This window comes from Bacteroidales bacterium, assembly GCA_023229505.1.
Taxonomy (GTDB): Bacteria; Bacteroidota; Bacteroidia; order Bacteroidales; family JAGOPY01; genus JAGOPY01.
Map to the genome: position 1 here is coordinate 1 of JALNZD010000017.1, position 57671 is coordinate 57671.

44 protein-coding genes, 1 tRNA gene and 1 pseudogene (1 of these 46 running past the window's edge) are annotated in these 57671 nt (G+C 42.9%); 27 read left to right on the plus strand and 19 right to left on the minus strand.

Translation table 11 applies throughout. The features are described from left to right. Positions 1-279: 279 nt before the first annotated feature. Entirely contained in the window at positions 280-3384 is a 3105-nt protein-coding gene (locus M0Q51_07750; protein MCK9399870.1) for a histidine kinase, read from the minus strand. A gap of 1 nt (position 3385) precedes the next feature. Beyond that, positions 3386-4180, minus strand: coding sequence for a LytTR family DNA-binding domain-containing protein (locus tag M0Q51_07755; protein ID MCK9399871.1), 795 nt, complete (start codon positions 4178-4180; stop codon positions 3386-3388). A 194-nt stretch (positions 4181-4374) separates the two neighbouring features. On the opposite strand from M0Q51_07755, the gene M0Q51_07760 reads away from it, so the two are divergent. The 6 genes from M0Q51_07760 to M0Q51_07785 all read left to right on the plus strand — a co-directional run bounded on the left by M0Q51_07760 (position 4375) and on the right by M0Q51_07785 (position 10467). Further along, positions 4375-5133, plus strand: a complete 759-nt coding sequence (locus M0Q51_07760; protein MCK9399872.1) for an enoyl-CoA hydratase/isomerase family protein — start codon at positions 4375-4377, stop codon at positions 5131-5133. Positions 5134-5188: 55 nt separating this feature from the next. Then, on the plus strand, positions 5189-6253 hold the full coding sequence (locus tag M0Q51_07765) for an SMP-30/gluconolactonase/LRE family protein (protein ID MCK9399873.1): 1065 nt from the start codon (positions 5189-5191) through the stop codon (positions 6251-6253). A 12-nt stretch (positions 6254-6265) separates the two neighbouring features. Beyond that, the gene (locus M0Q51_07770) at positions 6266-6802 is read left to right on the plus strand and encodes a hypothetical protein (GenBank protein ID MCK9399874.1); all 537 of its coding nucleotides are present in this window, start codon (positions 6266-6268) and stop codon (positions 6800-6802) included. A 240-nt stretch (positions 6803-7042) separates the two neighbouring features. Next, positions 7043-7606, plus strand: coding sequence for a sigma-70 family RNA polymerase sigma factor (locus M0Q51_07775; protein MCK9399875.1), 564 nt, complete (start codon positions 7043-7045; stop codon positions 7604-7606). Continuing rightward, positions 7603-8280: a hypothetical protein gene (locus M0Q51_07780; protein ID MCK9399876.1), complete on the plus strand. Its 678-nt coding sequence runs from the start codon at positions 7603-7605 to the stop codon at positions 8278-8280. The genes M0Q51_07775 and M0Q51_07780 overlap by 4 nt, the downstream gene beginning before the upstream one ends. Positions 8281-8418: 138 nt before the next feature. Further along, a complete protein-coding gene (locus M0Q51_07785) occupies positions 8419-10467 on the plus strand; it encodes a ComEC family competence protein (protein MCK9399877.1) in 2049 nt (682 codons plus the stop codon). Between the two features lie 6 nt (positions 10468-10473). Here M0Q51_07785 and M0Q51_07790 read toward each other — a convergent pair whose 3' ends face one another. Both M0Q51_07790 and M0Q51_07795 read right to left on the minus strand, forming a co-directional pair. Beyond that, positions 10474-12762, minus strand: coding sequence for a M28 family peptidase (locus tag M0Q51_07790; GenBank protein MCK9399878.1), 2289 nt, complete (start codon positions 12760-12762; stop codon positions 10474-10476). A gap of 706 nt (positions 12763-13468) precedes the next feature. Then, a tRNA-Asp gene (locus M0Q51_07795) sits at positions 13469-13542 on the minus strand. Between the two features lie 158 nt (positions 13543-13700). On the opposite strand from M0Q51_07795, the gene M0Q51_07800 reads away from it, so the two are divergent. From M0Q51_07800 to M0Q51_07815, 4 genes are all read left to right on the plus strand, one after another. Further along, the gene (locus M0Q51_07800) at positions 13701-14273 is read left to right on the plus strand and encodes a DUF192 domain-containing protein (GenBank protein MCK9399879.1); all 573 of its coding nucleotides are present in this window, start codon (positions 13701-13703) and stop codon (positions 14271-14273) included. 80 nt (positions 14274-14353) lie between these two features. Next, positions 14354-14509 carry a hypothetical protein gene (locus M0Q51_07805; protein ID MCK9399880.1) on the plus strand — a complete coding sequence of 52 codons (156 nt, stop codon included), beginning with the start codon at positions 14354-14356 and terminating at the stop codon, positions 14507-14509. A 28-nt stretch (positions 14510-14537) separates the two neighbouring features. Then, positions 14538-15221: a hypothetical protein gene (locus tag M0Q51_07810; protein MCK9399881.1), complete on the plus strand. Its 684-nt coding sequence runs from the start codon at positions 14538-14540 to the stop codon at positions 15219-15221. Positions 15222-15240: 19 nt separating this feature from the next. Beyond that, positions 15241-15882 carry a SagB/ThcOx family dehydrogenase gene (locus M0Q51_07815; GenBank protein MCK9399882.1) on the plus strand — a complete coding sequence of 214 codons (642 nt, stop codon included), beginning with the start codon at positions 15241-15243 and terminating at the stop codon, positions 15880-15882. A gap of 235 nt (positions 15883-16117) precedes the next feature. Here the strand turns inward: M0Q51_07815 and M0Q51_07820 are convergent, their stop codons facing one another. Together M0Q51_07820 and M0Q51_07825 are read right to left on the minus strand one after the other, a co-directional pair. Then, positions 16118-16348, minus strand: a complete 231-nt coding sequence (locus tag M0Q51_07820) for a hypothetical protein (protein ID MCK9399883.1) — start codon at positions 16346-16348, stop codon at positions 16118-16120. Between the two features lie 392 nt (positions 16349-16740). Further along, positions 16741-16887 carry a hypothetical protein gene (locus tag M0Q51_07825; protein ID MCK9399884.1) on the minus strand — a complete coding sequence of 49 codons (147 nt, stop codon included), beginning with the start codon at positions 16885-16887 and terminating at the stop codon, positions 16741-16743. Positions 16888-18054: 1167 nt separating this feature from the next. Between M0Q51_07825 and M0Q51_07830 the strand changes: the two genes are divergently transcribed. From M0Q51_07830 to M0Q51_07845, 4 genes are all read left to right on the plus strand, one after another. Beyond that, positions 18055-19359, plus strand: a complete 1305-nt coding sequence (locus tag M0Q51_07830; GenBank protein ID MCK9399885.1) for a hypothetical protein — start codon at positions 18055-18057, stop codon at positions 19357-19359. Positions 19360-19411: 52 nt separating this feature from the next. Continuing rightward, on the plus strand, positions 19412-20863 hold the full coding sequence (locus tag M0Q51_07835) for a TrkH family potassium uptake protein (protein MCK9399886.1): 1452 nt from the start codon (positions 19412-19414) through the stop codon (positions 20861-20863). A gap of 76 nt (positions 20864-20939) precedes the next feature. Beyond that, entirely contained in the window at positions 20940-21563 is a 624-nt protein-coding gene (locus M0Q51_07840) for a DUF47 family protein (protein MCK9399887.1), read from the plus strand. Between the two features lie 14 nt (positions 21564-21577). Continuing rightward, positions 21578-22609: an inorganic phosphate transporter gene (locus M0Q51_07845; protein MCK9399888.1), complete on the plus strand. Its 1032-nt coding sequence runs from the start codon at positions 21578-21580 to the stop codon at positions 22607-22609. An 87-nt stretch (positions 22610-22696) separates the two neighbouring features. Here M0Q51_07845 and lpxA read toward each other — a convergent pair whose 3' ends face one another. From lpxA to lpxD, 3 genes are read right to left on the minus strand one after another with little or no spacing between them, the layout of a single operon-like run. Then, complete coding sequence (gene lpxA / locus M0Q51_07850) at positions 22697-23497, minus strand: acyl-ACP--UDP-N-acetylglucosamine O-acyltransferase (GenBank protein MCK9399889.1); 801 nt, start codon at positions 23495-23497, stop codon at positions 22697-22699. Beyond that, positions 23494-24915, minus strand: a complete 1422-nt coding sequence (locus tag M0Q51_07855) for a bifunctional UDP-3-O-[3-hydroxymyristoyl] N-acetylglucosamine deacetylase/3-hydroxyacyl-ACP dehydratase (GenBank protein ID MCK9399890.1) — start codon at positions 24913-24915, stop codon at positions 23494-23496. The genes lpxA and M0Q51_07855 overlap by 4 nt, the downstream gene beginning before the upstream one ends. A 46-nt stretch (positions 24916-24961) precedes the next feature. Further along, a complete protein-coding gene (gene lpxD / locus M0Q51_07860; protein MCK9399891.1) occupies positions 24962-25987 on the minus strand; it encodes a UDP-3-O-(3-hydroxymyristoyl)glucosamine N-acyltransferase in 1026 nt (341 codons plus the stop codon). A 161-nt stretch (positions 25988-26148) separates the two neighbouring features. On the opposite strand from lpxD, the gene M0Q51_07865 reads away from it, so the two are divergent. From M0Q51_07865 to M0Q51_07920, 12 genes are all read left to right on the plus strand, one after another. Further along, positions 26149-27702: a PglZ domain-containing protein gene (locus M0Q51_07865; GenBank protein MCK9399892.1), complete on the plus strand. Its 1554-nt coding sequence runs from the start codon at positions 26149-26151 to the stop codon at positions 27700-27702. Between the two features lie 55 nt (positions 27703-27757). After that, complete coding sequence (tsaE, locus tag M0Q51_07870) at positions 27758-28192, plus strand: tRNA (adenosine(37)-N6)-threonylcarbamoyltransferase complex ATPase subunit type 1 TsaE (protein ID MCK9399893.1); 435 nt, start codon at positions 27758-27760, stop codon at positions 28190-28192. Between the two features lie 23 nt (positions 28193-28215). Then, a complete protein-coding gene (locus M0Q51_07875) occupies positions 28216-29442 on the plus strand; it encodes an alanine dehydrogenase (GenBank protein ID MCK9399894.1) in 1227 nt (408 codons plus the stop codon). A gap of 28 nt (positions 29443-29470) precedes the next feature. Further along, on the plus strand, positions 29471-30565 hold the full coding sequence (locus tag M0Q51_07880) for a 3-dehydroquinate synthase (protein MCK9399895.1): 1095 nt from the start codon (positions 29471-29473) through the stop codon (positions 30563-30565). A 74-nt stretch (positions 30566-30639) separates the two neighbouring features. Continuing rightward, positions 30640-31809, plus strand: a complete 1170-nt coding sequence (locus tag M0Q51_07885; GenBank protein MCK9399896.1) for a 3-phosphoshikimate 1-carboxyvinyltransferase — start codon at positions 30640-30642, stop codon at positions 31807-31809. A gap of 74 nt (positions 31810-31883) precedes the next feature. Continuing rightward, complete coding sequence (locus M0Q51_07890) at positions 31884-32606, plus strand: (Fe-S)-binding protein (protein ID MCK9399897.1); 723 nt, start codon at positions 31884-31886, stop codon at positions 32604-32606. Positions 32607-32706: 100 nt separating this feature from the next. Further along, a complete protein-coding gene (locus tag M0Q51_07895) occupies positions 32707-35472 on the plus strand; it encodes a T9SS type A sorting domain-containing protein (GenBank protein ID MCK9399898.1) in 2766 nt (921 codons plus the stop codon). A 109-nt stretch (positions 35473-35581) separates the two neighbouring features. Then, positions 35582-36034, plus strand: a complete 453-nt coding sequence (locus M0Q51_07900; GenBank protein MCK9399899.1) for a hypothetical protein — start codon at positions 35582-35584, stop codon at positions 36032-36034. Continuing rightward, complete coding sequence (locus tag M0Q51_07905) at positions 36027-38807, plus strand: hypothetical protein (GenBank protein MCK9399900.1); 2781 nt, start codon at positions 36027-36029, stop codon at positions 38805-38807. Before M0Q51_07900 ends, M0Q51_07905 begins: the two co-directional genes overlap by 8 nt. Positions 38808-38931: 124 nt before the next feature. Further along, on the plus strand, positions 38932-40917 hold the full coding sequence (locus M0Q51_07910) for a gliding motility-associated C-terminal domain-containing protein (GenBank protein ID MCK9399901.1): 1986 nt from the start codon (positions 38932-38934) through the stop codon (positions 40915-40917). A gap of 1 nt (position 40918) precedes the next feature. After that, positions 40919-43066, plus strand: a complete 2148-nt coding sequence (locus M0Q51_07915) for an RNA-binding transcriptional accessory protein (protein MCK9399902.1) — start codon at positions 40919-40921, stop codon at positions 43064-43066. After that, positions 43063-43749 (plus strand): PorT family protein, encoded by a 687-nt coding sequence (locus tag M0Q51_07920; GenBank protein MCK9399903.1) that lies wholly within the window; start codon positions 43063-43065, stop codon positions 43747-43749. Before M0Q51_07915 ends, M0Q51_07920 begins: the two co-directional genes overlap by 4 nt. Before the next feature lie 71 nt (positions 43750-43820). On the opposite strand, the pseudogene M0Q51_07925 reads toward M0Q51_07920, so the two are convergent. The 10 genes and pseudogenes from M0Q51_07925 to M0Q51_07970 form a co-directional block, all read right to left on the minus strand. Beyond that, positions 43821-44042: pseudogene (locus M0Q51_07925) on the minus strand (DNA-3-methyladenine glycosylase I). 186 nt (positions 44043-44228) lie between these two features. Next, on the minus strand, positions 44229-45014 hold the full coding sequence (locus tag M0Q51_07930; GenBank protein ID MCK9399904.1) for a gamma-glutamyl-gamma-aminobutyrate hydrolase family protein: 786 nt from the start codon (positions 45012-45014) through the stop codon (positions 44229-44231). A 98-nt stretch (positions 45015-45112) separates the two neighbouring features. Continuing rightward, positions 45113-47620 carry a TonB-dependent receptor gene (locus M0Q51_07935; GenBank protein ID MCK9399905.1) on the minus strand — a complete coding sequence of 836 codons (2508 nt, stop codon included), beginning with the start codon at positions 47618-47620 and terminating at the stop codon, positions 45113-45115. Positions 47621-47623: 3 nt separating this feature from the next. Next, positions 47624-48493 carry a FecR family protein gene (locus M0Q51_07940; GenBank protein MCK9399906.1) on the minus strand — a complete coding sequence of 290 codons (870 nt, stop codon included), beginning with the start codon at positions 48491-48493 and terminating at the stop codon, positions 47624-47626. Then, positions 48494-48979, minus strand: a complete 486-nt coding sequence (locus tag M0Q51_07945; protein MCK9399907.1) for an RNA polymerase sigma-70 factor — start codon at positions 48977-48979, stop codon at positions 48494-48496. A 21-nt stretch (positions 48980-49000) separates the two neighbouring features. Continuing rightward, positions 49001-49837, minus strand: a complete 837-nt coding sequence (locus tag M0Q51_07950; protein MCK9399908.1) for a hypothetical protein — start codon at positions 49835-49837, stop codon at positions 49001-49003. Positions 49838-50027: 190 nt separating this feature from the next. After that, positions 50028-50570 (minus strand): ribosome maturation factor RimM, encoded by a 543-nt coding sequence (gene rimM, locus M0Q51_07955; GenBank protein MCK9399909.1) that lies wholly within the window; start codon positions 50568-50570, stop codon positions 50028-50030. Between the two features lie 111 nt (positions 50571-50681). Further along, positions 50682-51437 carry a 30S ribosomal protein S16 gene (locus tag M0Q51_07960; GenBank protein ID MCK9399910.1) on the minus strand — a complete coding sequence of 252 codons (756 nt, stop codon included), beginning with the start codon at positions 51435-51437 and terminating at the stop codon, positions 50682-50684. A 256-nt stretch (positions 51438-51693) separates the two neighbouring features. Next, positions 51694-53181 carry a T9SS type A sorting domain-containing protein gene (locus tag M0Q51_07965; GenBank protein ID MCK9399911.1) on the minus strand — a complete coding sequence of 496 codons (1488 nt, stop codon included), beginning with the start codon at positions 53179-53181 and terminating at the stop codon, positions 51694-51696. Between the two features lie 58 nt (positions 53182-53239). Beyond that, complete coding sequence (locus M0Q51_07970) at positions 53240-54256, minus strand: hypothetical protein (GenBank protein ID MCK9399912.1); 1017 nt, start codon at positions 54254-54256, stop codon at positions 53240-53242. A 453-nt stretch (positions 54257-54709) separates the two neighbouring features. Between M0Q51_07970 and dnaE the strand changes: the two genes are divergently transcribed. Further along, positions 54710-57671 carry the 5' portion of a DNA polymerase III subunit alpha gene (dnaE, locus tag M0Q51_07975; GenBank protein MCK9399913.1) on the plus strand. It continues 1283 nt past the right edge of the window, so only the first 2962 of its 4245 coding nucleotides appear in the window; the start codon lies at positions 54710-54712; its stop codon lies beyond the right edge, outside the window.

Below are 57671 nucleotides of genomic sequence, written 5' to 3' on the forward strand. Positions count from 1 at the left end.
CATGTTTTTGAATTTTAATTGGTTAATAATCTAGAATTTCAAGTATTCTGATATTTTCAATTCCATGATAGTCACGTGGGATGTATTTTGTCATTATTCAATGATTTTAGAATAATTGAATGTAAATTTAAGGAGGCCAGTATCTTAAAACTGCCCGATTGAACCAACGGTAAGGTTTATTGTATGAAAGGCGGCTGAGGGATGGTCAGCGGTCGGCGGTCAGCGGTCTGCGGTCAACGGTCAGCGGTCAGCAATCAGCAGTTAACCTACTGTCAACTGTCAACTGTCAACTGAATCTTCGCCATAGCTGACCGGCAAGACAATCACCACACGGGTACCGGGATTGGGGCTGCCAGGTGAAAGGTCTGATATTTCAAGGGAGGTTTCAACTTTGAACTTTTTTCCCAGGATTATAATCCGCTTGCGCGTCATCTCCATGCTCAGGTGTAAATGGGTTTGATTATTTGTATTGTAAACCTTCGATTGTTTAATGCCAATGCCATTATCTTCCACGGTGATTTTTATCGTTTTCTCTGAAGCCATGGCAAACGAAATGCCGATCAAACCGTCTTTTTCCAATGATGAGACGCCATGAAGTATAGCATTCTCAACAAAGGGCTGGATGATCATGGATGGGATCTTAACGGCATCTTCTTCTACGCTTTCATCCAAATGGAACTGGTATTCAAATTTATTCTCCATCCTCAGGCGTTCCAGGTCCAGGTAATTCTTCAGACGGTCAATTTCCTCATCCAGACTGATCATCGCAGAATGGATCCCGCTGATATTCTGCCTGATCAGGCGGGCAAACTGCGACAGGTACAAGCCTGCCTCACCGGGTTTATTTTTAAGAAGATAGTTTTGAATCGACCCCAGTGAATTGAAAATAAAATGCGGATTCATCATCGATTGCAGGGCCTTCTGTTCCAGCACGATCAGCTGGTGGTCTGTTTCCCTGCGTTTTATCTTGTTATTTGCTATCCGGATGATGACCAGGACTATTGAGGCCATGATCAGTAAAATCACGATGGTTATAAACGCAGGATGTTGCCAGAATTCGGGTTTGATTATGATATCAAAAGCGAGAACATCGCTCCATGCAGTGTTAGGTTTGCCTACTTTTAGTTTGAAAACATATTTTCCAAAAGGCAACTCCTGGTAAGCGACGATATTACCTGTCCCGGACGACCATTCTTTATCGGCGCCCTCAAGCAGATACGAATATATGACTGGTGTCGATGAATAACTGATACTGCTGAACATGAATTTCAAACTTTTCCTGCCTTTCAGGTTAAGCTTGTTTTCAGTAAAATCAAACTGAATATCATTGACCAAAACGGATTGGATATAAGGGAGGGGTCTTTGAGGAACGATGTCATTTACCACTTCTTCAGGAATGACAGTCAGTCCATCATCGGAAGCAATATAGAGTGAATCATTACATAATAGTATCTTACGAATATTTTTAAAATTAATATCGATTAATTGCAGGTTAACAGGTTTATTCTCAATAACATTAAGCGGATTATCACAAATGTAGATATTACTGGAATTCGCCATGTACAAAGCCGGCTCATGATATGAAATGTTGCTTATGTTAAGACTGGCCGGGGTTGCAAACGCGGTGGTTAAATCATAGAATTCATGATCTTGAAATAAGTAGAGGCTATCGTTTTCGATATTAAATAATTCTGTTTGACTGTTAAGATTTAAATGCTGAGTAATGATCCTGTTATCGAAGCGTGACAATTCTGAGGCGTACAGGAAGGTGTCGTTTACCTGGATATAATTCTTTTTAGCATTGGCAATCAGTTCATCTTTACTGTTATAATAAGTGTTAGTAATCCTGGATCCGACATTATAATCCTTCTGCCAAACACCTGACTGATACTGACCGAAAAGTGTGTCAGGATCTATAAGATCGAAATTGAAATAGTTAAAGCAGTTGATCTTATCTTCCTTTTCATTCACAGTGATCCCGCTCATATATAATATTGATGTATCAGCAGAACTGAAATTCACCTTTTTCTTAACAGGGTCAGGTTTAATATTATGAAGACTATAATAGTATGAGTACTTTTCACCGATAATTAACTTATTGGTTTTCAGATGATAAATTGAATTAAATGAAGTGTTTGGCTCTTGAAAACCCAGGGTATACAAGCTGTCAGCCATCAAAAAATAAATCGTTCTGCCATTCGACAGCCACATCCCGTTCCATAGGCCCTGTGCCATCTCCTTGATGCCTTTATTCTGAAAGAGCTTGTTTTCAAAGTGACGATGGGTATTAAGATATGGGCTGATTTTATAGACGCCTTCTTCAGACGAGCTGACCCAGATGTTGCCCTCATGGTCCTGGATAAGTCCGTTGACCTGCCTTATATCAAGATGCTGTATTATTTTGCTTGATTTTATCTGTGGAACATTAGGCTCAGATTTAGGTTGCACAATTGAATCTTCTTTAAAACAATACAAGCCGTCATCGAATGTCCCTACCCAGTAATATCCATTGTTATCAACCAGGAGCGCATTTTGCCTGCTCATGGTATACCATAAATAGACAGAAGAAGGCAGGCGGATTAACTCATCAGAGTAATCATCTTTAAACTTCTTGATGTACTGGGTAAAAGCGAGGATATAAAAATATTCACCGCGGCTGCAAGATGCGCGCATGTATGACCGGTAATTATAATGGAGCAGGAGAGGGTCCTTGAACAATTCTTTCACCTGAAACAAACCCCACCTGGACCAGAAGAGGTATTCACCGGATGCCTTTTTTCTGATTTTATAAAGATTTGCCAGGATAAAATCCGGAAAAGAACTGGTATAATTTTTTGGATATGGCCCGATTGCTTTATTCCCTTCCTTATTAACAAGATTTTCAATTAGATACTCGCTTAATTTTTCAATATTTTTCACATGATTATTTGAATCCAATATATATACCTCGTACATCGGGTTATGGAAATAAATCGTCTTATCATCATCCTGAAAAAAATCGTGAAACGTCTCACTTGGTCTTAATGAATCAAGGAATGCTGCATTAGATGTGTTGTATATTTTATTATGATAATAAAAATTCAACGAACCTTCATAATTGATGATCCAGACCCTCCCAAACGAGTCTTCTTTGATTTTCGTGATCTTATTGGAATTCAGCCCGTCTTTTTTAGTAAATGTGGTAAAAGTCGATCCGTCATACATCACTGCTCCGGCATCTGTAGCAAACCAGATGAATTTTTGACTGTCCTGGAATATATTATTAATGCTATTGCAGGGTAGTCCGTCGAAGGTTGTATAATGATGGATATAAGGGTTCTGGGCCGGTGAATGCATCCCGGCTAAAAGTAAAATTGTAGTAAAAACAAACAGTTCTTTTCTCACGTCAGTTTATTGATTTCGAAAAGTGACTTACTGCTTCCCTGAATTCATTCAGCTTCCTCCTGGATATGCTCAGCCTGGTGCCATCCGTAAGCTCTGCAAAATTGCCTTCATAACTTGAGTACCCCTTCAGGTAATTCATGTTGATGATGGTTGATTTGTGAATCCTGAAAAAAAACGGATTTACCAGCAGTTTCTCGAACTCTCCCAGTGCCCGCGTGGCAACAATCTTATCCAGCCCCGACAAATGCAGGATCGTATAGTTGCTGTCGGCCTGCAGGTACATCAGGTCGGCAACCTTCACCATCCTGAACCCGAACTGCTCGGCAATAGTGATTTTCTCTATATGCTTATTTTCCGAATGAACCTGGTCATGCAGGTTGTCCAGTGATTCATGGTAAATGGTCCGGACTTCGGCTTTATTTTTCCTCAGCTCAAGGTATTGAACAGCCTTTGATACTGCTTCCCGAAGCTCCAGCGGGTTGACGGGCTTCAGCAAATAATCGATAGCGCTGGCTTTTAATGCGCGTAAAGCATATTCTTCGTAAGCCGTCACAAAAATGATCCCGTAATTCTCTTTCGGGATAGTGCGAAGAAAGGCAAAGCCATCTTCTTTAGGCATCGAAATGTCAAGAAAAATAAAATCAACCTCTTCTGTTTTTAAAAGCTCGCGCCCTTCACTTGCCGAGGCAGCGGATCCGCACAAATGGATCTCCGGACAATTTTTAGCCAGCATAATCCCCAGCGCCTCGCGGATGTTCCTTTCGTCATCAATGATGATCGCCCTGTATTCTTTCATGAAAACAAAGTTACCATCGTAAAGGTAATAATTCTGCAAGAATGCGTGAAATGCTGCCTTTATCTATTAAAAGGTATTTTTACCCGGATTAACGGGGGAAATTGTATTGCTGAAATAATTATTCCAGCCAATGATTGTATTTTTATTCGTAACTTAACCTGATATTTTAAAATCGTTAAAATTTTTAAAAGAAAATGGGTAAAAGCATTGATAATCTGTACTTTGACGCTTCCATTCAGGATAACCTGGCGGTGATTTCCTTTAAATCAGAGGCTTTTGAACTCATCTCGAGCCTGAACGACAGCCAGGTTATGATGGATTTTATCCGGGATGCCGACTATGAACCGTCTGTGAAAGGCCTGTTATTGCTTAACGAGCCCGGTTGCCTCGGCGAGCTGGCTTATGACCAGTTCATCAGGAGCATCCTGAAAGAGGATGATACGCTCGAAAGCAAGGATTACCCGGTTTTTTTGCAAAAAAATGTCAGGTTCCGGCAAATCAATATCCTGAATAAGTTTATCCGGTTCCTGTCCGGTTATCATAAGCTCGTTATTGTCGGTCTGGGATGTACGATGGTCACCCCATTCATGGGTGTAGCGCTCGTGGCCGATATGAGGCTGGCCAGCCCTTACGGGGTATTTTCCCTCGCGCACCGGAAATATGGCCTTCACCCAAGTGGTGCGATCCCATTCTTCCTGACCCATTACCTGGGACATTCCAAAGCAATCGAGATACAGCTTTCCGACCGGATCAGCGCTGAAGAGGCTTTCAGGCTGGGCCTGGTAAACCAGATCCTCCCTGCTGATGATTTTACCCAAAACTGTATCCGCTATATTCAGCCTTACCTCGATAATTACCGGTCAACCCTCAGCATGACCAAAAGGCTGAATAATTTCAAGCATCGCTGGCTGCAGGAATACCTGGATCATGAAAGCAGCCTGATGAACCTTTAAAAATTAATGTTGAATGTTGAATGTTGAATGTTGAATTAATAATAAAAATCAATTTGTGAAAAAAAATCCCGAAGTCAGGCTCCTGATAAAGATCCTGGCGATAATCGGATTCGTGATCCTGATCCTTCTGCTGGCCGGTTATGTTTTTATCAGGGTCAGGGCGCCGCAACTCCTCGAATTCAGCAAAGGGACTGCAGAATTGCGGATAACCGTCAAACTTGACAGTCTCGACGGGGCCAGGTTTATCACCGGCATGAACGGGTGTGAGAATCTTTTTTTGGAAGATAGTTCAGAGGGTGTTTATGTCTCATGCCTCGATGGCAATATCCATCACCTTGACACTGACTTGTCAGGAAAACTTGTCGTCCAAAAATCCTTCAAAGCAGGTAATGCTGTAACAGGATTGGCATTCGATAAGCAGGGTAACCTGGTTGCTGCCATTTGCAATAATTCCCTGAAAGAATGGCAGACCAAAGGGGGAAGTTTATACCGGGTTTCCCGGGACCTGGTTACAATGGAAAAGATATCCGGAGATTTTCCTTCCATGAACGGAATTTGTATTGACAGTGCCGGTAACCTGTATTTTACCAGCAGTAATTTCAATATTTTCCGGCCGGAAGGAACAATTTACCGCATGTTATATAAGGGTGACGGCTTGTTTCAGTCCCCGGAGCCTCTTATTCTGGATGTCGGGCTTGCTAATGGACTTTATTATGACTATTTCCAGGATAAGATATTCTTCAGCAATACCATGGGAGGGGTATATGAATTCACGCCGCAGGAAAACGTTCTGAAAGAAGTTTATCTTAAATTGAGGTTCATGGAGGCCTGTGATGACCTTTGCACGGACATCAGCGGTAATGTCTGGATGACCGATCCCGGGTATAGCACCATTAAAATGTTTAACCCCGGGACCAACCGCCTGGTCAGGTTTATAATAGAAGGGACCGGGCAGACTTCTTCCTGCCGGATCAGGTCGGAAGATGGCCGTGAGATGCTGTATATCACTGAACTTAAAGAAACCCACCAACCGATGTCAGGCAATTTTGACGGCAGGGGAGTGCTGGTGGTGCCGGCTCAGTCGCTGCTGAAACTCCTGGAACCGTTATTGATTAAATAAAATACAACGATCATGAAAATTACAGCTTTCATATTTTTCTTCGGAATTTTCTTATATCCGGCCTATACGCAGAATATTACCGCCTCGAAACCTGCCAGGCTCCAGGTTTATGCTTCTAAACAGGATGGAACACAGGTCATGATGACCAGCGAATACCTTTCTGTCGGTTATGATCAGTTGAAAATGACGGGACAATTGATGCTAAACACCCTGGTGACCGATGATGAGACCCTGAGAAATCTTTTAGATTCAACCCTTTTTGATAAAATCACGTTTTCGGGGATGATCCCTGAAGGACAATTTGCCTTTCAAAGTACGCTGAACACCAGGTTCAGTACCGAAACAGACCTGTTTTACGGCGATCAGCAAAGCAGGGTTCTGATCGATTTTGATGTCAGCAACCGGAATACATCACTGGCCAATACTTTTGATATAAACTGCACGGGAAGCATTTCACTGTTGAACGACCTGGGCATTACCCGTGACCTGGGACTGGATGATAAAGTGAGCTTCCAGTTTTTCCAGAATGTACAAACCAAGAATTATTGAACCGGATTGTTCCATTTTTGCCACCAAGGCACTAAAACACAAAAACGCACTAATGATATTGGTTTAATCATCATCTTTTAGTGATATTTAGTGAATTGGTGTTTTAGTGGCATTTTTATGTTTTTCAGATTGGATTAACAAATTGATAATAAGTACTTTAAAAAATAAAATCAAAAAAAATTAAAAAAAAGTTGAAATTGACCGGGTATATTTTTAAAAAAAGCCGATAAACATAATAGAATGGTACATTACACCCAATATGGAATCATCGAAGGCTTACGGCGCCGGGATAAAGATGTGTTGAAATATGTGTACAAGCAGTATTTTCCGATGGTGAGGTATTTCATTATCCGGAACCAGGGATCGGAAGAAGATGCGGAGGATATATTCCAGGAAGCCGTTGTTGCAGTCTATGAGAGGGTAAGGAAAAAAAGCCTTACCCTGGACTGTGCTTTTAAAACCTATTTTTATTCTGTTGTCCGCCACATGTGGCTTCAGTATCTTGACAGGAATAAGATCCACTATGAGTTCAGCGAAATGGATGAATTCCTGATGCTGGAGGATAAAGAGCTTTATGAGGATTTTCAGGCCAAGAAGGTGATTTTTCAGCGGCACTTTCTTGATCTGACTGAATTATGCCGGAAAGTCCTTTTGATGTTTGTCGAAAGGACCCCATTCGAAGAAATAGCTGCAACCCTCGGTTACAAAGGGCGGCAATATGCTATCAAGCGAAAATACGAATGCATGAAATCATTAATCAACCGGGTCATCCATGATCCCGAATATAAAAGATTATCCCAATGAACACAAAGTACATCAAGCAATTTGAGAAGTATTACAATGGTGAAATGGATCCTGAAGAAAAGGGATCATTTGAAGAGTCATTATCACAAAATCCGGAATTGAATGCGGACTATCAAGAGTATTTAAGCATCTATGAAGCCATCGGGGACCAGGAAACACTTGATCTTCGCGTTAAACTTAAAGAATTAAGGAACGAATGGAACAGAAACAGTAATGGGGCGGACTTTATCATGAACAGCAGGAACTGGCTCTGGCTGGCTGCTTTAATTACCGTCATCATTAGTTTTACGGTCATCGTTTCTTTATTGATAACAAAGGCAGATTGGAAGGACCAGACTGCATCCGAAATAAAATCAGTTGAAATTAATGACTTTAGCGCCTTAAACAGGGAACTGATCAAATTTAAGCAGAGGAAGACGAATTTCATGCTGGAGTCACCGAAAAATTCTGTTTTTCATAACAGGAAAGATCCTATTCTTTTCCAATGGACCGTCGATTCCACGAACCTGTTAATTCTTGATCTGATCGATTGGGAGGGGAAGATCGTTTTCTCTTCCGGAACGGCTGTTGTCAGTCCATATCTGGTGAAAAAGAAACTTCCGGAAGGTATTTTAGTTTACCGGTTCAGGTCCGAAACGGAATCATACTATTTAGGTTTTCTGTTACTGAAATAATAGAAAACCAAATCCCTCCTTTTAATTGAGCTTAGAGTTTCTCAAATAGTTATATTTTAATATTTAAAGCGTCTGAACGGTTTAAATAAATACACTCCGTTGCAGATAGTCATGCCCTTTATTTTGGGTATCATTTGTATGCTGTCAATCCGTCCGGAATTATCTGTCACTATACTCCTGTGGGTTTCGCTCGCATGTTTTCTTTGCCTTGTAATTTCTTACCAATTATTAAGGGAAAATTTCAGGTTACGTTGGGTTGCCGGGTTATTTTCCAATATATCACTCTTTGTTCTTGGGACCTGCCTGGTTTCCATCTCAGACCTCAAAAACCAGCCACCAAAGGAGGAAACTGCTGAACCTTTTTTTGAGGACGTTTTTCTCTGCAGGATTGATGAAAGCCCTGTTCAGAAATCAAGAACCAGCTTAGGAAATGCAGTGTTGATCGCAAAAATGGACAGCCTCAGGCATTGGTCTCCGATGAAGAGAAAAGCCCTGGTTTATTTTAAAGATGATTCACTCTGTAAATCATTGGCGTATGGAGATTTGATCCTGATATCGGGTGCCCTCCAAACAATAGCCGGGCCTCCGAACCCATATATGTTCAATTACAGGCAGTACCTTCATAACCGCCAGATCATATACCAGGTCTTCCTGAAACCAGGCCGGTGGCATCTTGTGGGCAAAGCAGTATCCAATCCGGTCAGGCGATGGGCTGAAAAATGCCGGGAAGAATTCCTGGAAACTTTCAGAAAATTTAAGGTCGAAGGGCAGGACTTTGCCCTGGTCTCTGCGTTATTGCTGGGCAGCAAGGACTTCCTGGAGAAAGACATCATTCAGGAATTCAGCCATGCCGGGGTGATACATGTGCTAAGTGTCTCCGGCCTGCATGTGGGTATCATGTATGTCGTCGCTGACAAAATGCTGTTTTTCCTGAAAAGAGGCCGGAAAAGCAGGAAGCTGCATCATATTCTCATCCAGGTCTGTATTTGGGCCTATGCTTTTATCACCGGCCTTCCATCTTCAGTAGTGAGAGCTGCTTTGATGTTCAGCCTGATTGCTGCCGGCAAGATGTTTAAAAGGAGTTCAGAGAGCTATAATATCCTCGCCGTTGCCGCATTTTTCCAGCTTTGGATTAATCCATACGAAATTACCCAGGTCGGGTTCCAACTTTCATACCTGGCTGTTCTCGGGATCTTTGCATTTTATAAACCGCTCAATGAGTTGATAAACCCTTTCAATAAACTATTTTCGTGGATTTGGTCAATCCTGGCTGTATCCATGGCGGCCCAGCTTGCTACTTTTCCGCTAGCCTGCCATTATTTCAACATGTTCCCTGTTTATTTCCTTATAACGAACCTCATCGTGGTTCCCCTGGCTGCAGTTGTTACTTACTTCGCTGTGTCTTTATTAGTGGTTGGTGCGGCAGGTCTGACCTTCGAATGGCTGGCCTGGCCGTTGAAATGGAGCCTTCGTTTCATGAGCGGATCGGTAGAACTTATACAATCATGGCCGGCTGCTGTCATTGAACCGGTCATCCTTTCCCCTGCACAGGTCATGTTAATATACGCAACTATTTTGGGCCTTTTTATATTCGGCGTGCTGGCATATCGCAGGGGTGCATTTATCATCTTAGGGTCTCTTCTATTATTCTCCATGCTATCTGGTAAATATCTTTATAAAAAGTTAAAAACCTCTGAAATCGCTGTTTACCAAGTCTCCGGGCATACTGCTATTGACCTGATTTATCAACGACAGACTTTTTTTATTTGCGACAGCCTTCTGTCAGCTGATACGGGCAAAATAGAATTTCAGATAAAACCCAACAGGATGAACCAGGGAATCAGGGATATTCAGGCTATTAAGGCCGAAAAGCAAAATCCCATGATGTTTCATGAAACATGGATAGATTACCCTTTTATATATTTTAGAGGAAAACGTATCGTGATGATCGACGATAACTGGAAAACTGGTCTGCCGTCGGAACTCATACCATGCGACCTGGCCATCTTTTCCGGGAATCCGCGGATCAGTCCCGAGGAGCTAAAAACGCAAATCGGCATTAAGAAGGTAATCATCGATAGTTCGGTCCCGTTTTACCGGGCTGACCAGCTAATGCAAATCTTTCAAAAAGAAGGTATTCCATGCCATTCCGTGAGGCATGCAGGTGCATTTGTTATGAGATGGTAAAATGTTTTACCTGGAAATGACCAGTTTCCGGCTTATTTTCCGACTGTTATTTTCCAGGGTTCCATAATAAACACCGCTCTGCAAATGAGATACATCCAGGGCAATTTGATGCGTCCCTGCATCCATCCATTTTTCAGTTATTGATTTAACCGACCTGCCATTCGCATCAACCAGCTGAAGTTTTGTTAGCCCGGCGTTCTCAAGGGAAAATTCGACCGTTGTGATACTATTGACCGGGTTCGGATGGAAAAGCAGATCTGTCTTTCCGGGTATGATAATACCGTCATTGATACCTACACCATTTACCATGACCTCCAGGTCATCGATAAACATGCCTTCTTCTTCTATATAACTATCACTTTTAAACCGGAATCGGATAATTACATTGGTTTCATTGATGTAATTGTCCAGGGGGTAGGTTTTCAGTTCCCAGGTATTCAGGTTGCCTGTATAGCTTGCCAATTGGTCCCAGTCTGTTCCATTGGTTGAAACTTCTAAGAACATATAATCATAATCGCTTTCTATCTGGTAACGGGTCCAGTAAGAAACCTGGGCAGAAGTAGCCCCCGTAAAATTCAGTGCCCTGAGGGTGCAGGGCGAGTCCATATCTGCCTGGTAATCACCGGCGGGGCTTTCAGTTAAAGCATTGCTTGATGAATGAAAAATCCCGCTTTGTAATCCCCATGAGTATGCCATGATCCAATAGGGGGCGCCAGTCTCAAAGTCATCGAAGAAAGGCAGGGAGATAGGAGGCATGGGGATGACCGTAACCAGGTTTGAGGGACCGGATTCTTCGCCGGAATTTAGGAAAACAGCAGTAACATAATAGGAGTAGGGTGTGCCGTTTTCTACTTCAGTATCGATATAAGCTGCTTCCACGGAGGTTGCATAAGGTGCCGGGTCGGCATTACGGAAAATATTGTAATGATCCACGCTGTCAACAGCATCCCATTCAAGGCTGACTTCCGAATCACCGGACATTGCAACCAGGTTAGTGGGGGCCTGGAGCTCATCGGCCATTGAGGCAACGCTGGCGATAGTGGCCTGGACGAATGTATCGTGCTGTTCAAAGTTATTCACACTTGGCCCGATGGTATCGCCGGAGGTGTGGATATAAGGGCTGTAATTCTGGGAGTCTTCAAAGGGGAAAATACCCTGGTAGCCGGCATTGTTGAAGGAAGTATGGTCGCTGTCGCCACCGGAAAGCGCACCGTTGAAAATCTGAAAGTCAGGCAGGTATATGGCACAGACATCTTTGTAGAATTGTTTCAGCTCATTTGCTGATACCGGGCCAATGATATCGGTATGAATCACATCACCCGGTTGCAGGTAACCAGCCATATCGATATTAAAATAGCCGAGGATATTCATGCCATTGCCCGCAGCTTCAGAGGCCCATGCTTCACTTCCGTAAAGGCCGTACTCTTCACCGCTCCAGGTTGCGAAGATAATGGACCGGTCGAACTGGTATTGGCTAAGGATACGGGCGGCTTCAAGAATTCCGGCAGTTCCGGTTGCATTGTCATCGGCGCCAGGCTCAGCGCTTCCGCCGGCATAAGAATCGTAATGCGCGCCCAGGACGACATATTCGTCAGGATATTTGGTGCCGGTAAGGGTGGCAATGACATTATCGCTGGCCGGACCGCCGGGCATTGAAAAGTCATGAAGTTCAGCATCGAGTCCGTAAGACTGAAATTTACTGAGTATCCAATTCTGGGCAAGTATACCGCCGGCTTTATAGGCATTTCGTGTCCCGTAATCCTGCAAGTGCTGAACGAACTGTTCCAGCGTGTCTGCATCCACCTGTGCGATCATAGTGAAAATGTCGTCCCTGGCATCCAGGCTGCCAGGTTTATAGTTGATTGTATTGGCGGGGAACCTGGCCGGGGCATTGGTAATTCGGATCATTCCCCCGTGAACGGCAGGATATAATTGCGCTGCGTTTTGCTCATCTGCGGAAACGATGAGGAAATCAATTCCCTGGTGGAGGATTTTTGCAGTTTGAGTTACTGTCAGAATATAATTGCCTTTTTCCTGAGGGTCAAAATAGAGGATGAAATAATAAATACCTGCATCGGTCCAGGCTTTTTCGTCAAGAACGATACAACCTGCAGGTAATTGGGCATCCGTGCTCCCAATGACAATGTCATCATTGTAAAAATGGATCGTGAGGTCTTTCCGGCTGAAAGCATCTTTGGTTTGTTCGAGTGAGCCGGTTGGGATCAGAACCAGTTGGGAAGCAATCGTGAACAGGCTGAACATCAGGCTGATCGTGAGTAGAGTAAATTTTTTCATGGTAGTGCTTTTAATGACTGGCAAAGGTAGGGAAAAAGAGAGTAGATGCCAGTATGTAATTGAAGATGGACGATTTTTTCCTTTCTGACCTCAATACAGCCCTTGTAACGGGCGAAACCAAAGATAATTTTGAAAGCATTAGGAAATATGATTTAAATCGTTTAATTTTAATGACTGAAAATAGCCGGGTTAGATGACATTCACCGATGGAAAGTTTCAGATTTGGTTTGCCAGGCGTTATGGTTTAAATAAATAAATTAAAAATTAGAAATTATGTCACTAATTACTGTTTTAATCGTTTTGATTATTGTCGGCGTTGTCTTATGGCTTATCAATGCCTACATTCCAATGGATCACAAAATAAAAACAATACTCAACATTGTTGTTGTTATTGTTGTAATCTTATGGCTCCTGCGCGCATTTGGAGTTTACGAATCTTTAAATCTGCGTTTGTAACGAGAATAGAGATATTACATCAGGCCCGGCTGGAACTTACAATCCATACCGAGTACTCGGGACAGAAATTTTTTTAGAAGAATAGCCGGTTTTGGCATTATTATGTTGTAATATCCTTTTTTCAAGGTTTTTGGTATAACCAATATAATAAGACCTATCAAGCAGACTTTATATGATATAAACCCGGAAAGGCATAATTAATAAAAAAAACCTCTGAAAAATCACTTCTTCAAAGGTGGGTTTTTTTTAGCGGACTGGACGGGACTCGAACCCGCGACCTCCTGCGTGACAGGCAGGCATTCTAACCAGCTGAACTACCAGTCCGTATTATAAGAACAATTAAGGGTGCAAAAGTAAAACATTTTCTGACATACCCAACCCGCAGGCTCATTTTTTATGTATAAGCCTTTGTATTCTTATTGTAATCCTTAGTGCCATTTGTGATTAATTGAAAATATCTAATTTTGGCAAAAATACCTGCAATGCCTGATAAAACTCCAATCAAAAAGGTGAATAAAAAAACAGCACGGAAGAAAATCAATTTGGTCCGGTTGCTCCTCATTTTCTTTGCAGTTATAATTGCATTGTCATTCCTTTTATTCAGCATTTTTACACCAAAAAGGAACAAACCAACTGCCAGTCAATCTTTCTTCAATTCAAAATCAGCTCCTTCATTCAGAAAAGATGGCAGCCTCTCTATTTTTCTGACTAAAAACCCTTCCCCAATTATACTTGATATTGAAATTGCTGATAATGATCAAGAACGGATGCGTGGACTGATGGATAGGCAAAATCTTCCCGACAATGCAGGTATGCTATTTGTCTTTTCTAATGATGAGCCAAGATCATTCTGGATGAAAAATACTTTTATATCCCTTGACATCATTTATATCAATTCCCGAAAAGAAATTGTCAGCATCCAAAAATATACACAGCCTAAATCAACTTATTCTATTCCTTCTGAAAAACCAGCTAGATATGTTCTGGAAGTCAATGCCGGGTTCACAGATAAATATGGAATAAAGCCGGGTGATAAAATCGATTACTTTTATTGAATTAATGCGGGTTAGAATGCCTGTCCCGAGTACCCGGAAAAATACTCGCCGATTTAATTGGACTTAAAACGCAAGGACAGGTGGGTGAAGGCATTGAAGCAGCAGAACAAGCATTACATAACGAATTAGACTTGAATATTGACAAGACAGGTTCGACCTACTCAATTGATAGACATATTAAGATTGAAAAAATAAAAAACACTTTATATCGAGCAGACAGAGCTGCAGTTCAATAGTGAAAGTAAAATAGCCAACCTATCGCCAATGCTAACAGCAAAGGAAATAAAATCAACAGCACAAGGTCTTGGTGCCGATCAATGCGGCATTGCCAATGCTGAGAGGTTTGATGGTGCGCCCGGCGGATTCCATCCCCGTGATATTTACGACAGGTGTAAATCCGTCGTGGTCTTTTTGAAACGGATGCCCACCGACGTCATCAATGCTGAAAATCCAGTGGTCTATACCCATACCGCCCACATTCTTTACAATATGCTTGACAAGATCGGAATGAACCTTTGCTTTGCCTTGGAGAAACAGGGCATCCGCGCCGTTCCCGTTCCAACGGATGTTCCATATCTTCACTGGGATGCTGAAAACAAGCACGGGATGGGCATCATTTCGCTCCGCCATAGCGCATACAACGCTGGGCTGGGGATTCTGGGCAGGAACACCCTTCTGATAAACAGGGAGTTGGGTAATCTTGTTTACATTGGGGCTGTTCTGATCGATGCTGCTGCTGAGCCCGACCCCATCGTGGATGATTTCGAATGCCCACCAAATTGCAGGCTATGCCTTGAAGCCTGCCCTGTGCAGGCGTTGGACGGTGTTACTGTAAGTCAGAAACGGTGCAGGGAGCATTCAACGTTTGAGCACCCAAGGGGCTGGGATATCTATACCTGCTCAAAATGCAGGCAGGTATGTTTATATAGTACTGATACGTTAATTTGAACGTTATAAATAAACTGCTATGAAAAAGATTATCGCTTACATCTGTTTCGCAATCATTGTAAATTCAATGGCTGCCCAAGAATCAAAGACCATCATCTTGAACCCGCCCGACACGACAAGGGGGTTGCCAGTTATGAAGGCTTTATCATTGCGGGCATCAAGTAGTGAATTTGATACCACCAGTTTGAGTCTTCAGGATATGTCCGACCTGTTATGGGCTGCAAACGGTATCAACCGACCTGAGATTGGAAAGCGTACAGCCCCGTCAGCGATGAATGCCCAAGATATTGATGTTTATGCCGTTATGAAATCTGGCGTTTATCTCTACAACGCAAATAAACATTGCCTTGATTTCAACATCGATGGGGATCATAGGGCTTTGGTGGCGGGAAAACAGGAGAATTTCGCACAAGCCCCGTTTATTTGTCTTTTAGTATCCGATATTTCAAGGTTCTCCCGTGGGGAAGACTCATTAAAATTGGTTTGGGCGGCAGAAGATGCTGGCATTGTATCTCAAAATATTTCAATTTTCTGCGCATCAGTCGGCTTTGCCACCAGACCACGGGCGACTATGGATCAGGAAAAACTACGGGAAATTCTTAAACTAAAAGATTCGCAATATTTGATGCTAAATAACCCCGTATCATATAAAAGAGATTAGCATAGCGACATTTACGACAGCCATAGGGAAGTTAATATCTTGGCTCCATCCTTCATCAAAACCCCTCTTAAAACGCATTAAAATGGGGCTAATTTGGCTCTTTACGGTCATATTTCCCCGCTGATATTAATATCACGGCATCATTTGGGCGAAAGGGGCGGCTTGCATTCTTATTTACCGTTTACGCGAATTAGCCCACACATTCATATTCCAGCGTTTAAACCTTGTAAAAAGTTTATGAATGATTGTTTCCAGAATGGGTTGGGAACCTACTCTCCCTTAACAATTTGTACTTTAATCTTGTTTCGTCTGCCTTGCTTTCATCCAATATATAAACAATCGTTTTGCCATCGTCAAGGATTACAGGAAATTTCCCCAGTGTTGACCCCATTAATAGTTTTGCATCGGGGATTTTCGATCGATTAAGTGCCAGATTCATCCTGTTTTCCCACTTGTCATTTTTCATCGTATGGATGTTTTATTAAAGAACATAAAATCAATTGTTTAATGTAAAAGGTACAAGGTACGGCTAATTTTAATCATTACTATGTTCATTGAAGTATTATTAATGAACGATGATGGGTTATTGCTTTCTTTATGCCAGTCAATGAGCCGTCAGACAGGCTTGACGGCCACATTGGGCACTACCGTCATCACCTATAGAATATCACCAGCCCCAGAACATTCTTGCGGCATTTCTTGCCGTAGAACTTATTTCGCATTTAACGGGCTATGGGGTTTTAATGGAACCCAGACCTTTTTACGAATTTTCAACTACATACCGCACAATATCATTTCATAAATAGTACTATATGCGGAGAAATAAGAATAGATTCTAAAAATTTGGGGGAAAGTCAATTACTTGGCTTTATTGGGTTTCAATGGCGAATGGACGTCTTTTATATTTTTTTTAACATCAGATGCTTTTTCTGGTTTCCATATCGAACGGACGTCTTTTATAATTTTTTTAACACCAGTAATGATTTTACTTGTTTTCTTTTCCATAATTAATAGATTTAAGTTAATAGGTCAAAAAGGAATTTTTTCTTCTTCAATCATTGTATTACAAATATAGTACAATTCAAAATAAAATATGTCTTTACCCAGAATATTATTCAGAGTTTGTTAATATATGTATAAACATATAAAAAGTCACCATCACAAAAATAAATATTACATCACACGAACAATGGCGGGGTGATGGCGGAACAACTTCTATGATATATTATTGAATTCCCGTTTTTTTGGTTGTAACTTTACATACGATCAAGACAAACCAAAAAATGCCACGCCTTACAAAAAACATACTCCGTTAATGATACAATTCTTTGCACACTTGCAGGGATAGAACATATCCAGTATTGGGCGATCACCGAAAACGATGATGATCTGATCCTTGAAACACAAGATTTGTGTGGCGCTACTGACATTTATAAAATTGAGTACGACAATTATCATTATGTTCTCTCAACAGATTATTTTTTCAGAACTTCCCGTTCGAACGTCATAGTAGCCGACATTAAATTGGTAAGTCCAAATACCACAATAACGCTTATAGGTTTTCAGTACAATGTTATCGACTCTATTCCCGCTTTGTACTTTAGGCTATTCGAAGGTGATAATCCGTGGGTTTTTTTCTTATACCGTCGCTAAACATTGCCACCAATTTCACAGATTACTAAACTTATTTACAAATATTCCCGTCGATAAAAATTTCACGGCGTTATTCGGCGGGGTAAAAAAGGAACCACCAACTTTTCCAACAAACCTTTGCATCTACCCTGTACCCCCAAATGCGCATCCACAAATGGCTCCCACAATACATTCTGGGGGCAAATTCCGGTAAAGAATCACGGTCAATAGTTCGATTCAAATAAGCAATTTAATTTGGATTTAAAACCTTATCCGGCAGGTATATATTTAATAAAAATGGCAGGAAACGGCCTCACTCCTGTTTCCATGAAATATATCCTGCACAAATAAAGTTTTTCCCCGCTTCCCCGCTTCCCTGTTTCCCTGCAAAATACCCGATATCATCCAGGTTAAAAATATTTAATGTTTGATGTCGGACTGATCGATTTTCCCCTCTAACTTTACGCCCCATATTGGCACAGAAAAAGGATCCGGAATTTACTTTTTTTGGACCATCCCTCAAAATCTAAATATAGTTTTATGCTGCTCAGTGAAGTTGCTATGACCGTTGCAGAAAGTTCCTCTGCAATACCTTCCATTGGCCCGGTAAGGGTTGAATTTATCCTGTTTGCCATCACTCTCATCTGCGTGGCGCTGTTCCATAAAAAAACCATGTATGTGGCGTTGACCGGCCTTGTTGCCGTTCTTATCTTTAAATTCGCTTTCGACCCCCAATTCAACCTGGTCCATCATATCACTGGCATTGCAGCCAGGGAAGGGGAATGGCGGATTTTGCTGAACCTGCTCGGCCTTTTATTCGGGTTTGCTATTCTCGCTAAAATTTTTGAAGAATCGAACGTCCCGAAAATTCTTCCAAAATTCCTGCCGGACGATTGGAAAGGTGGCCTGGTGCTTCTTTTCATGATAATGGTACTATCTTCTTTCCTCGACAATATTGCAGCAGCCATGATCGGAGGCACAATTGCCATGGTTGTTTTCAAAGGGAGGGTGCATATCGGGTACCTGGCGGCTATCGTGGCGGCCAGCAATGCAGGGGGAGCAGGCAGCGTCGTCGGAGACACCACGACGACCCTGATGTGGATCGATGGGGTCGAACCCGTGTGGGTCCTGCATGCATTTGTCGCATCGATCGCGGCTTTCTTCATTTTCGGCATTTTCGGCTCAATACAGCAGCATAAATTTCAACCTATTATCAGTGAAATAAATATCGGTGTCAAAGTTGACTGGTGGAAGATATTTATCGTCGCCATGATCCTCGCTGGAGCGATTATGACCAATTTCCTGCTTGACTTCCCTGCACTTGGCGTGTGGATTGCCATTTTGATTGGTAGCCTGTTCCGGAAAACTCCGTGGGGTGAGCTGAAAAAAGCCTGGATGGGAACAGTCTTCCTGATGTCATTGGTAACCATTGCTTCCCTCATGCCGGTTGAAGAGCTCCCTCCCGCCTCCTGGCAGAGCGCATTTATCCTGGGTTTTGTATCGGCAGTTTTTGATAACATACCTTTAACCAAACTATGCCTGGAACAGGGTGGATATGATTGGGGCATTCTGGCCTATACCGTAGGCTTTGGCGGGTCAATGATCTGGTTCGGATCTTCTGCAGGGGTGGCGCTGTCGAATATGTACCCTGAAGCTAAGAATACCGTAAACTATATAAAAGGTGGATGGCATGTTGCTGTGGCTTACGTGGTTGGCTTTTTAGCTGTGATGGGTATTCTCGGATGGCAGCCCCACACTCCTCATAAAAAAGGAAGAGATGCGGAAATCCCTGCTATGCAATACAATCCTGAAGAAAATTCCCACTCCGCTACCGGAAATCATTAAAAGGTTAGATTTAATTTTGAATTTTGAATTTCTTCATAAAGCCTCTTAAATCATGAGAAGGCTTAATACCAGGTTGCTCGTCTATATTTCGGGTCTGATCCTCCTGATCGAAAGCCTGTTTATGCTTGCCTGTACCCCTGTTTCCCTGATTTATTCCGGAGATGACTTTTGGGCTATTTTGCTGGCAGCATTGATTACCGGCTTCTCCGGCCTGATTCTATTCCTGGTTACAATGAAAACAGTCAGGAAAACCCCCGGAATCAGGGAAGGGTTTCTTGCAGTGAGCCTGACCTGGTTGCTGGCCTCACTGTTTGGCACATTGCCTTTCCTAATCAGCGGGGCGATTCCGAATTTCGCCGATGCCTGGTTTGAAACAGTATCCGGTTTCACTACAACGGGTGCTTCCATCCTTACTGACATTGATGTCGTATCAAAAGGGATACTTTTATGGAGAAGTCTTACCCATTGGATGGGCGGTATGGGAATTATCCTCATGGTGATCGTAATCCTTCCTTCACTGAAAGCCGGAGGTATTTACCTTTTCAGTGCAGAGGCTTCCAAGATAAGCTTTGAGGAGATCCGGCCCAGGGTTATTGATACAGCCAAGCGATTTGGCGTCATTTACATCATTCTTACCATGGCCGAAGTAATCCTGCTTACGATAGGTGGGATGCCTGTATTTGACAGTGTATGCCATTCATTTGCCACTATCGCGACCGGGGGGTTTGGCACGCAGAACGACAGCATAGCCGGCTATTCCAGCTATATACAGTATGTGATCATTGCATTTATGTTTTTGTCGGGGATCAATTTTACACTTCATTTCATGGTTTCTGTTGGTGATTTCAGAAAAGCGCTCAGGAATGAAGAACTGAGGTTTTATACCCAGATTATCCTGGCATTCACCCTGGTCATTTTCATTATTTTATATACACACGGCACTGGTTTGCACAAAGCCTTCCGTGATTCGCTCTTCCAGGTTGTTTCCATTATCACCTGCACGGGTTTTGCAACAGCCGATTACCTGCTATGGCCTGCAACCGGATGGTTTTTAATCTTTCTGGCCATGTTTGTCGGGGCATCTGCCGGATCAACAGGAGGAGGGATAAAAGTGATCCGGCACTTGCTGATGATAAAAAACCTGGCCATGGAAGTAAAGACTTTTCTTCACCCGAGGGTGATCTATGGTGTAAAATACCATGGAAGCATGATTTCAGGCGACCAGCTGCGGTCTGTCATTGCCTTCTATATCTGGTATCTTATTATATTCTTTTTCAGCTCTTTGCTCATGATGGTCATCGGTGTGGATTTCCTGACATCTATCGGAGGAGTGGCAACCAGTATGGGAGGAATTGGCCCGGGATTGGGTACAGTCGGACCAGCCAGTAATTTTTATCATCTGCCTATACTTGCCAAGTTTTTACTTACAATTGACATGATCATTGGCAGGCTGGAAATCTATGCTTTCCTGGTCCTGTTTTCACCGGCTTTCTGGAAAAGATGAAAAAATTAATTTTTTATTAACATTATTATTATAATTAATTTATGATATTTACATTCGTTCCTTTAAAATTTAGATTATGCTAAGAGGACTTTTGCCAAAGGAATACGCCTTCTTTGATTATTTTGATCAGTTGATCAGTACTGATAAACAGATTAGTATCCTGTTTTTATCCATGATGAACAATGAAGGGGGACGGGTTGAATTATCCAAGCAAATAAAAGATTTGGAGCGCAATGCTGACAAACTTTCCAGAAATTGTACGGATTTATTGCATAAAACTTTTATTACCCCAATTGACCGTAATGATATTTTTACTCTTGTCAAACGTCTTGACGATCTTGCAGACCAGATAAATGCTGCAGCATTCAGGATATCGGCATACAATGTGACCGATATCAGGTATGAAGCAGTGGAATTCTCAAAGATTATTCAAAGTTGTATTGAAGAACTTATTGTTGCCATAAGAGAGCTAAGAAAAATAAAAAATAAAAACCAAATACTTGAGTGTTGCAAAAGAGTTCATGACCTTGAAAATCAGGCAGATGAAATTCTTCGAAGTGCTGTTTCGCGGCTTTTTAAAGAAGGAGAAGTTTTACTATTGATTAAATGGAAAGAGATTTTTGAAAGACTTGAAAAAGCAGTGGATAAATGTGAAGACATTGCCGGTACAATTGAAAGTATTTTAATAGAACAGTCGTAATAATCTTATTTCCGATGGATCCATTATTACTCCCTGTTATTGCGATTGTTGCGGTTGCACTTATTTTTGATGTTATAAACGGATTTCATGATGCTGCCAATTCTATTGCAACGATTGTTTCTACCCGGGTATTATCTCCCCGATTAGCTGTTTTTTGGGCAGCATTTTTCAATTTTATAGCAATGTTTGTATTTGCTCCTAAAGTAGCAGATACTATTTCTAAAATTGTTATAATAGATTCAGCCGATTCCGCATTTCTATATGTCGTTTTTGCGGGTTTGCTGGGGGCTATTGTATGGGACCTGGTAACATGGTGGTTTGCAATCCCTACCAGTTCATCTCATGCTTTAATAGGTGGCTTGACAGGCGCCGGTTTAGCTTATAAAGGAGCGGAAATCATTCGATGGGAGAAGATTGTCCAGACGGCTTCGTTTATTCCTTTAGCACCACTCATTGGATTTGTAGGTGCATTTGGATTGATGATCGCTGTATACTGGATTTTCCGAAAGTGGGTACCAAAAAAAGTTGACGGGTTGTTCCGTAAAGGTCAATTTGTTTCAGCTGCCATGTATTCTCTCGGGCATGGAGGCAATGATGCTCAAAAAACGATGGGTGTAATTGTTGCCATATTAGTTGCAGCCGGGATGTTTAATCCTGATCGTCAACTTTCTATCTCGAGCTGGGATACATTATGGATTATTCTTTCTTGTCACCTGGCAATGGCTGTTGGTACAGCCTTAGGTGGGTGGAGAATAGTTAAAACTATGGGAATGAAACTCACAAAACTCAAACCTGTACATGGTTTTTGTGCTGAAACTGCCGGAGCTTTTACCATTTTTTTGGCAACTAAACTTGGCATTCCTATTTCAACCACACATACCATTGCCGGTTCTATTATTGGTGTTGGTTCTACCACAAATCTTGCAGGCATAAAATGGAAAATCGCTTTTCGTATCGTCATAGCTTGGGTACTGACTATTCCTGCTTCAGCATTAGTAGGCGCTTTATGTTTTTGGGCTATAAAACTTATGAGTTCTGAGTTCTGAGTTCCAGGATAGTAGTCATTAAGTAATCGTTAGGTTGTCATTTGTTGTCTTATTGACTGACTACTGCCTACTGCCAACTTCTGTCTACTACTCTTTAGTATTATTAAAAAGACTGGTATATCCTTTCATGATGCCACGGGCGGAACTGGCAATGAAGGTAAGTATCTCATCGCGCTCGGGTGTGGCCGGCACGTCGGCTTCAATAATATTCACGGCCTGGGAGACATTATAATTCTTCAGGTAGATGATACGGTAGATTTCCTGGATCTGGTTAATCTGCTCATTGGTAAACCCTCTTCTGCGGAGACCGATAGAATTGACACCCACATAGGAGAGGGGCTCACGTGCTGCTTTGGTATAAGGTGGAATATCTTTCCTGGCCATACCGCCGCCTGAAATCATGGAATGGGCCCCGATCTTTACAAACTGGTGTACAGCTGCCAATCCGCCAACGATAGCATAATCATCGATTTCTATGTGCCCGGCGAGGGTGGCTGCATTGGCGAGGATCACGTTATTGCCTATTACGCAATCATGTGCTACATGAACATAAGCCATCAACAGGCAGTTCTTTCCGATAACGGTTTTATAACTGGCTTTTGTACCGCGATTTACAGTGACAAATTCCCGGATAGTGGTATTATCACCTATATGAACGGTGGTTTCTTCCCCGTCGAATTTCAGATCCTGCGGGATGGCAGAAATTACTGCTCCCGGGAAGATCCTGCAATTTCTTCCGATCCTGGCCCCTTCCATAATGGTGGCATGATGGCCAATCCAGGTACCTTCTCCGATTTCGGTATTTTTTTCAATGGTAACAAATGGGTCGAGGATCACATTATTGGCTACTTTGGCCTGGGGATGAACATATGCTAACGGTTGGATCATTTCTTTGGATTTGCTATGTTATTGGTTCCTTTTTCCACGATTGAAGCCATTAGTACGGCCTCCATAACAATTTTATTACCAACATAGGCAACGCCTTCCATGTGGCAAATGCCCCTCCTGATTGGCCCGGCAAGTTTCAGGTCAAAAATCAGCGTATCACCGGGTACAACTTTTTGCCGGAATCTGACCTGGTCAATTTTAAGAAACAAAGTAGTGTAATCCTGCGGATTAGGGACGGTACTAAGGACCAATACACCGCCTGCCTGGGCCATGGCTTCCACCTGGAGCACGCCGGGCATCACCGGTTCATCAGGGAAATGACCTACAAAGAATGGCTCGTTCATCGTTACATTTTTCACTCCAACGACTCTGTTTTCAGTCATTTCGATGATTTTATCGATCAGGAGGAAAGGTGGCCGATGGGGCAGGATGCTCTTAATCTGGTTGATATCCAGGATCGGCGGTTTGTTCGGATCATACAATGGCGCTTGGCTCATTTTTCGGTCTTTATTAAGTTGTTGTCTGATCAGTCTTGCGAATTTTGCATTAGCGGTATGCCCGGGCCGACGGACAATGATATGTGCTTTCAATGGTTTCCCCAGCAGGGAAAGGTCCCCGACTACATCGAGCAGTTTATGACGGGCAGGTTCATTTTCAAAATGCAGTTCCAGGTTATTCAATATCCCTTCATTCAGCACTTTTACCGAAGGTTTTTTAAAAAGCTTGGCGAGCCGGTTAAGTTCTTCCTGGCTAACAGTCCTGTTAACAAAAACGATGGCATTATTAAGATCTCCGCCACGGATAAGCTCATTCTTCAGCAGGTATTCCAGTTCATGGAGGAATACAAATGTCCTGCAAATGGATATTTCATGACTGAAGTCTTCTATTTTTTCCATGATGGCATACTGTGAACCCAGGACTTTGGTTTCGAAGTTTATCATCGTCGTCACCTTGAACCGTGGGTAGGGCATAGCCACCATTTCGATCTTGTTTTCAGGCTCTTCGTAAAATACAGGGGTGCGTAATTCGAAATATTCACGCACTGCAGGTTGTTCCTGGATACCACATTGGTTAAGCGCTTCGATAAAATAACGGGAACTACCGTCCATAATAGGGGTTTCCGCCTGGTCAACTTCAATGATAAGGTTATCAATCCCGAGTCCTGCTATTGCAGCAAGAACATGCTCAACAGTCTGTATCTTGGCCCCGTTTTCTGCAATACTGGTGCCCCGTGCCGTATCTACAACGTTTTCGACAACAGCATTTATTTCCGGTCGTCCTTCCAGGTCAATACGGATGAACTTTTTGCCAAAATTGATCGGTGCCGGCCGGAAGGTCAAAGTTACCTCTTTACCGGTGTGTAATCCAACTCCGGTAAGGCTTCCAGGCCTTTTGACTGTTTTTTGGTTATCTAACATAATATCCTGCAAAGATACTAATTATCAGCTTACCAGGAATAAAGGTTTAAGGTTGGTTCAATCTTCTTTCCAATTGATCCAGCCTTTTAACGATTTCAGGGAGGTTTTTAAAGTGGACCAGCGCTCTCCTGTGAATGGAGATGTCAATGGCCGGGGACCCCATAAAAATTGATCCGTCTTTTAAATCACAGGATACACCAGATTGGGCGCCAATTTTGACATCATCGCCGATGGATAAATGACCGACAAAACCAACCTGTCCTGCAATCATGCAGTTTTTGCCTATCTTGGTTGAGCCGGAGATGCCGGTTTGTGCAGCAATGACAGTATTTTCCCCGATCTCTACGTTATGCGCTATCTGGATCAGGTTATCCAGTTTAGCTCCTTTACGGATAATGGTAGATCCAAGTGTAGCCCTGTCGATAGTGGTATTGGAACCAATCTCTACGTTATCCTCAATAATGACATTGCCGATCTGGGCAATCTTCTTATAGTTTTTATCCTGTTGAGGGGCAAAGCCAAAGCCATCAGCGCCTATCACTACACCGCCATGTATCGTGCATTCTTTACCGATAATATTATCAGAATAAACAACAACGCCGGCGAAAAGGGTCGAATCACTGCCTACTTTAACATTATCGCCCAAAAATACCTGGGGGAAGATCTTTGCATTATCTCCTATTACAACATGCTCTCCAATATATGCAAATTCACCGATATAAACATCCTTGCCGATAACGGCAGATTTTGCCACGAAGGATAACGATGAAACGCCTTTCTTTTCATTAATTATCTTGTTATATAATTCCAGCAACCTGGCAAATGCAGTATAAGCATCTTCAACACGGATCAGGGTCGAACGGATAGGCTGATCAGGTGAAAAATCCTTGTTGACAATGACAATCGATGCCCGGGTAGTATATATGTAGGGTGTATATTTTGGATTTGCCAGAAATGAAAGTGTTCCAGGTTCCCCTTCTTCGATTTTGGAAAGACGACTTATCGTAGCATCGGGGTTACCTTCAACAATACCTTCTATAACTTCTGCTATCTGGCTGGCTGAAAACTCCATGTCCATGTGTGCTGGATTTATATGAAAACAAACTTCTTAGCAGGAGCAAAAGTATTAAATTTATGCGTTTATTATAAAATCACTCCCCGATACAATAAAACCGGTTTATTTTCATTTCATTAGTACAAAAATAAATTTTCCGGGACACTTAAACGGTATAAATGGAAAAGATCAAGATTCTCTGGGTTGATGATGAAATAGAGATACTCAAGCCGCACATTATGTTCTTACAGCAAAAAGGATATGAGGTGGATACTTCAAACAATGGTGATGAAGGGCTTGAAATGATATTTAGCAGGCCTTATGATATAATTTTTTTAGATGAAAATATGCCAGGTCTTACAGGTATAGAAACATTGGAAAGAATAAAAACGAAATACCCTAACCTGCCTGTGGTCATGATCACTAAAAGTGAAGAGGAGTCGATCATGGAAGATGCCATTGGATCCAATATCGCCGACTTCCTGATCAAACCGGTTAAGCCGAACCAGATTCTCCTGAGCCTGAAAAAAAACCTGGAAAACAAAAAACTGGTCAGTGAAAAGACCTCATCTTCCTACCAGCAGGAATTCAGGAATATCAGCATGGACATCTCGAATAACCCTGATCACAAAGGCTGGGTCGATATATTCCGGAGCCTCACCCGTTGGGAACTGGAACTGGAAAAATCGAGCGATGAGAGCATGCAGGAGGTGCTTCAATTTCAGAAGAACGAAGCAAACCAGGTTTTCTCCAAATATGTTGAGAATAATTACCTCAATTGGGTCAATGGCAGGGTAAAAGATTACCCGGTTATGTCGCCCAATCTTTTCAAGGAAAAGATATTCCCTTTGATGGACAGTAATGAGTCCCTTTTTGTAATCCTCATTGATAATCTCCGATATGACCAGTGGAAAGCTATACAGCCTATCCTGGAAGAGTATTTCAGGGTTGAAAAAGAAGAAATTTATTATAGCATCCTGCCAACAACCACTCAATACGCCCGCAATGCCATTTTCGCCGGCCTAATGCCGCTTGAGATCGAACGAAAGTATCCCAAATACTGGACTTCTGAGGAGGAAGAAGGCACCAAGAACCAGTTTGAAGGAGAATTACTTGGAGAGCAATTAAAACGCCACGGCAAAGATGTCAAATATGCATACCAAAAGGTATTAAACCTGACTGCCGGGAGAAAACTTCTAGAGACAGTTCCCAATTTGATTAATAATAAGCTCACGGTGATCGTATACAATTTTGTCGATATGCTTTCCCATGCCCGCACAGAAATGGAAATCATCCGGGAACTGGCCGATGATGAAAAAGCATACCGCTCGCTGATGGTTTCCTGGTTCAACAATTCACCTTTATTTGACATCATTAAATACCTTGCGGAAAAAAAGATAAACCTGGTCATTACGACCGACCATGGTTCCGTTCGTTCGCAGGATCCTGTGAAGGTGGTGGGTGACCGAAATACTACGACAAACCTGCGGTATAAATCCGGCAAGAGCCTGAATTACAATTACAAGGAAGTTTTTGAGGTGCGGAATCCACACGATGCATTCCTTCCCAGGACTAATGTAAGTTCGACATATATTTTTTGCCGGAAGAACGATTTTTTCGCTTATCCGAACAACTACAACTATTACGTGAATTATTACCGTAATACTTTCCAGCATGGAGGCATTTCCCTGGAGGAGATCCTTGTGCCGGTGGCGTATCTGAAAGCGAAGTGAGACAATTTGCAAAATCAGCAAACTTGTATTAACTTTGATCTTTACGTTTTCTCTAATGAAAGATCTTGTTTTCCAGAATATTACTCTTTCGGAAGTGCCTGATATTGCACGTAAGATCCTTAATGAATATCCTGAAGAGCGGGTTTTTGCCTTATATGGTGACCTTGGGGCCGGAAAGACCACACTGATCAAAGCATTGTGCCATGTTCTCGGCGTAAACGATGACGTGACCAGCCCTTCTTTTGCGATTGTCAATGAATATGAAGCCGGAGGAATTGATTTGATTTATCATTTTGATTTTTACCGGATTAAAAAACTGGAAGAAGTTTTGGACATTGGTTATGAAGAATACCTGTACAGCGGTTATTATTGTTTTCTGGAATGGGCTGACAAGATAGAGGAACTTTTACCTGAGGCATACGTATACATAGCCATTACGAAAAACGAAAACGATGAAGGCCGGAAAATGATCATCACCGTTAAAAATTAGTCAAACACCAATCACATCCTGACATGGATCAGAATCAGAAAAGCTTCATCAAGTTTTCGCATTCCGAAAGCTTGATGCCCAAGGAAGAAATGCTGGAAGTGCAGCGGCAGAGGTGCCGGCTGACCATTGGAATTCCGAGAGAGATTGCTCACCAGGAGCGAAGGGTTGGCCTGGTACCGGAAGCCGTTAGCCTCCTGGTACAAAACGGACATACTGTTCTGATAGAGACGAATGCCGGCTCTGGAGCGAGGTTCCATGATCATGAATACAGTGAGGCCGGAGGTCAGATTGTTTATTCTGATAAGGAAGTATACCAGGGCGATATTATCCTGAAAGTTTCTCCCCCAACTGAGGAAGAGATAGAAATGATGATGGAGAAGCAGGTCATCTTTTCAGCTTTGAACCAGAGTAACCGTGAAGTTTCCTACTTCCGGAACCTCATCCGCAAAAAGGTCACTGCCTTTGCACATGAATACATACAGGATCAGTTCAGTTCTTTCCCCGTCAGGCGGACGATCAGTGAGATCGTGGGCAATGCATCCATTATGCTTGCCGCCCGGTACCTGAGCGATCCTGAATACGGAAAAGGTAATATGCTGGGCGGTTTTTCCGGTATCAGCCCGACGGAGGTGGTTATCATTGGCGCCGGAACTGTAGCAGAGAATGCTGCCCGCGTAGCTTTAGGGATGGGTGCTACAGTCAAGGTATTTGACGATTCTATTTACCGGTTACGCAGGCTCCAGGTGAATATCCAGAACCGCATTTTCACCTCTATTATCCAGCCCAAAGTGCTGATGAATGCACTGGTTACGGCAGATATCGTCATTGGCGCCATTCATAGCGTCCAGGGGCATACACCGGTGATCATCACTGAAGACATGGTAAAAAATATGAAACCTGGGGCAGTCATCATCGATGTCAGTATCGACCAGGGGGGATGTGTTGAAACCTCTCGCATTACCACCCATCAGAACCCGGTTTTTAAAAAATATGATATCATTCATTATTGTGTGCCCAATATTGCCTCCCAGGTACCACACACTGCTTCCTACGCGCTGAGTAATTTCTTTACACCGGTTATGCTGCGCATCGGTGAAGAAGGAGGGGTCGATAACCTGATCCGCCGTGACCGTGGCATTTGTAAGGGAGTTTATTTGTTTAAGGGAATCCTGACCAGGCAAAGCATAAGCGACTCTTTCAATCTGCCTTTCCAGGATATTGACTTGCTCCTGGCCGCTTTCGGTGGCTGACCCGGTATTATAAAATAAATCTTTGCATGTGAAACAACCTGCCAATATTAAAATTGAATCTTTAACCTATCCGGTTTATCTTGGTTTTAATCTATGGCGTGAAATTGATCAGGTCCTGCAACCCTTTCTGAATTCCGGGGGAATTTATATTCTTACAGACAATAACACACATAGCCATTGCCTGCCTGTTCTGAAAGATAATGTTCCCCTGTTGGCTGAACGACCTTTGTTTTCGATTTCACCAGGTGAGCGGTCTAAAGATTTATCAAGTCTTGAAAGAATATGGACCTGGCTGATGGAAGCCGGCGCCGGTCATAATTCATTGCTCATAAACCTCGGCGGTGGGGTGGTCAGCGACCTGGGTGGGTTTGCCGCAGCAACCTTTAACAGAGGGATGCATTATATCAATATTCCCACTTCGCTTATAGCACAGGTTGATGCTGCCATTGGCGGCAAGACCGGATTAAATATTTCAGGGATAAAAAACCAGGCCGGCCTTTTCTATGACCCGGCAGCGGTTTTTAGCATACCGGTGTTTCTTGAAACCCTGCCTGAAATTCATTTTAAATCAGGTTTTGCCGAGATCATCAAATGTGCCGCTCTTTCAGGTCATAAATTCTGGGAACTATTGAAAAAAGATGGCACCCCGGAGAATAAACATATCTTCCGCCTCATCTCCGAAACCGTTAACTTCAAATGCCGGATAGTTGCAGCAGATCCTTCAGACCGGTCCACCAGAAAAATGCTTAACTTTGGACATACGGTAGGGCATGCCCTGGAAAGCATCTCTAATATCCGGGGCGAGGATGAAATGTTGCATGGTCAGGCAGTCGCCACCGGGATGATATGTGAGGCTTATATTTCATATGAAATGGCAGGATTGGGCGCGGAAGAGCTGGACGAGATTTCAGCTGTGATCAAATCTTTTTTCGACTTAAAACCTTTAAGAGAAAATCTGTTTGACCAATTGGTAAAAATAATTAATTACGATAAGAAGAAAACCGACAATGGGATTGGGTTTTCCTTGCTTGAATGTTTGGGGAAACCTTCCCTGGGTATATTGGTTAATCATTCAAACCTCATCAATTCATTCGAATATCATAACAATATAATTCAACAGTGATAAGGATTACTAAAGCAAACCGAAGTTGTTTCGGTGAGATCAGGCTTCCCACATCTAAAAGCATATCAAATCGTTTGCTTATCCTCCAATTTTGCTATGGTCCGGCACTTAGTATCAAGAACCTTTCCCATGCCGATGATACCGTGCTCTTATCGTCATTACTTGATCTGATCAGGCAGTACCAGCTTCGTGGCGATACCGGCCTGCTCCGGGTCGATACCAAGAATGCAGGGTCTGTTTTGCGGTTCCTGTTGCCTTTGCTGACGGTTACACGTGGACATTATTTGTTAACAGGAAATGAACGTATGGTTCAAAGGCCGATCGGTGCCCTGGTGGACGCACTGCGTGAAACCGGTGCCGACATTGAATATCTCGATAGAGTCGGGTTTCCGCCATTACTTATCAGAGGAAGGACTATCAGTGGCAGAAGAATCACTTTGGATGCTTCTGTCAGCAGCCAGTTTCTCACAGCATTGCTTTTACTGGCACCTAAGCTTGAGGAAGGTTTAACCCTTGAATTGACCGGAAAACCGGTGTCATGGCCCTATGTGAAAATGACCACGGGGATACTTACGGAATTAAGCGTTCAGGTGATCGTGCAGGAAAATGCAATCCACGTTTATAATAAGCCGTCAATAAATAGGGAGATTGAAGTCGAACCCGACTGGAGCGCTGCATCATTCTGGTATTGCATGCTCTCCATGGCTGAGAAAGGAGAGGTTTTTTTCCCTGGATTGCGCAAGTCAGGCCGGCAGGGTGATCAGCAGGTAGCTACATTTTTCGGGCAACTGGGAGTGGACACCATTGAGGAAAAAGATGGCATCAGGATTATAAAGGGGAAACATGTACACGATAAATTCCAGGCTGATTTCAATGGTTTCCCTGATCTGGCCTTACCGGTGATTCTTGCCTGCGGCGTTGCAGGTGTAAATGGAATATTTACCGGCATGGACCGGCTGCGCATTAAGGAGTCTGACCGGATTGAGGCAATTACAGCCGGCCTTCATAAAACAGGCATTATCCTCCGGGAAGAGCCCTCCGGAACATGGGTGTTATCCGGTTTTTTGAAAGATCCTTTCGACCTGTTCACATCAGATTATGAGGATCACAGGGTAGCCATGACATTTGCCTGTCTCGCTTTGAAAGGTTTCGCAGTAAATCTTGAACATCCGGAAGTTGTCAGTAAGTCTTACCCGGGGTTCTGGAAAGACCTCGAATCCGTTGGCTTTACCTGCAGTATTTGATGTTGAAAAGATTTAAGCCAGCAACACCGATTATTTATAACTTTGCCTGATAAACCTGTCAGGTTTTTTTGATTATGATGACCGTCGACATTTTTATTCCCTGCTTTATTGATCAGATCTATCCGCAGACTGGTTTTAACATGATCAAAATATTGGAAAAATATGAGATCGATGTATATTATAATGAAAACCAGACTTGCTGCGGACAAATATCATTTAACAGCGGGTTTTGGGATGATGCCAAGGCAATTGGTGAGAAATTCATCCTCGAATTTAACCATAACCGCCCCGTAGTTGTACCATCAGCTTCCTGTGCAGGTTTTGTCAGAAATTATTACGGGGAACTTTTCCACAACACCGGGCTGCATCTTGAATTCAGGCAGCTACAGAAAAATATCATCGAGTTTACTGATTTTCTGGTCAATGAATTAAAGGTAACTGACCTGGGAGCAACTTTCGAGCATAGGGTTACCTATCATGATTCCTGTGCTGCCCTGAGGGAATATAAGCTTGGAAATGAACCCCGGATATTGCTTGAGAATGTAAAGGGGCTGGAGCTGGTTGAAATGAAAGATCGTGAAGTCTGTTGTGGTTTTGGCGGGACCTTTTCTGTCAAAAATGAACCCATTTCAACTGCTATGGCCCAGCAAAAAGTTCAGAATGCGCTTGACACCGGGGCTGAATATATCGTTTCCACGGATGCTTCGTGCCTTATTCATCTTGATGGGTTCATCCGCAAACATCAACTCCCGTTAAAAACCATTCATATCATTGATGTGCTTGCATCCGGCTGGTAAATGAAATTGTATTTACCTTTTTCATTCATTTTTTTTAATCTTTTTTAACTGGAAAATATCTACTTTTGATGGAGCATCTGACTCATTAACCTTTCTGCTTATGAAAGCTATCAATACTAAATTTATATATGCATTAGTCTTCATTTTTCACTTTTCACTCTTCACTCTTCACTCTTCACTTACTCACGCCCAGACGCCTACAGTACAGGATTGTATGGGAGCGATTCCCGTATGCCAGGATGTTTATGTTGAGGAAGACTCCTATTACGGAGATGGTAACTACCATAATGAAATATACAATAATCCAAATCCCCAGTGCGAATATGATTGTCCTGGGAGTTGCCTGGATGGGGAACAAAACAGTGTCTGGTATATTTTTACTGTCCAGGTGGCAGGCCAACTACGGCTCACTATCGACCCTATCATTGATGCTGACGATTACGATTGGGCTGTTTATGATCTTACTGAACTAAGATGTTCAGATATCTATTCCAAGTATAACCTGATGCAGAAGAGCTGTAATGCCTATGGTTCACTAACTTATAACGGCAATACGGGCATCAGCACGGCAAATGGAGGTACGTCCAATTGCAATCACTGTGGTGAGGCTGGTACCAGCAAATGGAATATAGACATGCCAGTTCTTGAAGGCAGGACTTATGTGCTCGTTGTTGAAAACTGGGGGAGTCCTGAGGGAGGTTATACCCTCGATTTCAGCGCTTCCACCGCCAGCATTTACGATAATGTAAGACCTTCGCTCCAGACTGTGCTTGCGGATGAAATCACTTGCGGCGACACGGAAATTATCGTCGAATTTTCTGAAAATGTGATGTGTGAGTCAGTTAATCCGACGGATTTTCTCTTGGCCGGTCCTGGCGGCCCTTACACCGTAATTGATGCACAGGGTGAGACCTGCCTGCTTGGTGGTGAAATGGAAAAGCGGTATACATTAATTATCGACCGGCCCATTAATTCCGATGGGGATTATTCCGTGCAACTGGTACCGTTGAATTTCGTCTATGATGCCTGTAATAATTTTGCCCTGGGGAATACCATCGTCTTTGCTGTTGACCTCGGTGCTCCCGTCATCAACGAATTTTCAATGGATATCCAACCGGCAACCTGCGGGTTGTCTAATGGCTCCATTACAGGATTACAAATTATAGGAACCCCGCCTTACAGTTATATATGGACTGATGAGTCGGGCGATACGGTCGGTACCCAGTTGGATCTTATCGATGTCCCCAGTGACAATTATTTCCTGAAGGTAAGCGATAACAACACGTGTGAATCGGATGGCGGGCCCTATTTTATAGATCAAACGGGCGAACCGCAGGTGGATGATGCGGGAATTCTGATCACTGGCGCCAATTACGGAGCTAACAACGGCCATATTACCGGCCTTGTGATTAGCGGCACCGAACCCCTGGTATTTCTATGGACTGACGAAAGCAATAATGCTATGGGTACTGACTCCGAACTGCATAATGTTTATTCGGGAAATTATTACCTGCTGGTTACCGACACTTATGGCTGTGATACACTTGCAGGCCCATATTTTGTGCAGCAGATCGGTGGTCCTATAGGGGTTCAGGCTGCATCGCATCCCCCCGTAATCTGTGCCGGTGAATCCTCACAACTTGTTGCTACCGGATTTGGAGGGACTGAACCTTATACCTACTCCTGGATATCCAACCCTCCTGGATTTACTTCTGACATTCAATCTCCTACGGTATTTCCTTTGGTAACAACTATTTATACCGTTACAATCAGTGATCCTTATAACAATGACGCCTCAGCTGCGGCAACGGTGAACGTAAACCCGCTTCCTGTTTCCAATGCCGGAACTGATCAGACCATCCCATATGGGACCAGTACGACCATATACGGCACGGTGACCGGAGGAAGCGGATCTTATGAATATTTCTGGGAACCGGCAAATATGGTTATTAGCCCGACAGCTCAAAACACGGCAACTAAAAACCTATACCAGACTACACTATTCAGGTTCAGGGCCATTGATGCCAATTCCGAATGTGTCAGCCTGTTTGATACTATTATTGTATCGCTTGAAGGAGGGCCACTTGGGGTCACTTTATCAGTACAGGATGATACGATATGTAAAGGTGAAACCACCGTAATTACAGCCTATGGTTTTGGCGGAGATCAAGGCAATTATACCTATACATGGTATTATGGAACAGACTTATTAAAAGTGGATAATAACCAGGTGTCAACGCTTGATATCAGCCCGCTGATCCCGGGAAATCATGTTTATACCGTTGAAATATTTGATGGATATAACACTTTGTCTTCAAATATCTCTGTATATGTTGCTCCCTCACCGATATTTTTCATTCTTGGCGGACCACAGATCATTGCCTGTCCGGCAGATACGGTTACCCTTGAACCCAACCATACTTTTCCCGGGGCTTCTTATTACTGGTCTAATGGCAGCACTGATGCATCTGTCCGTTTGGCGACAACCGGGATTGGTTTTACTGTCAAGACACTGTATTTGAAAATCACGAATAACGAAGGCTGCGAATATGCTGACAGTGTGACGGTAACCTTTGATTTCGCCGCATGCTTTGGAATAGAAGAATACAAGACTTATCCGACTGTTAAAGTCTATCCAAATCCTTCTGCGGGCCTTATCAATGTGGACCTGGAAGAAAGTGGAGGATTTTCTGAATTGCAGATCATAAATCCAATGGGCGCTGTTGTTTATAGAAATGACCTGGGGAATTTAATGCCGGGAAAATCTTTAATTGTTGCTGATCTATCAAAATACCCAAAAGGAGTTTATGTGCTAAGGGCTATTCATGATCGCTTTATTCACATTCAAAAAGTCGTGCTTAATTAACTTTTTTTTAGTGAGTGATTCAAATTCAATAACCTGATTTGATATTATTTATATCTTAGCCCGCTTGTTCAAAAACAGGACCATCATCAAAAAAAATACTTTTACTACAATGAGAATAGTCTTATTAATATTAATGTCGGTCATGTTCCTGGCTTCAAATGGCCAGTCTGATGCTGACAAACCGGTTAGCGGAAAGCTTCCGGGACTCCCTTTTGTTTTTGACCAGAAAGAGTTTGGTGACAGGTTTTCAGTTTTATATTATTCAGAAGATGATTATGATTATTATGTAATAGACCTGACAAAACTTGGCGACAGGTTTGAAAGGATCTATTTTATGAACCTTACTTATGAAGATTCAATGGTGGTTAATCTTAACCCTGATATTGAAAATGATCAGATTTGGTTTAAGGCCTTTTATCAATATAAAGAGGCAGAAATCACTTGCCTTTTTAAGGACTTAAAAGAAAAGGCAGATAAAGCCAACCAGGATATGACTGCAGGAGAGAAATCAGTATGGATGGGTAAATTCGACAAATTCAAAAAAAATAATGGCCATGAATAGAAAGATATTCCTGTTGCTGGGACTATCTCTCCTGGCAGTTGTCAAATTAAGCGGACAAGGCCTGCTCTGTGAAACTTCCGAACCTTTCTGTACAGGCTCTATTTATACTTTCCCCGCCGGCACAACAGGATCTGCTGAGTATGGCCCTTATTATTTTTGCCTGAGTACGCAGCCTGCACCTGCCTGGTACCATATGCTGATCGATAACCCGGGACCGATCACGATTTATATGTTCAGCACGCCGTTGGTAGATATTGATTTCATTTGCTGGGGGCCTTTCACTGATCCTTTTGCTCCCTGTCCTTATGGACTAACCGAATCCACGGTCGTTGATTGCAGCTATTCGCCTTACCCCACTGAGTACTGTGTTATCCCAAACGGTCAGACAGGCCAGTATTATATCCTTCTGATCACCAACTATTCCCAGGATCCCTGCGAAATCACTTTTTCACAAACCGGTGGAAGCGGGAGCACCGACTGTACTATTTTACCTCCCCCGGTGTCAAACAACGGACCTCTTTGTGTTGGGGAAACTTTGAATCTTTATGCTGAAACTGTTCCTGATGCTTCCTATTGGTGGAGCGGCCCGGCTGGCTTTCTTTCTGCCCAGCAAAATCCGGTGATCCCAAATGTGACTACCGCAAATGCAGGAGATTATTCTTGTATCATTACCGTTAATGGCCAGAGCAGCGACCCGGCGATTTCAACCGTGATCATTTACAATCTGCCTACAGCCTCACTTTTAAGCGCGGATACGACTGTATGCCCGGGTACCCCTGCTTATGCACTTATGCAATTCACGGGTTGGGGACCTTTCAAAGTCTATTACAATGATGGGTCGAATAATTTTGAAGCGACTAACCTTTATGGCCCTGTGGATACGATTTTTCTTTTTCCGACGGGTCTGACGACTTATACTTTCACCAAAGTAGAAGATATTCATTGTGAAAGGAACCTTATTTTTATGGATCTCATAGCAGAAACTTATCCGGCCACTTCCGGAACGTTAAGCGGGACAAATACTATTTGTGCGGGGGAATCGGCCGGGTTAACCTTTACCCTGGCAGGGTCGCCACCATGGAGTATTACATATACCGCCAACGGAGCCGATCCTCAGACAGTTGCCGCCAATTCATCGCCATATTTAGTTACGGTTTACCCGACCGCTACAACCACGTATGCCTTTACTTACCTCGAAGATATTAATTGTACAGGGCAAACCTCAGGCCAGGCAATAGTTACAGTGAACCCTTCTCCGACAACTAATGCCGGTACTGATCAGACTATTGCCTATGGAACAACTACTACGCTGAACGGACAGGCTTCAGGAGGGTCAGGTGATTACCAATATTCCTGGGAGCCGGCAGACAAACTCACAAATCCCAATATTCAGCAGCCAACAACCGTTAATCTTACCGAGTCTACCTTATTTACCCTTACCACTACTGACAATGTGGGAGGATGTTACGATACAGATGATATTTTGGTTACCATAACAGGAGGTCCTTTAGGTTGTTACCCTGCAGCATATCCGCCTGCCATTTGCGCCGGGGAGTCTTCTCAATTAATATCCCTGGCTTCAGGGGGATCCGGAAGCTATACATTCCTCTGGAGTTCAAATCCAGCCGGGTTCAGCTCAACCCTTCCCGACCCGGTGGTGACCCCAACGCAAAACACTACATACACCGTTTTAGTTAATGACGGATACAACGTGATTACTGGTAATGCTACTGTTAATGTCCATCAACTACCTGTCCCGGAGGCTGGTAACGATATCACCATTCCACATGGTACCACCACGGTCCTGCAGGGTTCCGCCACAAGCGGCAGCGGTTCTTATTCCTATCACTGGGAACCTGCCGATAAACTGGTGAATCCGGATATAGCCCAACCACACACTTTCAACCTGTTCGCCACAACTCTTTTTACCCTGTATGTGACTGATCTGACTTTTGGTTGCGAGGCAGCCGCTCCCGACCAGATGACTGTCATTATTTCGGGTGATGCCCTTGCAATTAATCCATCGGTTTCCGATGAGGACATATGCTTTGGCGAGTCGGCACAACTCTTTGCACTTGCCGGAGGCGGTTCAGGAACTTACACTTATAGCTGGGTTTCCAGCAATGGTTTTTCTTCTACAATACAAAACCCTGTAATTACACCCCAGATGCCAGGGGCTTTCATATACACCTGTACCGTCAATGATGGATTTAACTCTGTACAGGGCTCTGTAGCCATAAATGTCAGATCTGTCCCCTTTATTGACTTTGGTTTCGGGGACACTACTATTTGCGTTTATGACACAGTGGTGCTTGACGCCGGAAACCCCGGTTCAGAATACGTTTGGTCCAATGGTTCGACCGAAAGTTGGATCCTGGTGGCTACGACAGGTATTGGATTTGATATGCAAACCCATTCGGTTACCGTTACCAATCCTTCAGGATGCCAATTAGAAGCAACTGTTAATGTGATATTCGATTTTTCAGCCTGTAATGGTATTGAAGGAGATGAGACCGGGAAACTTTGCCGTATTTATCCAAACCCCGGAGATGGAACTTTACACCTTGTTTTCCAACCCGGTGTCAAAGAAGCTATAGTCAGCGCCAGCAATTTACTCGGGCAGAATATCTGTGGGCCATATCATTTTGATGGCCTGGATAAAAAAAGTGAAGTCATTATTAATATTGGGAATCAGCCTGAAGGGGTATATTTTATCCATATAAAAAACAATGTTTCGGTTTTATATACAACTAAATATATTTTAAGAAGATAATTTTGCCATGGCTTTCCGCCTGGTGGCCGGGTAAAGACTCATTTGCCCGGCTGATTATACGGAAAATGTTACCTTTGGCCATCCTAAAAACCCAACAATCATTCATTAAATTACAAATCCCAGCATGAATAAGAGCGTTTCCCGAAACTATTACTACTATTTAACAATTCTGGTACTGGCGGCATTCATTTTGATTGCTCCCGGGAATTTATTTTCTCAGGGTTATCTAAAAGCCGAGGTTCGTAATACTAACTGCACTGTTGCCAGCCACGAAGCAGACCGTTGGTTTTTCGGACAAAATGCCGGCCTGGATTTCAGGCCTCAGGATCCGGTACCTGACGTGACAAATTTTCTGATGAATATCCCGACCAGTCCTGCAGTAATGGCCGACAGCATGGGTAACATATTATTCTATACTGACGGAACTAAAGTCTGGGACCGGATGGGTGGTCTTATGCCCAACGGTTCCGGCCTGCACGGTTTTGTGGGCTATACGATGCCGGTTCTTATCGTTCCAAAGCCGGGAAGTGATAGTATATACTATATCTTTACGACACATCGCCCCAAGCAGAATCCCAGCGATCCACAGACTATTTACGGTTTCGAATATAATGAACTCAATCTGAACAGGAACGGTGGCCTGGGAGATATCACCAGGAAGAATAAGATACTGCTCCAACCCGAAGTTTCTTCGAAATTATCCGCGATCCAACATAGTAATGGAAAAGATTATTGGGTTGTGGCTCACAGGTTTAACTCAAATGAGTTTTACTCCTTCGCGGTCACCTCAAATGGGGTAGATACCACCAATTATGTCAGTAGTACTATTGGGACCGTTCATTCGGCACCCGGAGAAACTAATAATGGTATTGGTTTTATGAAAATCAGCCCGGACGGTTCCAAACTTGCCTTGGCCATCCACGGTTCAGATATTTATGAAATTTTCAACTTTGATGCATCTAATGGAAGAGTAACCGATGCCGTCACTTCTTCACAGGTTTTTAATGAAGCCTATGGCATAGAATTCTCATCCGATTCAAGGTATTTATATGCAACCACTACGTCCACGAGCCTTCCACAGCCGAACTTTACACCGCCATCCTACCTGTTCCAGTTCGATGTAAGCTTGGGAAACGCCATCTTCAATAATTATGATACTATAGCTTCTGATACACTTGGAAGTTATTTCGGAGGAATCCAATTGGGAACCGACGGTAGGATTTATGTGTCCAGGTCACCTAATGGTTCCGCTGCATTAGCGGTGATTCAAAATCCTAAAAGACCTGGCACGACCTGTAATTTCACAGCAAATGCAATGGACCTGCAGGGAAAAAGAAGCCGCTTCGGCTTTCCGAATTTCATGCAATCCTATTTCGACCTGCCACACTTTGATGTGGAAAATATTTGTTTTGCCGACACAACCATTTTCACCCTGCAGAATAATTCGAATATTGGTAATGTCTCCTGGCAGTTTGGTGATCCTGCCAGTAGCTCTAATTCTTCAACAGCAGTCCAGCCGGATCATGTTTTCTCCGGCCCCGGTTCCTATACCGTGCAGGTTACGGAGACCTATAACGGCGTAACATACGGTCCATATTTTGAATCAGTGGTTGTCAATGAATTACCTTCTGTCAACATCGGCGATACGGTATATATGTACCCCGGTTCCCCGATCCTGCTTAATGCTGGCGAAGGATATGCCTCATACGAGTGGTCAACCGGCGAGAATACCCAGGTGGTGAAAATCAATGAGTCCGGGACTTATTGGGTAACTGTACAAAATGCACTTTGCTGTTATAATATCGACACAGTCCTCGTAATCTACTTCGATGTAATTGTACCCAATGCTTTCCGCCCTGGGGGAGTCAATAATGTTTTCAAAGCTTATGCATCTTCCCTGGAAGCTGTTGAGAACTTCACGATGTACATATACAACCGATGGGGCCAGCAGATCTACGTGAGCAACGATATCACACAGGGTTGGGATGGTAAAATAAATGGCAAGGATGCTCCTGGTGATGTCTATGTATGGTTGATTAATTATGATGTAGAAAGAGAAGGAAAAACAGAACGGATTGCTTATAAAGGAAATGTGATCCTTTTGAGATGAGATGGATAAGAAGTATTACATTACCATAGCCGAAGAACTAAATGTATCCACCGGGCAGGTTATCAATACTGCAGCCTTATTGGAAAGCGGTGCGACCGTACCTTTCATAGCCAGATACCGCAAAGAGCTTACCGGCAGCCTTGATGAGGTGGCCATCACCCATATACGTGACCGGCTGAAACAATTGCAGGAACTGGATAAACGCCGGGATGCGATTCTCAAAAGCATTGAAGAACAAGGCATGCTTACCGACCAGCTCCGGGAACAACTGATGGAAGCCCTTACAATGACCGAACTTGAGGATCTTTACCTGCCATATAAGCCAAAGAAAAGGACGCGTGCTGCCATAGCACGTGAAAAAGGACTGGAACCACTGGCCAGGATCATTATGGCCAAACGGGAGCCTGATCTTTACCGTAAGGCGGGTTTATTCATTAATCCTGAGAAAGGCGTGGCCAATGAAGAAGATGCACTGGCAGGTGCAAGGGATATCATTGCAGAATGGATTAACGAAAACAGATATGCAAGGGTAAGGATCCGTAAATTATTTTACAGGGATGGGGTGATATCATCTCATGTTATCAAAGGCAAAGAACTTGAAGGGATCAATTATCAGAATTATTATGAATGGCAGGAACCGGTAATGAAAGCCCCTTCACACCGTTATCTTGCCATGATGAGGGGAGAGGCTGAAGGATTTTTGCGGAACAGTATTCAGCCCCCGAAAGAAAAAGCAATCATTGAGCTGGAAGATATTTTCCTTAAAAATAGTACCGAAGACTGTGCGGAACAAATCCGTGAAGCTATTTATGACTCTTATTCCCGGCTTCTTCAGTCTTCCATGGAAACCGGGATTAAGGCTGCTGCCAAAGAGAAGGCAGATCATCATGCCATCATGGTATTTACCGATAACCTCAAGCAGTTGTTAATGCTGCCTCCACTCGGTCAGAAAAATGTTTTGGCAATAGATCCGGGCTTTCGAACAGGATGTAAAATAGTTTGCCTGGATAAGCAAGGTAACCTGCTGCACAATGAAACTATCTATCCTCATCCCCCGGAAAACCAGGTCAGACTGGCAGAAAAAAAGATCCTGAGCCTGATCGATGCCTATAAAATTGAAGCCATTGCCATTGGCAACGGGACAGCCGGTCGCGAGACCGAGCGTTTTGTCCGCAATATCCGGTTTGACAAGGATCTGATAGCAGTTATGGTCAATGAAAGCGGCGCATCAGTTTACTCTGCTTCAAAAATTGCCCGGGAGGAGTTTCCGGAATATGACGTAACCGTGAGAGGTGCTGTTTCCATTGGGCGCAGGCTCATGGACCCCCTTGCCGAACTGGTCAAAATCGACCCGAAATCGATAGGTGTGGGGCAATACCAGCACGATGTGAACCAGAACGCCCTGCAGCAGAGCCTTGAAGATACTGTGACCATTTGTGTCAACCAGGTAGGCGTTGAAGTTAATACGGCCAGTAAAGAGCTGCTGTCATTTGTCTCAGGTGTTGGCCCGGCGTTAGCGCAGAATATTGTCAATTTTCGCAAGAAAAACGGACCTTTCACTTCAAGGGAGGAATTTAAAAAAGTTACAAGGTTCGGTGATAAAGCATTCGAGCAGGCCGCAGGTTTTCTGAGGATCAGAAATGCCCCTAACCCGCTCGACAGGAGCGCGGTGCACCCGGAAAGCTACCACGTAGTTTATAAAATGGCAAAACAGGCTCAGATTACCGTGGAAGAATTGATAATAAATGAAGAAGCACGGAACATAATAAACCTGGCAGATTACGTTAATGATAAAACAGGGCTTCCAACCCTTAACGATATCATGCAGGAACTAGCCAAACCCGGACGCGACCCCAGGGAAAAATTCGACCTGTTCGAATTTGCAAAAGGGGTCAATGGAATTGAAGACTTGATACCCGGGATGGTGCTTCCGGGAATCGTAACAAATATTACCGCTTTTGGAGCTTTTATTGATATCGGGGTGCACCAGGACGGATTGGTTCATGTCAGCCAGATGGCTGATAAGTTTGTCCGGGACCCAAAAGAGATCGTCAAAATAAATCAGAAAGTGCAGGTAAGGGTGCTTGAAGTGGATAAAGAGAGGAGAAGGATCAACCTGTCGATGAAAGAAGTGAAAAGTGAAAAGTGAAAAATGAACTGAAATATCTTTTAATAGTTTCCCTGCTCTTAGCCCTAAGCTCTCCGCTCTCTGCCCAGCGGTTCAAAGGTGCGGTGATGGGTGGAATGAATCTTTCACAGGTCGATGGTGATGAAGTTTATGGATATAAAAGGGTCGGCGGGCATTTTGGGCTGGCTGCCATTCTCCCGATTAAAAAGTGGGACATCACACTGGAAACGATTTTTAACCAGAAAGGAGCAAGAGAAAAACAGCAGTATACCTTATATGATTCTACTGAAAATCTTAAATATACAGGTGAATATAATTTGAGACTTAATTATGTCGAAGTGCCTTTGATGGCCCATTATACAGATAGGGAACGTTATACAGCCGGATTAGGATTTTCATATGGGCGACTTGTTTCTAGTTCAGAAATAGAACATGGAGATTTAATTCCTCCTTATTCAGATACTGTTGAATTTAATAAAAACGATTTCAATATTCTTGTTGATTTACAAATTAGGGTGTGGAAACAATTAAAGTTTAATATCCGTTTTGCTTATTCATTGATACCGATTAGAGAAAGAACATTTTATGATATCTTTTATAAAACTGATCCGCCCTGGACACGCAAACAATATAACAACATGTTGACATTCCGGCTGGTTTATGTTATTAATGAAAAAGTTCCGGAACGGAAGGTAAAACAGTGAAACAGTGAAACAGTGAAACAGTGAAACGGTGGAACGGTGAAACAATATCGAGATTTTTATACCACTAACCACTAACCACTAACCTCCCTGTACCGAAAGCACCCAACGACATGATCGTTCACCATACCTGCAGCCTGCATAAAAGCATAACAAATTGTTGATCCGACAAATTTAAATCCTCTTTTAGTCAGGTCTTTACTCATAATATCCGAAATTCCGGTCTTTGCAGGTAATTCAGAAAGAGATTGCCACGAATTCATTAATGGTTGAAAATTTACAAATGACCAGATATATTTATCAAATGACCCGAATTCTTTTTGCACTTCACGGATCCTTGATCCAGGCACAGCGCGGTTTTTCATCGTTGATGGTCATTGGTTAGTGGTTATTTGTTATTGGTCATTGGTTGTAAATAGGTAGTTGTAGGGTTCACCGGCCGGTGAACCCTACAGGCGAATCTACTGTCAACTGCCAACTGCCTACTTCCTGAATTTCCTGCATTCATCCAGGAACTTCACTGCTATCGGCCCGGATAGCGGATCTCCCGGCTCCATTCTCTCCGGGTGCCACTGAACGCCAAGTAAAAAACTTTTTCCTGCCGGGTTCTTCCATTCTTCGGCTTCTACCAATCCGTCTGTCGTGAAGGCAACGGCTTTTAACGGCAATGCCACCTGGTCTGCAGCCTGGTGATGGTTGCTGGTGACTTCCCCGGTGGTAATTCCTGATATTTCATAGAGCAAAGAACCCGTATCAATAGTAACCGTGTGGAAGCAACTCAGATAATCTTCACATTGATGGATAACTGAGGTGTCGAAATCAGAGGGGATATCTACAATTAGACTACCACTCAGGGCAACGTTGAGCATCTGGTGGCCACGGCAGATTCCCAGGATAGGCATGCCCCATGCCACTGCTGAATCGATCAGCGTCATTTCAAGCAGGTCAAGATGATGGTCGATAGGCCAGCATCTCACGGTATCATAAGCTTTACCATAAAGACCCGGGTTAATGTCGGTGCCGCCGGTTAGCAGCAGCCCTGAACATCCTTTGAATAATTTCAATGCCGAATCCAGGGGCATAGCATACATATCCTGGCAAATAACCGTCGAATCAACAGATCGGATCCAATTATAATAGTTCGCATATGACGTATCCGGGCTCCCTTTGGATAAGGCAATCCGCAATGGGGCTTTATCCTGCTGCCCACATCCCTGGAAAAGGAGAATAAATATACATGCCAGGGAAATTGTGATGATGGTTTTCATGGTAAAAAGTTTTGGTTTCAAAATTCCGATGTTCCAGAGTTCTGAGTTCTGTATTCTGTTTTCTTCAACTTTGCCCTTTGCCCTTTGAACTTTGAACTTTAAAGCGCTAGCTTTAAATAAAGTGCCGGGGTCAGTGGAATAGATTCTGAATATATATTGATGTAATTTGTCTGATTTGTGGCGACTCTTTCAAAATTGGCATATTTGATATTCTGCGTGTTCAATACATTCAAAACTGAAAGCCCGATCTCACCTTTCAGTTTCCTGTCGAGAAATTTATATATGAAAGCTAAATCAAGCCGGCTATAAGTCAGGTTATCCTGTTCCTCAGAGAGTAATGAAGGAGATGAAGGGAAACCTGATCCGAGAACATAATCGGCTGATATGTAAAATGGATCCAGGTTCACCAGTGTAGCCAACTTGAGTTCGTGCCGCTGGTCCTGAGGTGCCCGCCTGTATGCATCATTTTTGAAATATTCAAAAAGTTCCTCTGTCCGGCTAAGTGAATAGGCTACCCAGGCAGAGTGTCCGCGGTAATCTTTCTTGATCATCACATCGATCCCATAACTGCGCCCTTTACCCTCGTAAATGCCTTCAATCCCCAGATGTGCATTTTTTACATACCTGGTCAGGCCGGTAACATTCTTAAAATATCCTTCAAGACTGACTGTGAAGTCATTATGAAAATATGATGTTCCCAGGACAAAGTGGTTTGCAAGAAGGACCGGGATACTTTCGTTGTCACAGACCGCCCATATATAGCGATAATTCCCCTGATCATCCAGCACTGAGCTTTTCGTAATGAACTGATCGTAAATACCCCAGGCTGCATTGATCTTCCAGGACTCACCTGCCTTAACAGATACCGAAAACCTGGGCTCAAGGTATAATTTCTTAAGGTTAATTGCATGGGTTATCCTTAACCCGGCTTTGAAGTCCACTCTTTTGCTGAGAGCTATATTATCCTGGAAAAACAATGTGAGCCGGCGGGCTTCCCCTGAAATACCTGCCTGGACGATATTGAAAGTGTCCTCGGCCAATTCAACCTGGTTATATTTGTAAACCATTCCGCCTTCCAGAATATGGGAATGATGAACAGGGAAACGGTTATCCACCTGGAAAGTCTTCTCACGAATAATATTCCTGGCATCCATATTTTTCACTTGGTCAATCTGTTGGATGAGAATGCGTTCCACAGTAAGATCATCAGAAAAATCAGATTTTAAGACCGAATAATTCAGGCTAAAATTCGTGGAATATCCGTTCTTCCATGTTTTGCCATAAAAAATTGCCCCGCCCGACTGGGTATTGTCTTCCTGCGTCTTTTTTGTAATCACAACGTTATCTACGGGTTCTTCTATGGAATATGAAAAACGGTCATTGCCTGCGTATAAGCTGATATAGAACAGGTCCCTGTCACGGATCTTTGCTGAATACTTGATGTTGATATCCCGGAAACGGTAATCCGGGACGATGTTCAGGTCCACGTCATTGGTGGTGTCCGGATCATTGTTCCGTCTGATCAGGGAGTTGAGGTCACCAGGGTTATAAAGCTCATAATAAGTATGCCGCAAAGCCACCACTAATGAACTGTTCCTGAATAAAGGCACTTCGACCATGCCGTTCATGGTCATATTGTTAATGTCAACCGAAAAGGAGGGCCTGAGCGTGTTTCCGTTTTTGCCGGTAATATTGACAATCCCGCCGACCCTTTCCCCGTAACGGGCATCATACCCGCCCTTGTAAACTTCAATATCTTTAGCCATCAAAGGATTGAATGAACTGATGTTATCGTTAAAGTTTTTGAGACCGTAAATGGTAAACCCATCAAAAATGACCTTACTCTGTCCTTCATAGCATCCCCAGATGATCAATTCGTTCGTCTGCTCTCCTGATGCGAGGATGCCGGGCTGCAACCGTAATAGATTGAAAACTGAATTGTCGCCAAATCCAGGTAAGAAATTAGCGATCTGGTGATTGAGTTTCATCATGCCAGCCTGATCTCCGATTAAGGTTGATCTTTCTATCAGCGAATTTTTAATCTCAACTTCTGATAGTCCTATTAATGAAGGAGTAAGCAGAAAATGCAAGTCTGCCGTCCCGTTTACCAATGTATCCAGTATAAAATAACCCAAATGCGATACCTTGACGGTAAATACACTGTCGGTGGATGAGAGGAATGCAAAACTCCCTTTCAGGTCCGTTGCCATCCCATAGTTGTTGATGATCACGTGCGAGTATGGGAGCGACTCCCTTGAGCCTTTTTCCAAAACCTGCCCGGTTAAACTGAAGGATTTAGGTTTATCAGGTTTCTTTGGAGGGAAGATGATAAAGACATCCTCTTTTTTTACGATTTCCAATGGCAATCCGTCAATTAGTTTATGGATTGCAGTTTCAGGTGAATCAAAGGTGCCGGAAAGCGAAACTTTGAATTGGGAAAGATTGCGGTCATCAAAGGAGATCTGAATATTGTAATTGCTGGCAAGGCCGATCAGCACTTCGCTCAGCGGCCTGGAATCTACATTGATACTGACCTGCTGGCTGAAAGAAATAGATGAAGCTATCAAAAACAATAGAAGAAACAGCGCTTTGCTCCGGTTCACCATCCGTTAGTTTTGGTAGATATCATACTCTTTTTCCGAAATCCTGGCAAAAGTAAGTCCAAATGGTTTACATACTAATGTCAAAACTTCTTCCACCGGCCTGTCTTTTGAGAAATACCCGGTGTATGAATAATCCAGTTTAGTTTTAAACATGATCGTTACATCATATTGCCGTCCGATCTCATTAAATACCTGGATAAGAGGTCTGGCAGTGAAAACAAACATGTTGTTTATCCAGGAATTAGAAACCCCGGCATTCTGGTCCTTCCAAACTATAATGTTGCCATCTGAATCAACTCTGGCCTCATATTCCGGGCTGAGAACCGCTTCATCCGAAGTAAAGGAGATCACTTTAACTTTTCCGGTAAAGCAGGTTACTTTATACTCACTTTCGCGGGAATAGATGTTAAAGCTTGTCCCCAGCACTACGGTCCTGCCAAAATCCGAAACTACTTCGAACTTTTTGCCCTTTTGCACCTCAAAGTACCCTTCCCCTTCAAAGTTTAACTTCCGGGCAAATTGCCACCATAGTGGATTGAACGTCATTCTCGAATCGGCATTCATTTCAATTGTTGATCCGTCTGGCAAAGTATAAGAAAGATGTTGACCGGCCGGGCAGGAAATAGGTGTAGTGTAAAAACGGAGCAAAGAGAAGATCCCGGCCAGCAGGAGGATAGCTGCAGCAATACCGAAAGCAAGCCGGTATGAGTTGAAAATTACTATTCCAGAGGCTGGTTTCTCGGTGAGTCTTTCATCAAGCGCTGCCCAGACCTCTTCACGGCTTTTTTCATATATGATCCCGATATTCTGAAAAAAAACTTCAGGATCCTTTGCAGGACTATAACTGGAGTCGATATAATCGTAACTTTTTTTCATTTATTCTCCTAATGCTTGTCTGATAAACGAAAGTGCAAGGTTCATCCGCTTTTCGACGGCTTTGACACTCAATCCCAATCTTTCTGCTATCTCATTGTATTTCAATTGCTCCATCCTGCTCATTAAAAAGACCGTCCTCTGCTTCTCTGGTAAATTTGCCAGGGCGATCTCATACCGGTTTTTCAATTCTTCGAACACCATCTGGTCTTCAGGCGATATTCCGGCGATATCAGGCTTTGTGCTTAACATGAATTTCGATATAACTTTTTGTTTCCTGTATTGGCTGACAAACTGGTCACGGGCAATTTTATAAAGCAGCCCTGTGATATTGTCATTATCTGAAGAAGGCTGCTTTTCCCAGATACGCAGAAATGTTTCCTGAGCAATATCAGTAGCCACCTCAGCATCGCCAGACCGGTAGTAAATGTAATTTCGCACTGAATCAAAATGATTATCAAAAAGATCTTTGAACTGGGCTCGTGTCAATGATGTAGCTTTTCAATTTATTTAATGCAGGTAGATCGTGTAAGTTTCGCCGTTTACCGTGACAGTGGCGATATTATCGCATTCCCCGGTGCCGTAGTCCAGCAACCTGACAGGGCGGTCCTGCGGGCGAATTTCGACCGTTCCGGAGACGATGAACCTGCAAGCCAGTTCAATGCGCAATGGATTGATAATTTCCTTTTCCCAGGTCAGCCCGTTTGGTCTGGTCCCATGTGCGGTGCCCGTTAACAGGTAGATGTCATCCCAACGGTTGGGGGTATTTGAGCCCTGAATCCATTCACGGACCCGGGAAGAATTCCAGCTGAACGTGCTGCTGTCGTCAACTCTCTGGACCACACCCACCACTTCGATAGTGAAGTAAAGGTTCCCGTTTTCATTTTCTCCCATGTTGGTGACCACTTTCGTCCCGTCCACGCTATTATCGTTCACATAATAATTCTCAAAACCATGAGTAATGACTGTTCCGGGCTGGCGGTACCTCCCGGTAAAGGTGATGATGATCTTCCCTCTGCGGTACTTGCCATCATGGCATAAACAATTAACATCGCCGAAATCGATGGTCAGTTCACGTGGAAATACAGTGGTATCCAAGGTGACAGTGGCGCATTCACTCAGGAATATCCTATTCCCATCAGTCGATTTAAGATGGTTACCTGTACCGATGTCATAGGCTTCATCAGCCATATCGCTTACATTTTCAAAAGTACTCTCGGCATAAGCATCATCCTGGGAAATAGTTTTATCTTCCAACTGAATGTCGTTGTCTTTTTTGCAACCAGTCACCAAGATTGCAAAACTGGTGAAGGCGATCAATCCTAAAACTAAATTTACTCTTTTCATGTGTTTTAATTTTTTGTGTTTTACCACAATACCGCACAAAGAACTGTTTACCCTACTTTTTCTCGAAAATAGTTATTGGTTAATTGTTAGTGGTTATTGGTTTGTGGTTTGAAATTTGAAATTTGAAATTTGAAATCAAAACTCTGAACTTTAAAACTTTAACTTTGAACTTTGCCCTTTGAACTTTGAACTACTCAAGGTAGATGTCTATCAGCCCCTCCGGAGCTTTCACTTCGATCATTTTCTTCTTCCGGTCTACTTTCAGGATGATCTCACCGGAAATGGGCAGCAGGATTTCCTTTTCGCCGGATGTGATGGCAAAAAGCGGATTATTAGGCAGCTCAATCACCCTGTCGATGATGCCGATATCGCCGCGATGCTCATCATGAATCCTGAAACCGGTCACTTCGTGATAATAAAACTTGTTTCCTTTTAATTTCGGCAGCAATTCAACCGGGAGGTAGATAAAACAACCGACAAGCTTCCCGGCCCCTTCCATGTCTTTCAGGTCGGTTAATTTTAAATTTGCCTTGTTATTTTCAAAATGGATATTTTCCACCATCCAGGGGATCAATTGATCTTTCACTTCGATGAAAAGCATATCCAGTTCCCGGTATTCCTGGGGTTGATCAACGTCGAAGATCGCTTTCAGGCCGCCTTTATAACCGTGGGTGCGGATGATTTTTCCAAGAAGGAAATAGCCTTCATGGATATTTGCAGGTATTGGGCTCATAGGGTAAAATTAATAAAACCAATGGATTAATCCATTGGTTTATTGATTCTGGGCAATAAGTATAGAGTTAAAATTGAAAATTGAAAATTGAAAATTATTTTTAATAATCAATTATGCTTTGGTTTCAGCTTCTTCTTCAGCAGGCTCTACAGACGGTTCTTCAGACGCAATTTCTTCCACTGCAGGTTGTTCTTCAACAACGGGCTCCACTTCAGCAACAACTTCTTCAACAGTGGCTGGCTCTTCTTCGACTACGGGCTCAACTTCAGTCACAACTTCTTCCACGACTGCAGGTTGCTCTTCAACAACGGGCTGCACTTCAGCTACCGGTTCTTCTGCAACGACGTCCTGAGTTTCTGCTTCAGGTTCTTCTTCGGTGGTTTCAGCGGCGTGTTTTGCTTTCAGTTCTTTAGCGCGTTTTGCCTGAAGTTCCTTTGCACGGGTCTCGTTGACTTTCATTTCGGCTTCCATCCGTTTTTTGCGGCCATCTTTGCTCGATAATTCTACCTCTTTGATCTTGGCGACAAATTTTTCCTTTTTCTCCTGCAACCAGGTCTGGAATTTAGCTTCGGCCATTTCTTCAGTCAAAGCGCCTTTTTTCACACCTTTCATCAGGTGATGCTTATATAGTATTCCTTTGAAGGATAAAAGAGCGTTTACCGTATCGGTAGGTTCTGCCCCGGCCTGAAGCCAGTAAAGGGCACGTTCAAAATTGATGTCGATTTCGGTTGGTTTGGACACAGGATTGTAAATGCCAATTCTTTCGATGAATTTCCCGTCCCGTGGTGCACGACCATCCGCAATGACAACGTGGTAAAAAGGAACCCCTTTTTTACCTTTTCTCTGCAATCTGATTTTCGTTGGCATAAATTGTTAATTTTTATCGTTGGATTATATTTCGAAAATTGGGGTGCAAAGATCGGAAAATAATTCCAGATTCCAAATGCCGGGGGATAAATTATCGAAAATTATTCGGGGGTTACGGGTTCGATTGTTCTATTGTTCGATTGTTCAGTTGATCTATTGTTCGATTGTTCAAAAAATTCACACAAATTAAACACAAATTATTTAGTGAAAATTTGTTGAAACAAGACCATTTTCTGACGACCTACTGACTGAACATCTACATTTTAATCCATTTCCCTGACTGGATCATCCGTTGATTCCGGTCATAGATCCGGTAAAGATAAATCCCGGCAGGCAGGCTTGAGACAGTTATGGAATTTGTGCCAGACGAAAGTTCCGCTTCGAATTCCATCCTTCCTGTCAGGTCAAAAAGTTGAAACTCTAACTGATCTAATGGTAAATTAACATTTAACGTCTCGTTCCCGGGATTTGGATATATTGTGAACATGTGTTTGTCCGGTTGAATTTCCTGGGTCCAGACAATAAGACCTTCGCTATCTACTTTTGCCACGTAGATGTCTCTTTCCATATCTTGCGTTTCGTAGTCATATCGGTTTCCAACCATTAAACAACCGCTATCGCTTGTAGCCAGAATGCTGTATAAAAAATAATAAGCATCGCCTCCGTACCAGTTTTCCCATATTGGAGTGATGTCGGGATTGATTTTTATTAAATGGAACCAGGAATCTAATGTGCTAAAGAAAGGATTGTAATAGTCAAAATTGGATGTCCCCCCAACGTATATGTTATTATCATATTTACTAACTCCCTGAAACATCGAAGGGTGATCTCTGAAAGGATTTTTTTTAAATGTCCCGTAATCAATTAAAGATCCTGTTTCTGTTATTGTAAGAACATTTAATGCATAATCATTTGGAGGAAATGCTCCTGATTTTCCGCATATTAATATTTCACCTTGATTAAGGTATATTGGTGAATAAAAATCATACACACGCAATGGAATCGAATCAATATTCAGGCTATCTAAATTCTTGTTAAGAGTAAGTCTTTGACCTGATGTTCCAAAAACTTCTGTGAAATGACTAACAAAGGCATAATATTTTGAGCTGTCTTGACTTTCTATTAAATCGAATGAGAAATGTATTGGAACCCATGAAGTATAAAAATGTGATGTAAGTGAATCACCATTTAAGCTCAACTTGTAAAAGAAAGCATCATTATTATAATTCGTATCTCTATTTTGATTTGTATCTAAACGAGTTGTATAACCCGTTATAACAAAATTGCTGTCTGAATCGATAATGGAATTCATATAAGAAAACCATCGAGATGCAGGAATATCAAGTAATTTCTCATTTACTATAATTAAATTTTTATCAAGTTTCAAATATAATAGTTTGGTAGTTTCAGCATCAATGCGTTTGGAGCCTAGAAGAAATAAGTTATCATTAAAAAAAAATACATTAAAAAACATTGAGGTCCTACTTTCTTGCGATGTGTCAAACACCATTTCATCCATTAATTCTCCTGACGGAGCAAGCCGTATGAGATAAGCTTGTGTAAGGTCTAATTCTTTGGAGTACTTGCGCCCAACAAGAATGAAATTTCCATCATCATCTTCTGTTACACAGTTTATTATCTGATCGTCCGGATTTGATATTGTTGTTTGAAATGTGTATTGTGCATCTAATGTAATGCTAAACGAAATAAACAACGATAATGTAATAATGAATGTCTTTTTCATTTTATAACAATTAAATCCAAAGAGGTCATAACGACCTCTTTGGATGATGATAGAATTATCATAGCTCCTCAGGTGGGTTGGAACTTGTATGCCATACACCATATGTAAATGTAGCAATATGAGACATAAGCCAGCAATCTTCATTCTCATTCTCGCCACAAAGCAAATACATTGTGTCATCCCTTAAATGATACTCAATTAGACTTTTCCCCGTCGGTAGGTACATGTTTGCAATCGTATTTAGTGCATTTTTGTAATACCAAATTTCATCAGTGGAACAACAATGATGATATAATGTTACCGTTTGAAAATCATAAAATAACATATAACTCCCATAGGGATTATTGTTTGTGGGTACATTGTAATAATTTACTTCTATAAATGTTGGATTATCATAATAAGAGTTTCCTGATGGCTTACTTATATCAACACGTGCTAACTGAGCAATTTTGTCAGCAGCATCATGGCCAACGCCAAGGCCAGAGCCATCACATCTTCCAAGTTCCCAGCCCCAATACCACGGGTAATTATTTCCACCAGGTATATCACTTTCTGTTCCAAAACCCGAAGTTACTTTAAAAGTGGCGGCTACTCCACTAATCCCGCTTAATGAAATATCCGCAACAATAAGTTGTTTTTCATTTGAAGTAATTCGATCCTTATGTGCTATGAGGCTATCTATGACCTTATCATAAATACCCGGAATATTAGCAGCGGGAATGAGTCCGTCTGTAAGAGGTACTGCAATAAATGAAGAGTCAATGGTATAACCGTCACGGGAATAACTTGCATCGCCATAAGTATAATTTGCCAAAGCCTCTATGTAATATATGGCATCGTCGACTTCCCACGGACTACCTCCTGATTTCAAAGTGGGATTTTCACGGATGAAATCAATTTCATCTCTGAAGGCAATAATCTTTTTTTCCAATTGAAGGTCCATTAATGACTGTCCGGTTTGGTTATTGGAATTATCATTCCCGATTTTTTCTTTCTGACAGGAATAGATGATCAAACTTGCTATAAAAATAACACTGATACCTAAAAAAGTGAATAAATGTTTGATTTTGAACAACAAAAGGCATTCACCTTTTGTTGTTAATGAAATAGAAAAGACTTGTTTTAAGAAAAAATGGCTGTTTATGGAGCGTACAGCGATTTTGGATCCAAGATGTTAACCAATTATATTTTAATTCTAGCTTCATACCCGCAATTATAATATATAAAGAATCGAAATCTATAGTTGAAAACCACTAGTAAAATAATTTAGCACCTTTCTAAATCAGATATTAAAAAACCAAACTATTTCACAAATGGCGTATTGCAACGAAGATTGAAAGACGAATTTTTAAATCGAAAATGTTCCATGAAATGCGCAATGCGAATTGCGAACTGCGAACTGCGAACCGCGAACTGCGAACCACCGACCGGAAAAACTTCCCCATTTTTATCAACACACCCGTTTCATCCAGTCAATTTATCTATTTTTAGCCATCTAACCTTTAAAACCTAAATCCCAGCTAATCAGATGTTCCTGATTTACGATACCGAAACTACAGGCCTGCCGAGAAACTTTGAGGCGCCTGTCACCGTCCTTGAAAACTGGCCGCGTGTGATCCAGCTTGCCTGGCAATTGCATGATGCCGACGGGAACCTGATCGAAGCGAAAGAATTTATTATCCGGCCGGATAATTTTACCATTCCATACAATGCTGCTAAAATTCATGGCATTACTACTGAATTAGCATTACAGGAAGGCGAAGACCTTAGGCTGGTCCTGGAACAATTTATCAATGCCCTTAGCCGCACAAAGGTGATCGTGGGGCATAATATCGACTTCGACCTTAATATTATAGGTGCTGAATTTTTGCGTTGTGGCTTTGAGAATTACTTCGAAGGGAAAGCCCAGCTTTGCACCAAGCTTGAGTCGGTTGAATACTGCGCCCTTCCGGGTGGACGCGGAGGTGGATTCAAATGGCCCACCCTGGGAGAACTTCATCAAAAGTTGTTTCAGGAAGATTTTCCCGAGGCCCATAACGCAGCTACGGATGTGATGGCAACAGCGCGCTGCTTCCTCGAAATGGTCCGCCTGGGCCTGATTACAGCAGGAAAACTTGGATTGGAACCTGAAGCTGTGAAGGATTTTATCACCAGCCACCCCAATCCGGTTCAGCCGGAGAAAATTACCGTCCGGACCTTTAAGGTGAGCCCAGAAGAGACACAACCGGAAACCATCCCGGAGCCTCAAAAAGAATCCCCTGCTGCCGTTACATCATCTGTCTTTTGCCACCTGCATGTCCATTCGCAATATTCGATCCTGCAAGCTACTGCTGATGTTAAGGATATCATTGAGAAGGCTGTAAAATTTAAATTACCGGCCATCGCCCTGACCGATCATGGTAACCTCTTTGGCGCATTTGCTTTCATCAGCGAAGCCGTTAAAAACAATATCAAGCCCATTATTGGCTGTGAATTTTATGTAGCCATCGAACGGGCCAGGAAGAAATTCACCAAGGATAATCCGGATGTCAGGCATCACCAGGTATTACTTGCGAAGAACTTTACTGGTTATCAAAACCTGTCACGCTTATCTTCACTTGGATTTCTTGAAGGTTTTTATGACGGCGTTCCGCGCGTCGATAAAGCCCTCATCGAACAGTATTGTGATGGATTGATCGCCACGACAGGCGGTATGAAATCGGAAGTGCCTGAACTTATCCTGAATGTCGGCGAGACCCAGGCTGAAGAGGCTTTTCGTTACTGGCACAAGCTGTTCGGGGATGATTTTTATGTCCAGCTTAACCGCCACGGCCTGCCCGAAGAAGAACATGTGAATAAAATACTTATCCAGTTGGCCCATAAATATGGTGTTAAGGTCATTGCAGCCAATAATGCCTATTACCTGGAAAAAGAAGATGCCGAAATCCATGATATGCTGATTTGCCTGCAAACCAACGAATACCAGGCAACTCCGGTTGGACACGGCAGAGGCTTCCGGTTCGGGTTCCCGAACAATGAGTTTTACCTGAAGAGCCAGGAGGAAATGCTGGAATTGTTCCGTGATATCCCTGAAGCAATCGATAACATTGCAGAAATAATAGATAAGATCGAAGCTTTCCCCATCAGGCGTGAACCACTGATGCCGGATTACACCATACCTGAAAATTTTTCCGATGCAAATGAATACCTCCGCTATGTGACTTACCTGGGCGCAGAGGAAAGATATAGTGAGGTTACCCCGGACCTGAGCGAGCGGATCGACTTTGAACTGGCCACTATCAGGAAGATGGGCTATCCTGGCTATTTTCTTATCGTTCAGGAAATCCTTCACCAGGCCCGGGAGATGGATGTTTCCGTGGGACCTGGACGCGGATCGGCCGCGGGCTCGGTGGTCGCTTTCTGCCTGAGGATTACCGATATCGATCCGATCAGGTATAATCTTCTTTTTGAACGATTCCTCAATCCCGACCGGGTTTCACTTCCTGATATCGATATTGATTTTGATGAAGATGGAAGGGAACGCGTGCTGAAGTGGGTAGTGGAAAAGTATGGCGCCGGCAGGGTGGCCCAGGTGATCACCTTTGGTAAAATGGCTCCCAAAGGCGCCATCCGCGATATCGCCCGCGTGAAACAACTACCGCTGAATGAGTCTGACCGCCTGGCCAAACTCGTATCCATGAAGCCTGGGACAACTTTCCGGACGGCCTACACCGAATCACCTGACCTGCTCAGGGAAAGGAAAGAAGGTGAAGCCCTGGTGATGGAAACACTCAAAGGCGCAGAAAGGATCGAAGGTCAGATCAGGAATACCGGAACGCATGCCTGTGGTATCATCATCGGCAAAAGCGAACTTATCGACCTGATCCCGCTTAGTATCACAAAGGAATCCGATATGCTGGCCACGCAATTTGACGGAAGCCAGATCGGAAGCGTAGGGATGCTCAAAATGGACTTCCTGGGGCTGAAGACCTTGTCGATTATCAAGGATACGCTGATCAACATAAAGAAATCAAAAAAGATAGACCTCGATATCGAAACAATCACCTTCGATGATCCTGAGACATTTAAACTATACTCCCGTGGTGATACCAACGGCATCTTCCAGTTTGAATCGGAAGGGATGAAAAAACATCTCAGGGATCTGAAGCCCAACCGCTTTGAGGACCTGATCGCCATGAACGCCCTTTACCGCCCGGGGCCGATGGAATATATCCCCAACTTTATCAATCGTAAACATGGCCGGGAGAAGATCGAGTATTCCCTCCCGGAAATGGAGGAGATACTGAAAGAAACATACGGCATTACTGTTTACCAGGAGCAGGTCATGCTGCTTTCCCAGAAACTTGCAGGGTTTACGAAGGGTGAAGCAGATGAGCTAAGGAAAGGGATAGGTAAGAAGAAAAAAGAGATTATGGCCCCACTGAACGCGAAGTTCATAGCAGGTATAAAAATGAACGGCTTTGATGAAGAGCTGGCCAATAAAATCTGGA

Excerpts from the sequence above, each read along its gene's own strand:
- M0Q51_07780 (MCK9399876.1), top strand. The coding sequence starts at position 7,603 with ATGAACACAAAGTACATCAAGCAATTTGAGAAGTATTACAATGGTGAA.
- M0Q51_07820 (MCK9399883.1), bottom strand. The coding sequence starts at position 16,348 with ATGAAAAATGACAAGTGGGAAAACAGGATGAATCTGGCACTTAATCGA.
- M0Q51_07935 (MCK9399905.1), bottom strand. The coding sequence starts at position 47,620 with ATGGTGAACCGGAGCAAAGCGCTGTTTCTTCTATTGTTTTTGATAGCT.
- M0Q51_07930 (MCK9399904.1), bottom strand. The coding sequence starts at position 45,014 with ATGAAAACCATCATCACAATTTCCCTGGCATGTATATTTATTCTCCTT.
- M0Q51_07890 (MCK9399897.1), top strand. The coding sequence starts at position 31,884 with ATGATGACCGTCGACATTTTTATTCCCTGCTTTATTGATCAGATCTAT.
- M0Q51_07910 (MCK9399901.1), top strand. The coding sequence starts at position 38,932 with ATGAATAAGAGCGTTTCCCGAAACTATTACTACTATTTAACAATTCTG.
- lpxD (MCK9399891.1), bottom strand. The coding sequence starts at position 25,987 with ATGGAGTTTTCAGCCAGCCAGATAGCAGAAGTTATAGAAGGTATTGTT.
- M0Q51_07815 (MCK9399882.1), top strand. The coding sequence starts at position 15,241 with ATGAAAAAGATTATCGCTTACATCTGTTTCGCAATCATTGTAAATTCA.
- tsaE (MCK9399893.1), top strand. The coding sequence starts at position 27,758 with ATGAAAGATCTTGTTTTCCAGAATATTACTCTTTCGGAAGTGCCTGAT.
- M0Q51_07830 (MCK9399885.1), top strand. The coding sequence starts at position 18,055 with ATGCTGCTCAGTGAAGTTGCTATGACCGTTGCAGAAAGTTCCTCTGCA.
- lpxA (MCK9399889.1), bottom strand. The coding sequence starts at position 23,497 with ATGATCCAACCGTTAGCATATGTTCATCCCCAGGCCAAAGTAGCCAAT.
- M0Q51_07845 (MCK9399888.1), top strand. The coding sequence starts at position 21,578 with ATGGATCCATTATTACTCCCTGTTATTGCGATTGTTGCGGTTGCACTT.
- rimM (MCK9399909.1), bottom strand. The coding sequence starts at position 50,570 with ATGAGCCCAATACCTGCAAATATCCATGAAGGCTATTTCCTTCTTGGA.
- M0Q51_07855 (MCK9399890.1), bottom strand. The coding sequence starts at position 24,915 with ATGTTAGATAACCAAAAAACAGTCAAAAGGCCTGGAAGCCTTACCGGA.
- M0Q51_07840 (MCK9399887.1), top strand. The coding sequence starts at position 20,940 with ATGCTAAGAGGACTTTTGCCAAAGGAATACGCCTTCTTTGATTATTTT.
- M0Q51_07875 (MCK9399894.1), top strand. The coding sequence starts at position 28,216 with ATGGATCAGAATCAGAAAAGCTTCATCAAGTTTTCGCATTCCGAAAGC.
- M0Q51_07960 (MCK9399910.1), bottom strand. The coding sequence starts at position 51,437 with ATGCCAACGAAAATCAGATTGCAGAGAAAAGGTAAAAAAGGGGTTCCT.
- M0Q51_07895 (MCK9399898.1), top strand. The coding sequence starts at position 32,707 with ATGAAAGCTATCAATACTAAATTTATATATGCATTAGTCTTCATTTTT.
- M0Q51_07900 (MCK9399899.1), top strand. The coding sequence starts at position 35,582 with ATGAGAATAGTCTTATTAATATTAATGTCGGTCATGTTCCTGGCTTCA.
- M0Q51_07760 (MCK9399872.1), top strand. The coding sequence starts at position 4,375 with ATGGGTAAAAGCATTGATAATCTGTACTTTGACGCTTCCATTCAGGAT.
- M0Q51_07940 (MCK9399906.1), bottom strand. The coding sequence starts at position 48,493 with ATGAAAAAAAGTTACGATTATATCGACTCCAGTTATAGTCCTGCAAAG.
- M0Q51_07965 (MCK9399911.1), bottom strand. The coding sequence starts at position 53,181 with ATGAAAAAGACATTCATTATTACATTATCGTTGTTTATTTCGTTTAGC.
- M0Q51_07825 (MCK9399884.1), bottom strand. The coding sequence starts at position 16,887 with ATGGAAAAGAAAACAAGTAAAATCATTACTGGTGTTAAAAAAATTATA.
- M0Q51_07775 (MCK9399875.1), top strand. The coding sequence starts at position 7,043 with ATGGTACATTACACCCAATATGGAATCATCGAAGGCTTACGGCGCCGG.
- M0Q51_07905 (MCK9399900.1), top strand. The coding sequence starts at position 36,027 with ATGAATAGAAAGATATTCCTGTTGCTGGGACTATCTCTCCTGGCAGTT.
- M0Q51_07835 (MCK9399886.1), top strand. The coding sequence starts at position 19,412 with ATGAGAAGGCTTAATACCAGGTTGCTCGTCTATATTTCGGGTCTGATC.
- M0Q51_07865 (MCK9399892.1), top strand. The coding sequence starts at position 26,149 with ATGGAAAAGATCAAGATTCTCTGGGTTGATGATGAAATAGAGATACTC.
- M0Q51_07915 (MCK9399902.1), top strand. The coding sequence starts at position 40,919 with ATGGATAAGAAGTATTACATTACCATAGCCGAAGAACTAAATGTATCC.
- M0Q51_07790 (MCK9399878.1), bottom strand. The coding sequence starts at position 12,762 with ATGAAAAAATTTACTCTACTCACGATCAGCCTGATGTTCAGCCTGTTC.
- M0Q51_07950 (MCK9399908.1), bottom strand. The coding sequence starts at position 49,837 with ATGAAAAGAGTAAATTTAGTTTTAGGATTGATCGCCTTCACCAGTTTT.
- M0Q51_07755 (MCK9399871.1), bottom strand. The coding sequence starts at position 4,180 with ATGAAAGAATACAGGGCGATCATCATTGATGACGAAAGGAACATCCGC.
- M0Q51_07785 (MCK9399877.1), top strand. The coding sequence starts at position 8,419 with ATGCTGTCAATCCGTCCGGAATTATCTGTCACTATACTCCTGTGGGTT.
- M0Q51_07800 (MCK9399879.1), top strand. The coding sequence starts at position 13,701 with ATGCCTGATAAAACTCCAATCAAAAAGGTGAATAAAAAAACAGCACGG.
- M0Q51_07770 (MCK9399874.1), top strand. The coding sequence starts at position 6,266 with ATGAAAATTACAGCTTTCATATTTTTCTTCGGAATTTTCTTATATCCG.
- M0Q51_07810 (MCK9399881.1), top strand. The coding sequence starts at position 14,538 with ATGCTAACAGCAAAGGAAATAAAATCAACAGCACAAGGTCTTGGTGCC.